This window comes from Psychroserpens luteolus (assembly GCF_021032705.1).
In the GTDB taxonomy this organism is placed as follows: domain Bacteria; phylum Bacteroidota; class Bacteroidia; order Flavobacteriales; family Flavobacteriaceae; genus Psychroserpens; species Psychroserpens luteolus.
This window is the reverse complement of record NZ_JAHVXI010000005.1, coordinates 1-57,671: the sequence shown is the minus strand read 5'-3', so window position 1 is coordinate 57,671 and position 57,671 is coordinate 1. Positions and strand designations below refer to the sequence as shown.

The window sequence follows — 57,671 nt, the reverse complement described above, 5'->3', positions numbered from 1 at the left end:
CGCATGAATCCAAGATGTTTTCTATATTGTTTATATAGATTTTTAGTGAATTCTCCATTGTAAAGATGATGTTTAATATGGTGATGTCTCATGTGTTTAAAGGCTTCATAATCTTGAGGAAGGTCTTTTATATGCATTCGTTTACCTACTTCTAAAAACACATTAAAAATGTCGTGTCTTTCATGGGTTTCGAGTTGGCGCTCTAATAGTTCAAAAGACCTAATCGAGTAATCGATAAGCATAAATAAAACATCTCTATAGGCCCAATCGGGAATGGATTGACCACGTTTTTTTTCTACTGAATGGTGGATGTTATTAATTGTTTCTATGGCTTTGTAGGCAGACTCTTTTTCAGAGAACACAATTTGACGCGCATAAGAAACGGTAGAAAATAGACGGCCTAAAGGGTCTTTAGGAAGACGGCCAGTAAAGTAAAGCCAATCTACAGCTTTATTGAGTGCAAATTCAGCAGAAGCACCAGCAAATATGAGAAGTATAGTGTCGCTATTTCCCCAAATTTCTCTTACTATTGAATTTTTGTCTACAAAGTTTTTCATTGAATTTAACTGTTTTCTACTTTGAAATTCAAAGTAGGCATGTAAATTTTTTTTATTGTTTATTAATTAGTTTTTCCAGTGCTTCTATGTGTTTTTTAAATTCTGCTCTACCTAATTTGGTAGTAGAGTAGCGTGTGTTTGGTTTTCGCCCAATAAATTGTTTTTCTACTTTAATATATTCTGCATTTTCCAATGCCTTTGTATGACTTGCAAGGTTACCATCGGTTGCTCCTAATAGTTCTTTTAACATGTTGAAATCGGCATATTCATTTACCATTAAAACTGACATGATACCCAATCTAATACGATGGTCAAAGGCTTTGTTTATGTTATTGATAATGCTCACGCTTATGGTTTCAGATTAATGGTTCAAAGTTATGAAATGGCTAACTTATGTTGTTCTGTCGTATTTAAAATGCATAATTGTTCCATAGAAAATATGACAAATACCAAAGCCAAAGGCCCAAAAAAACAATCCGTAACCTAAAAAATACGTTGAAATTAAACCAAGAACAATCATAGTAATTCCCAAATATCTGATATAACCTAAAGTATATTTGCTAGCGTTCACACAAGCCAAACCATAAAAGATCATTGTAAGCGGTGCTACTAGAGCATACACGTTTTTTTCTAATAAAAGCATAATGAAAATCCCACCAGTAACCAGAGGAATCATGAAATTAATAATGAGACGCTTTGATGTAGAATCCCACATGCTTTCATTTTGCTTTTTTGCTTTTGCATAACTTAAAACAATACCAGTAAGTATAGACATGACTACAACGGTTATGGCAATTAAAAAAATCTGATTTGTACCTTGTTTTGTAATAATCAAAGTGTTGTAGCCATCTATAGTAACCAAATTATCAGAATAGATAATACGATACCCTATATAGGCACCAATTAAAGCATAGATTCCTGCTAAGATACCAGATAGACCACTAATGGATAAAAAACGAGACGATTTACTCATCATGTTTTTGATATCACTTATATCCTGAAGATAGTTTTTTGATTCCATATTAAAGTACTTTGAAATACAAAGTAAAAAAATAAAAATGAAACAAACAATTATTTTTCAATTTTAAAATCTAAAATCTTTTCATTTTCATAATATAGACTCAATACATTTGAAACATTAGACCGATACTTTAATGAAGCAACGTAGAGATTATTGCCTTTTTTTATAAGGTTGAGTTCTTTTGAATGCTTTTTGTTTTCAAACTTATAATAGATCTTTGAAGTGTTTGCTTTTTCTTTAAAAACAATTCTAATGGTATTGTTCTTTTCTTTTAATTCAATAAGTCCTTTTTGATTATTGGCAACTCTCACACCACTTTCGAAATATTTAGCATAAAAAATAGGAGTTTCAAAAAATGATTTGATGTTTATAGGATGTGCTACAAATTGTAAGGTCGGATTTTCGGGTAGATGAGAATTTAAAAACTCATTTGGATCGGTAAAAAAGTAAAAATCATTAAATCGCTTAGTCCATGACCTTGTATTCATATTTTCATAACCATTAGACCAGGTTACATCCACAAGTCGCCATTTATCATTAATTCTAACAGCGTTCCAAGCATGATTTTTTATGTTTCGTGTAGAGTTAATTTCGTTTGTAGACAATTTGGTTATGCCTTTTATAATCTGTGAATCAATCCCAGATCTTAAACAAAGTTCATTAAACAATGTGCTAAAACCTAAGCAAATTGCCTTTTTGCTAGTTAATGTTCTCTTTATGAGTTTCTCATTTTTTTGCCTTTGAATACTTTTATTGAGACGCTCAGAATCAAAAGTGATTTGCATTTCAGGAGGACTATAACTGTAGTATCTATTAAGGTCGTAGCTTATGTTATGTGAAATCCAAGTATAAAAGGCTCTCACTTTTTCTTCATCTGTATTAAAATCGTTCGAAACTCTTAAGAGGAGTACCTCTATATGACTAAAGTTTGGATATTTTTTTACTTTATTATCTATCCATTCATAATTTTGCGAAAAGACAGTATTCACTAGAAACAGTGATAATGTTAAAAAAATGTATCTCATAAACTAAAGATAATAATTATATTTATAGGATAACAATAAATACTTTAAGATCATGATTGGACTACTATTAACAATTGCAAATATTTCGGGAGGCGTACTATTGGGTTTAGCAACCTTAGATAAATGGGATGGTGAGAGCAATTTCTTTAATAAAATTGCAGGTGTGTTAGCACCATTTCAAACCGTTATTGGAGGCGCACTTATTGTACTGGCAATACTGAAATTTTGGAATGGAACCTTGTATAATGTTGTAAGTATTTTAGGTGGAATCCTACTCTTAGCGCATTCTATTGGTAAAGTACCAGCTTTAGGTGATGGTTTAAAAAAATTGTCCGATAAATTGATGCCATTTAAGGCTATTATTGGTATTGCACTCCTGGTGATTGGTATTATAAGGATTTTCTAAATTGAGTGAACCCAGCTGAAGCCTACATATTAAAGCAGCCTGAGCCATATAAGTCTATATTATTGCATTTGCAAATACTTATTGAGCATACCTTTCCAAATGCCGAAATGAAGTATAAGTGGCGAATCCCTTGCTATTATGTAGATTCTCGACCTATTTGCTATCTCAATCAGAGTAAGGATTATGTTGATGTTGGATTTTGGCATTCGGCACATCTCACAAAGTATACCGAATTTATGGTGTCTGAAAAGCGCAAAGTTGTTAAGTCTATGCGTTATAAAGCGTTAGAAGATATAAATGATGAACTGTTCATTAATATTCTTAAAGAAGTTGAAAAGCATAAGAACAAATCGTTTTTGAAATAAAACCTATAGATCTTTATATACTATATAGTTTTCAAAAACCTGCCCTTTATGTGATTTTTTCTGTTTTTTTTCGACCTCATAAAAATGGGAGTCAAAAAAATCGAGTGCAGTTATACTCACATCAGATTTGATGGTATCAAAACCATTTATAGACACTCTTGATTCCATAATTCGCAATAGCTTTGAGGCTATGGTTCGTCTCTGGAAATCTTTATGAACAAATAAACCGTCTAAATAATAACCTTTACTTAGGTAAGAGAAACCTACAATGGTAGTTCCTACTTCTGCAACTAAAAAGTAAAACTTCTTAATGCGTTCTTCCCATTTCTCAATATCGTCAGCACCAGAAGCCCAAACTTCAATTTGTTTTTCGTTGTAATCTCTACTGTTAACAGTTCTAACAGTATCCCTGAAAATTGATGTGATTTCTGGAATATCATCCAGCGTAGCTTCCCTAATTTCTATGTCTTCTATCATGGTTTATAAGCTATTAACCGTTTTTCTAATAGCAACTAGGTTGGTCAATAAGGACTCAAGATTATCCAAATGTAGCATATTGGCACCATCACTTTTAGCATTTGCTGGATCGAAATGAGTCTCTATAAATAAACCATCAACATTATTGACCACTCCAGCTCTTGCAATAGTCTCGATCATATCTGGTCGTCCGCCAGTAACACCAACACTTTGATTAGGTTGCTGAAGAGAATGGGTGACATCTAAAACCGTGGGTGCAATGGCACGCATTGTTGGAATGCCTCTAAAATCAACAATCATATCTTGATAACCAAACATAGTTCCGCGATCTGTAATCCAAGCTTTATCACTTCCGGAGTCTTTTACTTTTTGAACTGCATGTTTCATAGCTTCAGGACTCATGAACTGACCTTTTTTAAGGTTCACCACTTTGCCAGTCTTGGCAGCAGCAACTACTAAATCGGTTTGGCGAACTAAAAACGCCGGAATTTGAAGTACATCTACATATTCTGCTGCTTTATCGGCATCGGATGCTTCATGAATATCAGTCACTGTTGGGATATCAAAAGTTTGGGATACCTTTTGCAAAATTTTAAGTGCTTTTTCATCTCCAATACCAGTAAAACTGTCAATTCTACTTCGGTTGGCTTTTTTAAAACTACCTTTAAAAACGTATGGTATATCTAATTTATCAGTTATAGATATGACCTTTTCAGCTATACGTAACGCCATATCTTCCCCTTCAATAGCACAAGGGCCACAAAGTAAAAAGAAGTTGTTTGAATTCGTGTGTTTCAGTTTTGGAACGTCTGATAAATGCATCTGCTTAAAATTTCAAATTTCTGCGCAAAGATACAAATCAAGAATGGTATTAAAAGCTTCTATTGAGACTATTTCGAATCATCCACAGCGCCATAACAAAGTTGGCAATGACAAATATGCCACCATAAACGATAAATTGTTTAGCTAACGACACGTTTACTATGTTAAAAATGTTTGAAAGATACGCTAGAATCAAATAAGAAGATAAACACACAAAGGTGATGCCTAACGTGAAATTTAGTTTTTTGTTAGGCTTTATCAATTGCCATAAAAATGGAATTCCAAATAAGAGAATAGGATATGCTGTGAGGCCTTCGCTTCTATTTACATCGGTAAACCAATAGACAATTACCGCTAAAAAGTAGAGGTAAGGCACAAATTTTGAATATTTACTAATCGTTTGCATCTGTTATTAAATTCAGATGTAAATCGCCAAATTTGTGGTTGGTAAGGAGGCTATTTACTATTAATCAATTGGATAACGAAAGATACGCATGGAAATTATATTCTGTTATGAGAATAACATTTAATTAACTTAAGCTTCGGAAATTTTAACACATCAACAGAAAAACTTTAATGGTATTAATTATCAGGTGATTATACGGTTTGTAAGGCGTTGAAGTTACTTCACAAGGCAATTAGAAAGTGAGAATTTTAATTATTCACAAAGATTGATTGTTTAAGCGGAATTTAACGTACCTTTGCACGCTTAAAATAAGGCATAATTATGGCTACTATTAAAAACATTGCAATTATTGCACACGTCGATCACGGAAAAACAACATTGGTTGATAAAATCATGTACCACTGTCAGTTATTTCGTGAAAATGAAAATACAGGAGATTTAATTCTTGATAACAACGATCTTGAGAGAGAAAGAGGGATTACGATTACCTCTAAAAATGTTTCTGTAAAGTATAAAGACACTAAAATCAATATTATTGATACACCAGGTCACGCCGATTTTGGAGGAGAAGTAGAGCGTGTATTGAATATGGCCGATGGCGTATTGCTTTTAGTTGATGCATTTGAAGGACCAATGCCGCAAACACGTTTCGTATTACAAAAAGCGATCGATTTAGGTTTGAAACCTTGTGTAGTTATCAATAAGGTTGATAAAGAGAACTGTACACCTGATGAAGTTCATGAAAAGGTATTTGATTTAATGTTCGAATTAGGCGCAGAAGAATGGCAGTTAGACTTCCCAACAGTTTATGGTTCGGCTAAGAACAACTGGATGAGCGACGATTGGCAAAATGAAACTGAAAATATCGAACCACTTTTAGATATGGTGATTGAACATATTCCTGAGCCAAAAATTGAAGAAGGAACAACACAAATGTTAATCACATCTTTAGATTTCTCTTCGTTTACCGGTCGTATTGCGATTGGGCGTTTAACACGTGGTGAATTAAAGGTTGGTCAAAACATTTCATTGGTGAAACGTGATGGCAGTGTGGTGAAATCTAAAATAAAAGAATTACATACGTTTGAAGGTTTAGGACGAAAGAAAGTAGATGAAGTACAAGCCGGAGATATTTGTGCTATTGTTGGACTAGAAGGATTTGAAATTGGTGATACTGTTGCCGATTGGGAAGCGCCTGAAGGACTTAAAACTATAGCGATTGATGAGCCAACAATGAGCATGCTTTTCACAATTAATGACTCTCCTTTTTTTGGAAAAGATGGTAAGTATGTAACGTCAAGACATATTAAGGAACGTTTAACCAAAGAGCTTGAAAAGAACTTGGCATTACGAGTTGAAGAAACTGATAGTGCAGATAAGTTTATGGTTTTCGGTCGTGGTGTATTGCATTTATCGGTTCTAATCGAAACAATGCGTCGAGAGGGTTATGAACTACAAATAGGACAACCACAAGTAATCATTAAAGACATTGATGGTGTGAAATGTGAACCCGTAGAAGAGATGACTATCGATTTACCTGAAACAGTGTCTGGAAAGGCCATTGAAATGGTAACCATGCGTAAAGGAGAAATGCTAAGTATGGAGGCTAAAGGTGAGCGTATGGTGTGTGAGTTTATCGTGCCTTCAAGAGGAATTATAGGGTTGCGTAACCAGTTGCTAACAGCTACTGCTGGAGAAGCGATTATGGCACACCGTTTTAAAGAATATCAACCATTAAAAGGTGGAATTCCTGAACGTCAAAATGGAAGTTTAGTGTCTATGGAAAATGGTCAAGCCATTCCATATTCTATCGATAAATTACAAGATAGAGGTAAATTCTTTATTGATCCAGGAGAAGATATTTATGAAGGTCAAGTCATTGGAGAGAATTCTCGTGGTGATGATATGACAGTTAACGTCACTAAAACTAAAAAATTAAGTAATGTACGTAGTGCTGGTGCAGATGATAAAGCTAAGATTGTTCCTGCAATTAAATTTTCTCTAGAAGAAGCCTTAGAGTACATACAAAAAGATGAATATGTTGAGGTGACACCAAATCACTTAAGACTTCGTAAAATCTACTTAAAAGAAGTAGAACGTAAGCGTAATAAAAGCATTTAGTAACCTGCAAATATGTAGATGAAGAAAAGGAATTCTGTATTGAATTCCTTTTTTGTTTATTTTGGTCCAGTATTTATAGCAATTAATAAACGTTTTGCAGATTTGAAGCAGTTTTCCAAAATAATAAAGTTGTGGAATGAAGTTTTTAGATAGAGTCTTAAGAGATTGGAGAATAAAACAAGGAAGTCATTATATTAGATCTAATGACAAGGTTTTGGATATTGGCTGTTTTGATGGGCACTTGTTCCAATCACTTAAAAATAAACCAATTCAACCTAGTATTGGTTTAGACCCATTGTTAACAGACACAATCAAGCAAGGAAAGCATACTTTGATTCCTGGTAAATTTCCAGAGGCTATACCAGAAGATACACAATTTGATTGTATCGTTATGTTGGCGGTTTTAGAACATATTCCTCGAGAACAGCAACTACTATTTAATGAAGATTTTAATAAATTACTAAAGCCTTTAGGACGTGTTATTATTACTGTGCCGTCTCCTTTAGTAGATCATATTCTAACAATTTTAACCACCCTCAAATTGGTAGATGGTATGTCTTTAGATGAACATTACGGTTTTAAGACAAAAGAGGTGTATACATTGTTAGACAAGCAACAGTTTAAATTATTAACCCATAAAAAATTTCAGTTAGGATTAAACAACCTATTTGTATTTGAAAAACATGGTTAACCTTTAAAATGAAATGCTAGGTTATTGAGATTTGCTTTTCAAACTAAGAATACTAAAAAATAGACTAAATAAAATAATTTGAATTCCGAATAGTATTGTAAATACAGCTGGAATTATTATTCTAAAGGTACGCGAAGGATCTAGACTTCCAAAATTTAAAGACTCCCAAAAGAAAATTCCTTTAATACTTAAAAACACACCAATAAGTAAGGATAGTACACCAGTTAACAAACCTTTTTCTAAATTTAGGTATTTAAACAAATTATTGTAGCGTTTACTTTTGGGTAAGAGTCCGTTTTCTACTGCAAAAATTTTAGTCAGAGCATAAAAAATAAAAAATTGAAACCCAATGAGAGTCATACTTGCAGCATATAATAAAGTATGAATGTCAAACATAATGTCATCATAAGTAATAGGTTTTATAATAAGTATTATTGACGTGATTAGACCAAAAATTAAAAGAATTAAGCTAGGGTAAAGAAATAGCCACTTAGGACTATAAAGTAATAGAAAGCGTAGGTGACGCCAACCGTCGTTCCACGTATTTAGGTGTGGAGCTCTTGTTCTCCCATCTTTATGCAGAATAGTTGGGACTTCCGTTATACTAAGGTCATTAAGCTTTGATTTCACAATCATTTCCGAAGCAAATTCCATTCCTGTTGTTTTTAAGTCCATTTTATAAAATGCTGCGTTAGAGAATCCTCTTAATCCACAGTGAAAATCACCTATTTTAATTTTAAAAAAGAGCTTGCCAATAAATGATAAAACAGGATTTCCTAGGTATTTGTGCAAAAAAGGCATGGCTCCTTTTTTAATTCCACCTTTAAAACGGTTTCCCATAACTAGGTCGTATCCTTCTCTTAGTTTTTCTAAAAAGGGCATTAAATTTTCAAAATCATAGCTATCATCTGCATCTGCCATTATAACATAGGAACCTTGGGCAGCTTTTATCCCTCCTTTAAGGGCGTTTCCATATCCTTTTTCTTCAATATGAACTATTTTGACTTGATGTTTAGTGGCAATGGCTATCGAATTATCTGTGCTACCATTATCTGCAATTATGATTTCACCTATAACCTGATTTGTTTGCAAAAAACTTTGAGCTTTCGAGATGCATGTAGCGAGTGTTTCTTCCTCGTTTAAGCATGGCATTACTATAGATAGTTCAATTTTTGATTCCATGTCTTAAAAGTTTGATTAATAGAACTCCTATGATAAATATTAAAACGTAATTATAGAATAGATATCTTATAATCGAATGGCTGGCAAAAGCAATTAACATTGCATTAGATAAGGTTAGAGCCGATAAAAACAGTAACAATGTTAAACGTTTATCACTTGGGTTAAATAAAAACTTAACAATACTAAAAAGAAAAATCAATACCACCATAATGAATAAGAAGCTTGAGTAAAAACCGTGTGAGATATTTGCATAGTAAATGTTTATCCATTTTTTAAAATTACTTTTAATTAAAATCAATGTTATATTTCTACATGACTTTTCAATATTGTAATATGCTTTAGCATGAGCGAGTTTTGAGTTTTTTTCCTTTTGTAATTCCTTTTCATAATAAAAATTTTTGCCTAAATAATGAATAGTCCGATTACATATGTCAGGAAGGTTATCATGGTAATACTTATAGTGTTCAGAATAAGACTGTAAACTGTCTCGTGATGAGAGTAATAATTTTTCTTGATTTAATTTAGTGTAGCACAATTCGAAAATAGCCCTATCATTGTCACTTTGCATATCATTTATATTATGACTTTCGGACACATAAAAAGCAGATCCAGATGCAGCTACAAAACCAAAAGGCGTTGTCATAAAAATACCATCTTTTAATTTGTGATAAGTTGATTCAATCAAAACTAAAACAACAGGAATACAAATCAATACAAGGGATTTAAAAATTAAAGAACGCTTTAGCAACTTGTTTTTGTTTTTAAAAAAATAAACAAAAACAACTATTAAAGGAATAAGTATAAACTGTCCTCTTGTAAATGTTAGTGCAAAATAAAGTAAGATAAAAGCAATCCATTTTTTCCGATTTTCATTAAAGAACAAATCCAAGCTATAAGCAATAAATAATAGATATAGTCCATAACTAATCCCTTCTGGACAAATATTATTGGCAACAGATAGGGGTTTGAAAAGGGGAAACAATAAAATTGCAAGAAACACGAATTTTATGATTGTATTGAAATGGAGTAGTTTACATATTTTTTTATAAAATACATGAATCGAAGTTAGCGTGAATACAGTTTGAAAAATAATAACGCTAATGTCAAAGAATCCATTAAATATCAATTTAAAAACCTTTAAAAAGATAACATAACCTAAATGTCTGTAAGGTAGAGCATTGATATAACTTCTTGTGTCAGGAGAATATATGGCATCATTGCTGACTACCGATAAAAACACAATAAAAAAAATAGCCCATAAAATGGGGTTTTTATCAAGTATATGCTTATAATTCAAAATTTAGTTTTATCGTTGTCCAAATATAAAATAATCGAACTGAAAAGTGATTTTAAGATTCAAAAATATCGTAATTTGAACGCAATTTAAGAACTTAACTTATGCATATTTAAAGTTGATGCATTTAAAAATTTCAAAATATAGTAAAAGTCATAATATCATTTGGGATGTGTTTATTGCTAATTCTAGCAATGCCACATTTTTATTTCATCGCGATTTTATGGAATATCATCAAGATCGTTTTGATGATTTCTCCTTGTTGATTTTTGACAACGATGAACTTTTAGCTGTTTTCCCTGCGAATATGTCAAATGGTGTAGTGCATTCGCATCAAGGGTTAACCTATGGAGGACTTATTTTTAAAGATGCCCTTAATACCAATCAAAAAGATGAGATATGTGCTGAAGTTATTCAGTATTTAAAAGCTCATAAGGTAAAATCTCTAATTGTTAAACCTCTGCCAGAATTTTACAATTCTAAATCAGAAGAAGTACATAACTTTTGGCAAAGACATAGCAGTAGTAGTGTGATAACACAACATATTATTTTAGCGGTTGATTATAACTCAGACTTTAAGATTCACAAAACAAAGCTCAAACGGTTTAACAAATTAAAATCTAAGGGATTCATCATCAAAGAAAGTCCAGAAGAATTGAGTGTATTTTGGAATGAGGTTCTCGTCAATCGCCTAAATGACAAACACAACGCTAAACCAGTACATAGCTTAACCGAAATAGAATACTTGAACAGTAAGTTCAAACAAGAAATACGTCAGTACAATATCTATCGTGATGATGAGGTATTAGCTGGGATTACCATTTTTAAAAAGGGTGACGTTGTAAAGTCTCAATATGGAATGGCTTCTGCTATTGGTGAAAAATTAAATGCCTTGGATATGCTTTTTGTATATTTAATATACCTATTTCGAGATGAGGGATTGAACTATTTTTCGATGGGAACAGTTAATGATAATTCAGAATTGGGTTATAGCGAAGGGATGCTAAAACAGAAACAAGAATTGGGTTGTCGTATATTTACACAAGACATATGGAAAATAGACATTAATGATTAAATTTTTAGACTTAAATAAAATCAATGCTAGATATGAGGACGTATTTTTATCTCGATTTAAAACGTTTTTAGATTCTGGATATTACATAAAAGGTTCTGAAGTAAAACAGTTTGAAAAACAGTTTGCAGCTTATTGTGGTGCGCAGTACTGCATTGGAGTAGGTAATGGTTTAGACGCACTTATGTTAATCTTTAAAGCCTATATAGATCTAGGTAAATTAAATAAAGGAGATGAGGTTATTGTACCAGCAAACACCTATATCGCATCAATTTTATCTATAATTAACACAGGTTTAAAGCCTGTTTTTGTTGAACCAGATGAAGCTACATTTAATATAGATCCGTCAGAAATAGAAAAGCATATTTCCGTAAGGACTAAAGTCATTTTGGCTGTTCACTTATATGGTCAGTTGGCTGATATGACCGCAATAAATGCTATAGCCAAAATTCATAATTTGTTGGTTGTGGAGGACGCTGCCCAAGCTCATGGAGCATTATCAATTTCAGAAGGAAAAAAAGCAGGTAATCTTTCACATGCAGCTGCTTTTAGCTTTTACCCAACTAAAAACCTTGGAGCCCTTGGTGATGCTGGGGCAGTAACAACAAATGATACAGAGCTAGCACATTATATTTTATTATTACATAACTATGGGAGTTCAAAAAAATATGTCAATGAAACCATAGGTGTCAATAGCCGATTAGATGAATTGCAAGCTGCTTTTTTAAATGTTAAGTTACATGATCTTGATGAAGATAATAAAGTCAGACAAGGTATAGCAAAACGTTATTTGGATGGTATAACTAATACAAAAATCAAGTTGCCATTTTATGATCTATCTGCCAATCATGTGTTCCATGTATTTGTTATTCGCGTACAAAATAGAGAGGATTTTATAGACTATTTAAATAAGAAACAAATAGGTTATTTAATTCACTATCCTATAGCGCCTCACCACCAAAAAGCACTATTGCCATTTAAATCTTTATATTTGCCGTTAACAGAGGCCATTCATGAGACTGTGGTGAGTATACCAATGAGTCCAGTAATGACTACTGACGAGATTGAAACAATTGTTAATGCCCTAAACCTTTATTAATTGAAAAACTTAATAAAATACATTAATACTAATGTATTGTTTAAAGTTGCGCATCTTAACTCGGCAACTATTGTTACCAAGATCATAGCTGGCATTTTAACATCAAAAGCTATTGCTATTTTTATTGGTGTAGAAGGCATGGCGCTTATAGGAAACCTTAGAAACTTTCTAAGTGCGGCACAATCGGTATCTATCTTAGGATTTTATAATGGTGTTGTTAAGACTATAGCTAAGTTTAAAGAAGATAGTGTTAAGCTAAGTCAAACCTTATCAACAGCATATTATTTGTGCTTTTTTTCAACGATACTTGTATCGTTTCTCACGTATTATAATGCACAATACGTAAACGATTTCTTATTTTCTTCCAATTATAATTTTGCATATATCATAAAAATAATGGCTTTAGCATTGCCATTCTATGCATTAAATATGATGAGTTTTTCAATAATGAATGGGTTTTCTAATTATAAAATGTTGCTCATTATAAATATTATTGGTCAAATTTTAGGCTTACTTATTACCTTACTCTTAATCTACCAAAATCATATTGATGGCGCTTTAATAGCTGCTGTCGTTGCGCCTTCGCTCATATTTCTGATTACTTTGGTTGGAATTATGAATCGAAGAAATTTGATGACTTATATCAAAGCAGATCATATAAGCTTTACTATTTTGAAATCGTTTGGTCCATATGCAGCAATGGCATTAGTGACTGCAATAGCTTTGCCAATTATTTCAATTTACATTCGTAACTATATCATAGCCGAAGTTGGTATTAAAGAAGCCGGTTATTGGGAAGCGATGAATAGAATATCTGATTATTACTTGATGTTCATTACTTCTATTATTACGCTTTATATAGTCCCTAGATTTAGTGAGATAGACAGTAAAAAAGAATTTAGAAAAGAAGTATTTGGATTTTATAAATCGGTGATGCCTATTTTTGGTTTGGGTTTGCTCTTGCTTTACTTTTTAAAGCCATTCATAGTGCCACTTATCTTTTCTGATGAATTTAAACCTGTAGAACATCTATTCTTCTGGCAACTTCTAGGTGATTTTGTAAAAGTATTGTCTATTGTTATCGCTTATCAATTCTTAGCCAAGAAAATGTTTACACACTTTATCATAATTGAAGTGTTCCTTGTAGTAATGCTATACATATCTAGTATCTATCTTATTGATGTTTTTGGTGTTGAAGGAGCAGTTATTGGGCATTTTTTAAGCTATTTAATGCACTTTGGAATTGTATTGCTTATTTTTGGTTCATCCCTATTTGGGATAATTACTGAAAGTTCTAAAGAGTGATAACAGGTAATGCCTAAACATAATAGAGACTATACGAATATTTTAAAATCTACTTCTCTCTTTGGAGCAGTGCAAGTATTTAGTATTTTAATTTCTATAGTTCGTTCTAAAGTCGTAGCACTTTGGATAGGACCCGCAGGTATGGGAATTATTGGTCTTTTATCTTCGACATTGAAAGTCGTTGGAGAAGTCACCCGATTAGGCTTAGACACCACAGCCGTTCGTGAAATAGCGTTATCTGATAATCAAGATGATCATAATCAAGTATCTGAGGTTGTCGCTACGATTCGAAAAGTAGTTTGGTTTACAGGATTGCTAGGTGTTGTCGTAACTATTATACTTTCTCCATTATTAAGTCTGTTAGCATTTGATAATTATGAGTATACTATCGGGTTCATCTGGATCTCGTTATCTTTGCTCTTTAATCAATTATCATCAGGACAGCTGGCATTGTTACAGGGTTTTAGGAAACTAAAATTGTTGGCTAAAGCAAATCTTCTTGGAAATTTTATTGCGCTCTTAGTAAGTCTGCCATTATACTACTTTTTTAGATTGGATGCTATTGTTCCAGTAATTGTACTCTCGTCATTAGCAGCTTTAAGTGTGAGTTGGTTTTACAGTAATAAACTCAGTTTTGAAAAAGTAAAACTTTCAAATAAAGACGTTTATTTAAAGGCAAAAGGCATGCTGGGCTTAGGTTTTATGTTGAGTGTAAGAGGGACTATTACTCTAGTAGCGGCATATGTTTTTCAGTTATATCTAAGTCATGCTGGAGGTGTGGATGAAGTAGGGTATTATGTAGCAGGTTTTATGATTATGAATTCTTATGTAGGAATGGTTTTTAATGCCATGCAAACGGATTACTTTCCAAGATTATCAGGAATTGTTTCTTTTGAAGACAAAGTCAATTCAACTGTTAGTCAACAGGCAGTTATAGGCATTTTAATTATTGGTCCTCTAGTTGTTGGCTTTTTATCTTTCTTACCAATAATAGTAAAGGTCTTATATTCAAACGAGTTTCTGGTCATTACTGGTTTTATATCTTGGGCTATTTTAGGAATACTATTTAAAACCCTATCTTGGTCAATGGGGTATGTGATTTTAGCAAAAGGAGATTCGAAATTATTTATTAAAACAGCGGTATTTTTTAATGCTTTGATGTTAATCTTTAATATTTTGGGATATTATTTTTATGGATTGGAAGGTTTAGGAATTAGTTTTTTAGTGTATTATATATGTCATTTTTTAGGAATGAAGATGGTTACAGGTAAATTTTATAAATTAAAGCTTAGTACTGAACTAGTGTCAATTTTTATAATCATGTCATTTTTGGCCTTAGCGACGTTTTTTACAACATATATAAATACCTTATTATACAAGTATATATTATATGCGGTTTTAATTGTAATGTCTATAACTTACTCCTATGTTGAACTTAATAAAAGAGTAGATCTTTTTGCTATCATAAATCGTTTTTTTAATAAGTCCGATGATTAAACTTTTAAAACATATTTATTTTTATTTCTATTCGATTTATAAAAAAATCAGGTTCTTTTTTTCTGTAAATTGGATAAAGACATTGTATTTTAATTTTAAAATGCTGCCATTTAGACAAGCAAAAAAATTGCCTTTCTATTTTTATGGAAGCATTAAATTTTCTAGCCTAAAAGGTTCGGTTAAAATAAGTGCTCCAATAAAAAGAGGAATGATTGGCTTTGGTCAGCAATATGAGATGAACACCAGATCAAAGGGTATTGCAGAACTATATCTTAGAGGCCGTATGGAATTTAATGGTTTTGCACAATTTGGTAAAGACAACTTCATATATATCAAAGAAGAAGCTAAATGTGTTTTTGGTAATATGGCATCTATAGGAACTAGTGGGAAACTCATTTGTACAAATTCAATTGTATTGGGCAATTATGCAAGGTTTGGTTCAGAATGCCAAATCATAGATACCAATTTTCACAAGCTAATTGATGTTGAAACCAAAGAAGCATTTAGACTCTCTTCTCCGATTGAAATTGGAAATTATAATTTTGTAAGTACTAGAGTAACGGTTTTATCAAAAACCAAGACACCAGACTATTGCACCATTGCTTCAAATAGCTTGTGTAATAAAGATTACATTGAACTGGGGAACAATATTCTTATTGGCGGTGTTCCAGCTAAGCTCCTCAAAACTGATATCACAAGAGATTGGGAAGGGGAAAAAGATAGAATGGATAAACACTTGATAGTTTAGCTAATTATTATTCCAGGTTTCTAAATAACGTTTAGTAACCTTTAATAAGTTGTGCTCTTTTTCAATAAAACGACGGGCATTTTTAGAAATTATTTCAATCTGTTCAGGATTGTTAATTAACCACTCTAAGTTTTTAACGAGACTGTTTACATCAGGTTTTGCATTTATAGCAACCGTATTTTTCTCTAACCCATAATGTTTAACCCATTCTTTTTCTGCTCCGGTAAACACGACTTTCCCTTTGGCCATCGCTTCAAGTGCATTGTAACCTTGATCGTATCCGTAAGCTTGATCCAGTAAGATATGACAGTCATCGTAAAGTTTAATATACTGTTCGTACGGAATACTATATGTGGTTTTAATTTCGACCTTGTCGGCATACTTTTTTTCTATGATTTTTAATGCCTCTTCGAAGTAGATATTACCCTTCTTTACAATGGCGCTTTTATTGACGCCATGAAAAATTTTAATTTTGCCATCAGTTGTAAACGGAATGTATTTTATCTTTTCAGTATTTATAGCGTTAGGGATTAATCCTAAATATTTGGGATGTCCCACTAAGGGCAGATGATAGTCCATATCTGTTGCAATCACACCATTGGCATGTTCATAAATAAAATGATGCAAACGTGTAAACTCAGAATTTAAATATTGAAGCTGAAATTTATAAAGTTTGTATAACGACCTGTCTGCCAAATAAGGGCTCATTATACTATACCTAAACTTGCCATCCATCATAAATTTCATACATTGATGATCAATACCACAAGACAATAAGAATAATTTTTTATTGTGCTTAAGTAGGCGCTTGATAAATCGTTTTTCATATTTGGCTTGAATAACCAAAGGAGATTCATTGATAAGCTGGACAACATCAAAGCCTTTCATTTTTTTGAATTTATAAACAGCTTTTAAATAGATCTCTAGCGAGCCTAAATCGACAGATGTTAATTTATAAAAGGCAACTTTAAGTTTTCTGAGAAAAGGTTTATGAAACGAATGATCGAGAAATAGATCAACAGGATAGTTTTTGAAGCCATCACCGTTTCCTACTATAACAACTTCGTGTCCTAATTTGGTAAGTCCTTCTTTTAAAGAATTATGAAGTCTACTATATTCCCCAACCAACAATATTCGCATAAAAAATATTACTTTTAAGCAAAAATAAGAATTCCCCTAACATGGTAAGGGTTTAGCTAATGTCATTACAAATTGAAATTTTAATATCGACTATGTTTAAAGAAGATTTGAGCTTCTTAGAACCTATATTTCAGCATAATGATATAACCGATTTTGATATCATTATTGTCAATCAAACCACAGAGGATAAATTCTTGACATCTGAGAATCCCAAAATAAAAGTGATTAATTCTTTAGAACGTGGATCACCTGCAAGTCGAAATTTAGCCATTCAAAACGCTACTAAGGATATTTGCTTGATGTCTGACGATGACATTGTATATCAACCCAACTTACGAGATACTATTGTCACTGCTTATCAAAATTTTACAGATGCAAGTATGATTTCTTTTGAAGCCATAGATGAAGAGGGTAAACCTTATACTACGTATTATCCAGAGGGAAGACACTCTAAAGATTCACTCAAAAGAATTTATACATGGGTCATTACATTTAGACGATTGGCGTTTAAAGATGCGCAAGTGTATTTCAATCATTATTTTGGAGTTGGATCGGTCTTTAAAGGCGTTACAGAATATGTATTTTTGAGAAACGCTTATGATAAAGGTTTACCAATGCAGCATGTGGCGAAAACAATTGTTATGCATCCTAATGAAAGTTCAGGACGTCGAATGGGCGGTGATAACGCCATATATGCAAGAGCAGCTATGCATCAACGGTTTTATGGTAATTTAAGCTATCTTTGGCTTATTAAGTATATCTTTTTTCTCGTAAGATGCCGTTTTATCGGGATTGGCGATATTGCCTATAAATTTTCGGTAGGAATTAAAGGCATTAAGATGTACAACACATTGAAGTCTCAGGGTAAAATAGACCAATTACATGAATATTAAAATAATTGACATTCCCAAAATTACTGATCCTAGAGGGAACCTTGCTGTTATTGAAAAGGATACAATTCCCTATCCTATAAAGAGAGTGTATTATTTATATGATGTGCCCAGTGACGCCTATAGAGGTGGACATGCTCATAAGAATCAGATTGAGTTTTTAATTGCATTGAGCGGAAGTTTTGAAGTTGTTCTTGATGATGGTGTGAATAAGAAAAAAATCATGCTTAATAAACCCGATAAAGGATTACTTATACCTACTGGTATTTGGAGGGAGTTAGAGAATTTTTCGTCTGGAGCAGTATGCTTGGTTCTAGCTTCTGACGATTTTGATGAGTCTGATTATATTAGAAATTACGAAGATTTTAAATCTTATAAAGACTTGTAGTATAGCTTTTTACCGCTTAAACTTTTAATGCTTAAAAGGAAATTAATCGCCCACTTAGGGAGTTTCAATAACAGATTTTGTTTCCAGTTGAGATTTTTTACGTCAATATCAGCTTTGTAAAAGTCAAACGCCTTTTTATCATCATATAATTTACTGAAAATAGCCAAAGTGTATCTGTTTCGGTCTAAATATTTTTTCAAATAGATATTCTTTTTTTCTTCTTGGTAGTAGTTGTCATATTTAGGCTTGCCTACGACACTACTGATGCTGTTTGATAAACTATTACGATCATAAACGTAATGCACCAAAATTTTAGTGATGAACACTACAGGATGATGTAAACCTAATCTAACCCAAAAGTCAGTATCCTCTCCAGAGGTGTAATTCGTGTCAAAATTTCCTATAACATCTAAAATAGAGGTTTTAAAAACGACACTAGAACCCGATAGTATAGCATGCTTGTTACTCGCTTTAAAGAAATCTAATACAAGTAGGTCTTCATAAGCCTCAAAGCCATATGAAACAGGAGCAATATTATCATCATATTTGTGAGCAATAGCACACGAGAATACAGATTGATTTGGATGCATTTTTATAGCCTTGTTCATTTGCTGTAAAAAGGTATTCTCCCAAAGGTCGTCACCATCTAAAAGTGCAATAAATCTTCCCTTTGCTATGCTCATCCCTCCATTTCTAGCTTCGGATGCCCCAAGATTATCTTGGTTAATGACAGTAATTCTAGAATCCTCAAATTGATGTATGACGTCTAGACTATTGTCGGTAGAGCCATCATTTACTATGATTATTTCAAAATCATCAAAGGTTTGATCAAGTACAGAATTAATGGTGTTAGCCACGTGCTTTTCCTTATTGTAAACCGAAATGACTATTGAAAAAAAAGGATTCATGAGTTTAAATCTTGATAGCAAATGTAACTCAATTTATATAATTGAAGCATAAGCATACTTGGTTTTTGACTCAGCAAATTGGATGTTAAACGGCTTTTAAATTTTTTGAATAGCCACGAAAATAAGCTATTTAATCGCCATTGTTTTAAGGTTCTAAACACAACAATTAAACTATTCTCAGTAGTGTTGATTAACCCTTGATTATCCAATTTCAACAAGGTGTCTACAGATTGTTCTACTTTATTTAAATAGGAAGTATTGGATTCTAAACCTAAGTGAAACACTTCATTATCAATGTGACATATTTTCGATTTTTCAGTTTTTAAAAGCGATCCGAAATAATTATCATAGCCATAGCCTTTATAGGTGATTTTTGAATTGATGTGTTTAAATACTGATGTTCTTATGAGAAAATTTGCCGAAATGGTAATCTTATAAGGCTTCTTGTTTCTAATATCAGCTTTCACTTGCTCTTTGGATTGTCCATAAGTCCAGCGCAATACAAAATCTGGTTGAGGTGCTTCTTTTTTGTAAGCAAAACTGCCATATACTGCATCATAATCCGAAGTCAAATACGTCAAATAATTAGATACAAACGTGTCTGAAGTTGGTAATACATCAGCATCCAAAAATAAGAGCCAATCAAACGATGCTTGAACTGCCAATGCATGTCGCGTAGCCACTCTTCCCTTGTTACTGGATGATACATGATAAGATGTATGTGCGAGTTGTTGTATTTCAGAATTGATGGAACTTATATCTGCTTTAGAACAATCATCAATACAAATGATCTCAAAGCTAATTTGTGCAGACGTCAGTTGTTCATGAAGTGTATTCACGAGCGGCCTAATATCATAATTATAAACAGGGATAAGTACAGATAGCATGCTAAGATCTTATTATCCAAAAATACACTTTTTATGGTATTAACTATTTTGAATGTCTATTTTTGGTACAGTAATTGGAAATACTTGTTTATGATACAACGATTACTCTATATTTTGTTATTCTTAGTTGGGCTTTCTGTAAATGCGCAACAGGAATTTCATGTTTTTCCTAAAGATCATAAAGAAACACCTGGTACAACTAATGGAACTGGTGCAATAGATGATCCATGGGATCTTCAAACGGCATTAAAACAAAAGCCTAAAAGTGTTAATGCTGGTGATATTATTTGGTTGCATGAAGGTATCTATAATGGGAAATTTGTGAGTACACTTAGATGTTTAGAGCCAAATAAATATATTACAGTTTCTGCTTATAAAAATGATAAGGTTGTTCTCAACGGAAATGTGAGTTCGAACAAGAAACATGTGCTTGAAGTACGTGGACAACAAGTTATTTATAAAAATTTCGACATTACATGTTTGGGAGATTTTTCTAGAAATGGGGAAGATCCAGACTTTGTGCGTATTAATGGGTTAGAGCATTCCATTGGTGAAGATTGTCAGTTTATAAATCTAAAAATCTACAATAATCCAGGTCTTGGTGTTGGGTCATGGAAGCACACAGGAGGAACTATTTTTAATGGTTGCTTGATTTATAATAATGGCTATATGTACAGAGGAAAAGGTGTTGGAGAAGGTGTGTACACCCAAAATAATAGTGAAAAAACAAGAGTGTTTGAAAATTGTATCATTTTTAATAATTATTATAAGGGCATTGAAGTATGGTCGGCCAATAAAAGAGCTAAGGTAGAATACGTCAAAAATTATCAGTTGAGAAGTAACGTCTTTTTTAATAATGGTTCACCTGCTGGTAGGACTAAAGATAATTTGATTGTGGCATCTGGTGATAGAAATGGGATTAACATTGCAAAGAATATCAAGGTGTTAAATAATATTTTGTATCACAATACTAATGTGGCTAATGCTCAAGTTGCTGGTGATGGTGCATCCTTGACACTAGGATTTCATAAAAATGCACCTATTGAAAATGTGACTGTGAAAAACAACATTATTATTGGGAGAAATAACGGGCTCCGAATTTTACATGCAAAATCATTAACCTTCGAAAATAATAAAGTGTATTGTGGTTATGTACATATGCAACCTTCAGTTTTAGAACATATATCGAAATGGAAGTTGAAAAAGAACACCTATTATACTAAAAACAATACAGGATTTAGGATTTTAAAACATGACGATTATGATTTGAAAACCTGGCATTCAAATTTTGGTTTAGACGGAAATAGTAAATCTAAAAGTATCACACAGTTTGATATGAAAACTGTCACTAGTGTTGTGAGATATAAACATCGCGACAATACATTTAAAGTTGTTATACTTGATAAGGAAGGTCAATCTGTTTTGGCCGATTTTTCAAAAACTGGTCTGGCAGCTGGAATGGTCTACACTATTTATGATGTTGAAAACTTAAGTTCGGTTCTAAGTACTGGGACACTTTCCGAAGACCTTAAAGTAATGCTTCCAATGCAACAGACTGCATTTGAAAAACCACTTCATAATACTAAGGCCAATAAAACCTTATCTAATTTTGGCGTGTTCATTGTCGAATTTGAAACACAGGAGATAGCTGAAGTATCTACCAAAAAAAAAGATAATGCTTTTAAACGTTTTTTTAAGTGGCTAGGGTTTTAGCCTTTACGCTGTACAACTTCAAACACTTTGTTTTCGTCGCACTTTAACGTCTTACTTGGATATTTCAGTAATAAGGCATAATCGTGAGTGGCCATCAAAATAGTATTTCCGTTCTTATTGATGTCAAGTAATACTTCCATGACTTCGATACTTGTTTGCGGATCTAAATTACCTGTAGGCTCATCGGCCAGAATCAATTCAGGATCATTTAATAATGCCCTAGCAATAGCAATACGCTGCTGTTCTCCTCCTGATAATTCATGCGGAAATTTAAAGCCCTTGGTTTTCATGGCTACTTTATCTAAAACAGTTTCAATACGTTCTTGTATTTCAGTCTTGTCTTTCCATCCTGTAGCTTTTAAAACAAATTCAAGATTACCATTGATGGTACGATCAGGTAACAATTTAAAATCCTGAAAAACAATACCCAATTTTCGTCTTAAAAACGGAATGTCTTTTTCTTGCATTGTTCTCAAATTGTAATCTACAATGTGACCTTCACCTTCAGTAAGTTCTAAATCGCCATAAAGCGTTTTCATAAAGCTACTTTTTCCGCTTCCTGTCTTACCAATAAGATAAACAAAATCCCCTTTATTCATTTCAAAATTCACATCAGATAATACCATGCTATCCCCTTGGTAGATAGATGCATTTTTGAGTTGTAAAACAGTTTCAGACATAATGTTTGGTGACAATTTAATAGAAATGTAAATGTATTATAAAAACTAGCAACTACCAATAGCCAAAAACTAAATTCTAAATTGCTTTAGATAAAACGTAAAGTGTAACAGAATCTTGCCTAAACAGTCTATTTAATAAGTCCGTGTATAATTATAGCACGATTGTTGCGTTATAGGTAGGAGATAAATTATCTTTGACATCAATTAAAAATCGAACTTAATGACTTTCAGAAAAATAAGTTTTGTACTTAGCTTTTTGTTATTGGCTTCTTATTTGCAAGCCCAGCAAACAGCTGCATATACTAGTGATCTAGTCGACTATCAAAAAGCACTCACGCTCTATAATAATAAGCAGTATCAAGCAGCTCAATCTATGTTTGAAGCTATAAAAAATGATGCGCCAAATGAAACCGTAGAGTCAGAATGTGCCTATTATATTGCCAACTGTGCAGTGCGTTTAAACCAGAAAAATGCTGATGATCTTATTCAGGAGTTTGTGGATAATTATCCGACGAGTACCAAAAGAAATACGGCATTTTTAGATGTGGCCGATTACTATTTCACAAATGAAAAGTATGCCTATGCTCGAAAATGGTATGATAAAGTAGATGAAAATAGTGTATCGCGTTCCGAACGTGATAAATTTAATTTTAATTATGGTTATGCTTTGTATTCTACTGGAGACGAAACAGGAGCCAATAAGTATTTAAACCGAGTAATTACATCAAAAAAATACGGCTCACAGGCTAAGTATTATATAGGTTTTATGGCTTATGAAGGTGACGATTATGACAAGGCCAATGAGTACTTTGATCAAGTTAGCGATCAAGAAAAATACAAAGAGAAACTGTCCTATTATCAAGCCGATTTAAACTTTAAACTCGGTAAATTTGAGAAGGCGATTACCTTAGCCAAGGAGCAATTAGACAATAGTAGCCCAAAGGAGAAATCTGAACTCTCCAAAATTATAGGAGAAAGCCATTTTAATTTAGAACAATACACCCAAGCCATTCCATATTTAAAAGATTATAAAGGAAGACGCGGCAAATGGAACAATGTCGATTATTATCAGTTGGGTTATGCTTACTATAAGCAAGACGACTTTGAAAGTGCTATTTCTGAGTTCAATAAAATTATTGGAGGTAACAATAGCGTGGCACAAAATGCTTACTATCACTTGGGTGAGAGCTATATTAATTTAGATAAAAAACAAGAAGCATTAAATGCTTTTAGAAACGCTTCTCAGATGGATTATGATTTGAAGATCCAAGAGGATGCATGGCTAAACTATGCTAAGATTAGCTACGAGATTGGTAACCCTTATCAGTCGGTTCCGCAAGTGCTAACAAGTTATCTAGATAAGTATCCAGATACGAGTTACAAAGAAGAAATAGAAACCTTATTGATAGATTCTTACATCACTTCAAGAAACTACAAAGAAGCCATAAAGCTTTTAGAGAATAAACGAAGTTTTGAAAATCGTGTGGCTTATCAAAAAGTAGCATTTTACAGAGGTATTGAGGTCTATAATGAGGGCGATTATAACGAAGCAAAAGCCTTATTTAATAAATCAATAGATGAAGCCAAAGATCCTGTTTTTACAACAAGAGCAACATTTTGGAAAGCTGAAACAGATTACCATTTGAATAATTTTGATGAGGCACTTATTGGTTTTAAACAATTCATGTTGCAAAGTGGAGCAGAAAATGTAAATGAAATTAATAATATCGATTATAACATCGCCTATACCTATTTTAAACTTAAAGATTATAATCAGGCCACAGCGAGCTTTCAAAAGTTTATCGCTAACCATAAAGATGATAAGCTACGCTTAAATGATGCTTATCTCAGACTTGGAGATGGACATTTTGTGTCTACCAATTATAATAAAGCTATAGCTGCTTATGATAAAGCCATTGGAATTAACGAAATAGAAGGAGATTATGCCTCTTTTCAAAAGACAATGAGCTATGGTTATGTTGGTCAAGGCTCAAAAAAAATTCAAGGACTGCAATCGTTTATCGATGATTTTCCTAGATCTTCCTTACGAGATGATGCCATGTATGAGTTGGCAAATTCGTATGTAAAATCAAATGAAACAGATAAGGCGATGACGATGTATGAACGACTTATATCAGAATATAGAACAAGTGTTTTTATCTCAAAAGCCTTATTACGTCAAGGGTTATCATATTACAACGCTAATGATAATGAACGTGCCTTGCGTAAATTAAAAAAAGTAGCCAATAATTATCCGTCTACAGGTGAAGCTAATCAAGCGGTTTCAACCGCACGACTCATCTATATTGATCTTGGTCGTGTAGACGAATATGCTGCTTGGGTTAAAACCTTGGATTATGTTGATGTCACAGATGCAGAGTTAGATAATACAGCCTATTTAGCTGCAGAAAAGCAATATTTAGATAATAATACCGATGGCGCAATTCGTCAGTTTAATAAATATTTGAATGAATTTCCAAATGGAATACATGCGTTAAAATCACACTTTTATGTTGCCGAGTTGTATTCGAAAAAGGAATTACCTGAGAATGCCAGGCCACACTATGAATATGTGGTGAGTAAACAAAAAGGCGAATTTACCGAGCAATCGATAGTGAAATTATCTGAGATCTATTTAAATGCATCAAATTGGGATAAAGCCATTCCGTTACTTAAACGATTAGAATCAGATGCCGATTATCCTCAAAATGTTACGTATGCACAATCTAATTTGATGAATGCTTACTATCAAAGAGAGAACTATACTGAAGCTGTTGACTATGCTGAAAAAGTACTTCAGAATTCAAAAATCGACAATAAAGTAAAGAGTGATGCGCAGATTATTATTGCACGTTCGGCTATAAAAACAGGAGACGAAAACAAAGCTAAAGACGCTTATGCAAAAGTTGAAAAAATTGCTACCGGAGTTGTAGCTGCCGAAGCCTTGTATTACAATGCCTATTTCAAACACAAAGAAGGGAAGTTTCAGTCGTCCAATACAACAGTTCAAAAATTAGCTAGAGATTATAGCAGTTATAAATACTATAGCGCAAAAGGATTAGTTGTAATGGCTAAAAACTATGATGCCTTAGGAGATGCATTTCAAGCGACTTATATCTTAGAAAGTGTCATTACCAACTTTGCCGAATTTGATGATGTAGTTGACGATGCTAAAGAAGAATTGAATAGAATTAAAGCCGAAGAAGCCAAGACAAATGCCTCTGTCGAATCCGAACAAAATTAGAACTATGCAAAACAAATTTAAATATATCGTCTTAGTCATTTTAGCATTAAGCGTTACAAGGACCTTCGCACAAGAGCGAGAAAAAGATACGATTGATACTGATGTGGTAAATGTGGTTAAACCATATACACCAAAGATTTCTGATGCGTTTAAAATTAAAGAAACGCCATCATTAAACGATTCTACCACAACAAAAAAGAAGGAAATCAAGTATAATATTTTTTCAATACCTGTGGCATCAACATTTACACCTGCAAAAGGAAAGGCTGCAAATGTCGATAAAGAAAAGCCTGTAAAATTGTTCGATAATTATGCTTCTTTAGGTGTTGGAACCTATACTACGATTCTTGGTGAAGTCTACCTTAATCATGCCTTAAGTAATTCGGAACGAGTAGGTGGATATTTTAGTCATCATTCATCTGCTGGTGAAATTGATGGTGTGAATTTCGATAATAATTTTTCGGAAACTGCCTTAAATGCACATTACAGTCAGAAACTCAATGACTACTCATGGAAAGTTGAAGGTGGTTTCCAATTGCAAACCTTTAATTGGTATGGTGTTCCAGACCAAAGTATTCCAACTTTTGATGTCGATCATTCATTTTACACAGCTAATTTTGGCGGAAATATCAATTTTGAAGATGCCATTATCAATAGAGGTAGTGTGTTGTATAGACGTTTTGGTGATAATCAGGATTCTGGTGAAAACAGGTTTGTTTTAAAATCAGAATTTGATGTGCCTATAAATGATGAGGTAATCAATACGGAAGTGACTATCGATTATATTGGAGGTTCATTTGATAGAGCTTACTTTAATACCAATGAGTTAAACTATAGCAATGTCAATTTTGGATTGGCACCAAGCTATCAAATAATACAAGATGATCTTACAGTGAATTTGGGTGTTAACTTGGTATATCTTAATGATACTGAAGCTAGTGATGGTAAGTTTTTTATCTATCCTAATTTTACCGCGAGCTATCGTTTAGTTGACGAGTTGTTAATTGCTTATGGAGGCATAGAAGGTGGATTGATTCAAAATTCATATTATGATTTTGCACAAGACAACCCATTTGTTTCTCCAACCTTATTTATCATTCCAACAGATCAAGCTTATAACGTGTCTCTTGGATTAAAAGGAAGACTTTCCAATAGTGTGAGTTATGATATTAGTGGTCATTATTTAGCCGATAATAATCGTGCTTTATTTAAAGCTAATCCAGATGCAGGTGTTGATCGTGAGAACTATCAATATGGAAATTCTTTCGGAATAACTTATGATGATGTGACTACTTTTTCAGTGGCTGGAGCATTAAATATAGATGTGAATAGAAACTTTAAGTTAGGTCTGAAAGCTGAATATTTCGCCTATGACACAGATAATGAAGCCGAACCTTGGAATTTACCAGATATTAAAGCCTCTGCCTTTTTAGATTATCAAATTAATAGGCATTGGTTTGCAGGCGCTAATCTATTTTTTATTGGAGAACGAAAGGATGAATTTATTACAGGCGTTGGTACATTAACACTTCCAATACGGGAAACAATTACCTTAGATAGCTATTTTGATCTAAACGCTCATTTGGGCTATCGAATTAACGATCAATTGTCGGCATTTGCTAAAGCAAACAATATCGCAAACCAAGACTATAACCGTTGGTTAAATTATCCAGTACAAGGCATTCAGTTTTTGGCTGGAGCGACGTATCAGTTTGATTTTTAAAATATAGAATTAATAAATACAAAAAGCATTCAACTTCTAAACTTAGAGATTGAATGCTTTTTGTATTTTTATACGTCTAAACATATTAACTATGAAAAAACTAACCATTCTTTTACTTTTAATTGTGTCTTACTCCTGTTCAAAAGAACAGCAAACTGTAGATACTATTATTGTTAATGCTAATGTCTATACTGTTAATCATGATTTTGCCAAAGCCGAAGCTTTTGCCATTAAAGATGGAAAATTCGTTGAAGTAGGTACCACCGAAGCGATTAAAGCGAAGTATAGTTCAGAACATGAAATCGATGCTGAAGGTAAAACAATCGTTCCTGGACTTATTGATGCACATTGTCACTTTTTAGGATTAGGGTTTAACCAGCAAGCAGTAAATCTTGTAGGAACAAAAAGTTTTGAAGACGTTGTTAAACGTGTTTTAGATTTTCAGAATAAAAATAATGTCTCATTCATAACAGGACGAGGTTGGGATCAAAACGATTGGGAAGAAAAGAAGTTTCCAAATAACACACTGTTAAATAAAATGTTCCCAGATACACCTGTCGCTCTAACACGTGTTGATGGTCATGCGATATTGTGTAATCAAGCTGCTTTAGATTTAGGGAAAGTTACTATTGATAGTAAAGTTGAAGGAGGAGAAGTTGTGATTGAAAACGGTAAGCTTACAGGAGTTTTAGTAGATAATGCCGAAAATTTGGTCATGAATTATTGGCCTAAACCTACACGCGATGATACTGTAAAAGCGTTAATGGCAGCTCAAGATATTTGCTTTGATTTAGGATTAACTACGGTTGATGATGCAGGACTTAGTCAAGCTTCAATTGAAATTATTGATAGTTTGCAACAAGCAGGAGATTTAAAAATGCGAGTGTATGCGATGGTGTCGTTTTCAAAGGACAATGTAGAGTATTACACAAAAAAAGGAATTATTAAAACCGATAGATTGAATGTACGTTCATTTAAGTTTTATGCCGATGGCGCTTTGGGATCACGTGGAGCCATGCTAAGAGCTCCTTATAGTGATAAACCAAATCATTTTGGATTATTGGTAACCGATTTAGAAACGTTCAATGCTTCGGCTCAAAAAATTGCAGATTCAGAGTATCAAATGAATACACATGCCATAGGTGATTCGGCAAATCATGCGGTTTTAGAAACGTATAATAAAGTCTTAAACGGCAAATCCGATAGGCGTTGGCGTGTAGAACATGCGCAAGTGGTTTCACCAGAAGATTTCAACCTCTATAAAAATGTCTTGCCATCCATTCAACCTACACATGCGACAAGTGATATGTATTGGGCTGAAGATCGTTTAGGAAGTGAACGTGTTAAAGGCGCTTATGCTTATAAACAACTGCTCAATGCCTACGGAAAGGTGGCTTTGGGTACCGATTTTCCTGTTGAGCAAGTAAGTCCGTTTTTAACGTTTTATGCAGCTGTAGCACGACAAGATTTAGAGCAATTTCCTGAAGGAGGATTTCAAAAAGAAAATGGTTTGACCAGAGAGGAAACTTTAAAAGGAATGACCATTTGGGCTGCGTATTCTAATTTTGAAGAGAACGAAAAAGGGAGTATAGAACAAGGAAAGCTAGCCGATTTTATCATTTTGGATAAAGATATCATGACGGTTAATGAAAATGAAATTCCTAATATTAAAGTAGAACAAACGTTTGTTAATGGAGAAGAGCAGTAATTTTTACCAAGTAATCATAATGATTACCATCCATAATTTTTTCGCATTGCAAACCTACAGATTCACAAGCCAATTGTAAACGATCAAAATCGAGATATAGCCATTTCATTGGAGTTTCATCTTCGTCTTTATAACTCAAAAAATAATCTAATTCGCCATAATAGTTAGCATTGGTGTCAATCCATAAGCCACCATCGTCATCTTCATACATGTATTTTATATCTGAAGAATCTATTAAAATCTGACCTTCCGAATTTAAAAGTGATTTTAAATGTTTCAAATAGGTTGGAACTTGAGATAGCTCTTGAAAAATACCAGTCCCATTCATTAAGAGTAAAATGGTATCAAAGGTGTTAGTTTCATCTAGAATTGCTTTCAGTTCTATATGCTTAACGCCTCTAGCTTTTGAGACGGCAACTGCACCTTCAGAAATATCAATGGCTTTAACATTAAACCCTTTCTCCTGTAAGTATAAACTATGGCTTCCAGAACCACAACCAACATCTAATACAGTTCCTTTGCACAATTGCAAGGCCTTTTGTTCTAGTTTTGGCATTTCAGAATAGCTTCTAAATAAGTAAGGAAGTGGCAATTCATCTTCACCCGAAATATTAGTGGATGTGATGAGGTCTTCGGTATAATTATTGGTGTGATAATCTAGTAAGGCTTTCCCAAAAAGGTCTTTCATAAAAGTAGTATTTTTGTGTTATGCAAGACCTGATAAATCATCTTCCAAAACTCGCCAAAGATAAGCATAAGGAAAATAAGACATTCTTTACAAAGCTTAAAAAAAAGCCGCCTAAGCAATTAGATTATCTTATGCAAGAACTTCATGAGGCAGAATTTGAACGTACAGACTGCCTAGAATGTGCAAACTGTTGTAAAACTACAGGGCCTTTATTTACACCTAAAGATATTGAGCGCATCGCTAAGTTTTTTAAAATGAAACAGCAACAATTTATAGATACATACTTGCGTTTGGATGAAGAAAATGATTATGTATTGCAGTCTGTGCCATGTACATTTTTGGGAACAGATAATTATTGTTCTATTTATGAAGTGAGACCAAAGGCTTGTCGTGAGTTTCCACATACAGACCGAAAGAAATTTCAACAAATATCTAATCTTACACTAAAAAATGTAGCGATTTGTCCTGCAGCATTTCATATAGTTGAAGAAATGAAACAACGCATTAAACTATGATTTAATATGAAAAAAATTGTATTGATTTTATTATTAACTTTTCCTATTCTTGGTGTCTCTCAAGAAATAGATTGGTATACATCTCTTGACGCAGCAAAGCGATTGGCACTTATTCAAGACAAATTAATTCTTATGGTTTGGGAAGAATCTACACTATATCCAGAGCCAGTTAAAATAAGTAATGATAGAGGTGGTAGCGTTGTCATTGAAAATATGTTCAAAAACGAATATATTAATAATTTAATTTGGGAGCATTTTATTCCAGTAGTCGTAAATGAATCGCAGTATACAGAACTTTATGAAGAGATAAAAGGCAAGCGCAGTAAAAAGTATATTGATAAATTTAATGATGATTCTATTAAAATTTTAGATGCCAATGGCACGATAATTAACAGGATTGTCGTGTATGATAACTTCTTTCTAAATATGACAACTTTTGTTGAACGATATGCTTTAAACACGTCTATTTTAAAAGGAGAACTGACTAATTATTCTAAACAAAAAGACTTTTATACCACATTTCGTTTGGCTTCTAAATATATAGATTATGGTATTTACGTGAACAAAGAGGTTAGGGCCGAAATCATCAAAGTGTCTTCAATATATTTAGATGAGGCTAGTACCTATTTAAACGACACAATAGAAAATAAGCAGGCTTTACTTCAAAGAATGGATTTACTAAGAATAAAACAAAGTCTTGTACTAAATAAGCCTCGAAAAGCATTGCGACAGCTTAAACGTATGGATCCTTCTGAGATTATAGAAGCAAATACTGAGCTAGTTGATTTTCTCTATTACACCGCTTATGGATTACTTAAAGATGAAAAAAATGCTAGTACCTTGAGAAGTAAACTTTCTTTAGTAAATTTGAAAAAAGCAACTCAAATCATTAACAAGAACTTTTAGAACTATTGGAATCGATTGTCACTTATTTTGAAACTATACCATCGCTACATAGGAGTTTGATTCTTGTAGGTGGATTAACCTTATTTTGGCTTCTCGAAGGCACATTACCACTATTTAATTTTAAATACAAAAAATGGAAACATGCGGTTCCAAATTTATTTTTTACACTAACTACCATCATTATTAATTTTGGTTTAGCATTTATGTTAGTTAAAACAGCAGATTGGGTTAAGGTTAATGATTTCGGGATCATCAATTGGATTCCTAATTTACCACTTTGGGCTTATGTACTCTTGGGTGTTTTGCTTTTGGATTTTATTGGTGCGTATCTCGCACATTATGTTGAGCATAAGGTGAAGCCACTTTGGATGGTGCATTTAGTGCATCATACAGATCATAATGTTGATACAACTACGGCAAATAGACATCATCCATTAGAAAGTGTTATTCGTTTTGTGTTTACGTTGATTGGGGTCTTTATTATTGGTGCTCCAATTGCCATCGTCATGTTATATCAATCGATGTCTTTGGTCGCAACTCAGTTTAGTCATGCCAACATCAAATTGCCTAAAACGATAGATAAAGCAATTAGTTATGTGTTAGTTTCTCCAGACATGCATAAGGTTCATCATCATTATATGTTACCTTATACTGATTCTAACTACGGAAATATCTTCTCCATTTGGGATCGACTCTTCGGAACGTTCATGACTCTTGATAGAGATGCTATTGTTTATGGTGTTGATACTTTTCCAGATGAAGAGGCTAACGGTAAAATAGGAGAGCTCTTAAAACAACCATTTCATAAATACAGAAAACCTACAACTATTAATTCTTCTGAATGATGCGTTATCTATGGTTGTTATGTGTTATTTGCTTAACGAGTTGCAATTCTGATGAGGTATTCGATATTCAGGGGCATCGTGGCTATAGAGGTCTCTATCCAGAAAATTCATTACTTGGGTTTAAAAAAGCACTAGACTTAAATATTCAAACCTTAGAGTTAGACGTTGTCATCTCTAAAGATTATGAAGTCGTCGTATCTCATGAACCATTTATGAGTCACGAGATCGCTTTAGATCCCTTCGGAAATGAGATTCTTAAAAATAACGAAACGACATTCAATATGTATGCTATGACCTATGATAGCATTAAGCGATATTACGACTGCGGAACTAAACCTCACACAAGATTTCCATTGCAAGAAAAAGTAAAGCTCTCTAAACCATTGCTTGAAGAAGTGATTGATTTGGGTGAACATAAATCAAACCAAACTATTAGATATAATATTGAAATTAAAAGTAAACCTGAATATGATGGTATTTATACACCTCAAGTTAACCATTTTGTTCAGCTGGTTCTTAATGTAATTAAATCTAAAGGCGTCGAAAATAGAGTCATCATACAATCTTTTGATTTGAGAGCATTAGAGGAAGCGAAAAGGCAAAATGAAACGATACAAATAGCGCTGTTGGTCGACGAAAATGAATCGATAGCGACAAAGCTTTCGGCTCTATCTTTTAGCCCTGAAATTATTAGCCCAAATTTTAAACTCCTAAATCAGCAGATCATTTCAAATTATCAAGAAGAAGGGTTTAAAATTATTCCATGGACCGTAAATGAGATAGGCGATATTAATCTAATGATTGACTATAAAGTAGACGGAATCATATCAGATTATCCCAATCGAGTTCTTCAACTTAAAACATTAAAAAAGTAATAGAAATGTTCGTTTAAGTGTTCATTTTTAAGGGTTTACGTAATTTTAAATTCAAATAAAATATTTGATTTTTTGTAGTTTATCTATTTTTTAGGTCAAAATTTTCTGTTCGTCGTTGGTTTGCCTTCTTTTAACTAACAACTTAGATTCTAGTCTTAGTCTATTTTAACTTTGTAGTATATTATTAATCCAATTCCCTCAAAAAGAGGTTGGAATTGTTTTTAGTTTAATCTTTAAATGACCCCAATCATGAACAAGTTAACTATCCTTGGCGTGCCAATACATCGCCTATGCGTTATAGTGATGTTTCTACTTATGAGCAGTATCGTTTTTGCTCAAGAAGAAACCTACACTACTATTCGAAAAAATGTAAATCCATTAGCATTTGATTTAGATCACAATCTGTCGAGCTCTCAAGATTCTTTAGTACTTGAAAACAAGTATTTATTTAAGAAGGTACGTTTTCTCAATAATACTATAGAAAAGGTATTTGAGTTTAAACCAGCTGTTAAACGTGTAAAGATTCCATTAGATGAATTACCTTTAGGTAGCTATACCGTTATGTTCTACCAAGCAGATAAGATTATCGTTTTTCAAATTGATAGGATATTACCATTTGATTATAAGTCTGCATTAGACACGAGAGTTGCTCTAAATGATGAATTAATTAAAAAAGTGACAGATACCACCATATCATCAGATGTTATCAATCATACTTTAGATTATGATTCAGCTAACCTTAGTTTGACAATTGCTAATGCTGATAATGGATTTGAAACTTTGCAAATGCAGGCTAAAAGAGCCTATAATATTTCAGATCCCAATCGCTCTAATATGATATCTAGAGTCGAATATAGGCGTACGCATCTTAGACCAAACGGAAAACCTTATACTGATTAATCTGTGAGAAAATGCTTTACTTCGGTTTTATTTACCGTTCATGGAGTTTTTTGCTCGCCAACCGAAAAAGAAATTAGTTTTAAGGTTCGGGATTATAAAAATGCTATTAGTTCAAGTTTGTTGACGTTAACCAACGTTTATAAATGAAAACAGTATTTATTATAATCTTTTTTAGTTTAACCACTTCGTTAAACTTTAGTATTCAAGCCCAAAATGACTTTGCAAAGCTTGAAAAAAATGTCAACACAAGAGCCAAAGGTTTAATTCAAGAACTCAATTCCTCTAAAGATACATTAATCCTTAAAAGCGATACAATAATCAATAAAGTGTATGCTGTAAGTTCAGATTATGAGCGTGAAGTAGATATGACTATCAACAAAAAACACATTGAGATTCCACTTAATAACTTGTCAAAAGGAAAGCACGTTTTTGTTGCTGTACAATCTCCAATACGTATCGTATTTGTTGTTAAGATCTTTAGAGATAATGAATGGCTAGTGGCCATGGAGAAGGAGCGACTTGCTTCTAAGAACGAGAAAAAATAATCTAGTCATAAACCAAATACTTTGCTCTAATTTTTTTAAATGCGTCGAGGCCTTTAACCCAAGTGTCCTTAATCTCTTTTTGAGACATACCAGATTCTATTTGCGATTGTAGTTCTTTTGTGCCTGCAAGCTTGACAAAGAAATCATTAAAAAAGACAGATTTGTCGATTGAGTTTTTATAGGCACGAATGAGGTAGTTTAAATCTAGCGTGTTCATTTTTTCGTGCGCACTCAGATCCTCACCATAACATAGCACTCCATCATGCTTCGGATATTTAGTGCCTTCATTTGGTGATGGAATATATTTGAAATTGTAAACGGTTTTGTCTAGATACGGACTTCCATAAATCTGAAATTGCTTAGATGTACCACGACCAGCATTAACATTAGTGCCTTCAAAAAAACAAAGGCTAGGGTAAAGATTAATACTCGTATCATTTGGTAGATTTGGTGATGGTTTTATAGGTAAACCATAAGTCTTATTATGATTGTAGTTTTGCATTTCAATTACAGTAATATCACAAGTAATCCCTTTTTTAAGCCAACCTTCACCATTAATCATTTTGGCATATTCACCTATGGTCATACCATGTACAACAGGTATGGGATGCATACCCACAAAACTCTTATGTTCTGATTCTAAAATAGGACCATCAATATAGTGACCATTTGGATTTGGTCTATCTAAAATAAGCATAGGAATATTAGCTTCGGCGCAAGCCTCCATTACATAATGTAAGCTAGAAATATAGGTGTAAAAACGTGCACCAACATCTTGAATGTCAAAGACAACTAGATCTAAATTTTCCAATTGTTCTGCTGATGGTTTTTTGTTTTTTCCATAGAGAGATATAATTGGGATTCCCGTTTTGGTGTCAATACCATCTTTAACTACCTCTCCAGCGTCTGCTTTACCTCTAAAACCGTGCTCTGGAGCAAAAACCTTAGTTACATTAATATTGTCATAGTTGTGTAAATAATCAACCAAATGATACATCACAGAAGTGCTTCCCATAGTAGAGCTATCAATTGCGCGACGTTCTAAAATGGTCATTACTGAAGTTTGATTAGCTACAATTCCAATACGTTTTCCTTTTAATAATGGCAAATACAAATCAGTTCTATTTGCTCCAACTACAATGTTATCATTTAATTTTGAAGAATTATCGTCCTTAACTTGATTTAAGCTCTCATTATTTTTTACAGAATCTCCATTAGTTTTATTTCCGCAGGAAATCAAGACCAAAACAATCACAATAATTATTGGGAAAACCCTATTTTTGAACATCGATAAACGCATTTTTTAAATTTTGAATTACGAGTTTTTTATAGCTAAACGCATTATTGGTAGTAAAGCGTATAAAAGTAGTGTTTCGGCACCAATAATAAAAATTGGTATTGCTGCAATTACGATTGGTATGATTGTGATGCTTATTGCAATTGCTACCGGTTTAGGGCTTCAAAAAAAAGTGCGGGAAAAGGTAGTTGCTTTTAATGGTCATCTCACTATAAATGAATTTAATAGCAATGAGTCAAATGAGTCTTTTGTTCCTATTTCTATAGAGCAAGATTTTTACCCTAAGTTTAATTCTATAGAAGGCGTTAAGCATATTCAAGCTGTAGCTACAAAATTTGGTGTGATTAGAACCGAAACTGATTTTGAAGGTATTGTGCTCAAAGGTGTAGGTACAGATTACGACTGGACCTATGTTCAAGAATTTTTAGTTGAAGGAAAATTACCAACCTATGAAGGTAAGCTAAGTAATGATGTGGTCATCTCAAGTTATTTGGCAAATCGATTAGGGTTTAAGCTTGGCGACCAATTTCAGACAGTTTTTGGTAAAGAGAGTATTGATGAGATCCCTTTCCAACGAACTTTTAAAATTGTTGGGATCTTTAATTCTGGATTTCAGGAGATTGATAAAACTTTTGTGATTGGTGATCTCAGTCATATTCAGCGTATGAATAAATGGGCAGCAACACAAATTGGTAATTTTGAAGTGTACCTTGAAGATTTCTCTCAACTGACCCAAATGGAAAAGAAAATTAGGGACAATACACCATCTCTTTTAAATACACAAACCATAGAAGAGAAATTTGATACTACGTTTGAATGGATCAAAATCTTTGACAAAAACACCTATGGAATTATTGCTATTATGATCATAGTAGCTGGAATTAATATGATTACTGCGCTATTAGTACTCATTTTAGAACGTACCCAAATGATAGGGATTTTAAAGGCCTTGGGTAGTAGTAATTTGAGTATAAGGAAGATGTTTTTGTATAATGCGGCATATTTGGTTTGCTTAGGGTTATTTTGGGGAAACTTAATTGGTCTCGCACTTTTATTTGCTCAACAACAATTTGGATTACTGAAATTTCCAGATCCAGAGCAATATTATGTGTCTATCATCCCTGTTCATATAGGATTGGATTATATTATTTTGCTTAATCTAGGAACCTTTATCGCCTGTTTCCTTATGCTACTGATCCCTTCAATAATTATCACAAAAATTTCTCCTGTTAAAGCGATTCGATTCGAGTAATTTTCCAAAGAAAACCTAGTTAAATCTTGAGTTTTGTCTATTTTTGCATCGCAAAATAAATTAAATGGACTACGCAGAAAATATATTAGGTACAATTGGTAATACACCTCTCGTAAAATTAAACAAACTAACAGCAGATTTACCATGTTTGGTATTGTCAAAATACGAAACTTTCAATCCAGGCAATTCGGTTAAGGATCGTATGGCATTAAAGATGATTGAAGATGCAGAGGCTGATGGTCGTTTAAAACCTGGAGGAACTATTATTGAAGGTACTTCAGGAAATACAGGAATGGGTTTAGCCTTAGCAGCTATTGTTAAAGGTTACAAGTGTGTTTTCGTAATTAGTGATAAGCAATCTAAAGAAAAAATGGATATTCTTCGTGCTGTAGGTGCCGAAGTTGTCGTATGTCCAACAGATGTTGAACCCGATGATCCAAGAAGTTATTATTCGGTTTCAAAGCGTTTAGGTGAGGAGACACCAAATTCTTGGTATGTGAATCAATATGATAATCCGAGTAATGCCACTGCACATTACGAAAGTACTGGTCCGGAAATTTGGAAACAAACCGATGGAAAAGTTACCCATTTTATTGTTGGAGTAGGTACAGGTGGAACGATTTCTGGTGTTGGTAAATATTTAAAAGAACAAAACCCTAATGTGAAGGTTTGGGGAGTAGATACTTACGGAAGTGTTTTTAAAAAATACCATGAGACAGGTGTTTTTGATGAAAATGAAATCTATCCTTATGTCACTGAAGGTATTGGAGAGGATATCTTACCAGAAAATGTTGATTTTTCAATTATTGACGGATTCACAAAAGTAACCGATAAAGATGCTGCAGTCTATACGCAATTACTAGCCAAAGAAGAAGGAATGTTCTTAGGAAATAGTGCAGGAGCTGCTATAAAAGGTGTACTGCAATTGAAAGAACACTTTACTAAAGATGATGTTGTTGTTGTGTTGTTTCATGATCATGGCAGCCGTTACGTTGGTAAAATGTTTAATAATGATTGGATGCGTGAGATGGGGTATATAGAGTAACTTAAGATAGACTTACGATAAAAAAGAGTGCTTTTGCACTCTTTTTTTGTTTTATGAATTTTGAAATAAGTGTTTTAAAGTTTTACTCCAAAGCTTCCTTGAATTATTAATTCTTCATTAAGGTATGAAGCTCCACCAGAAATTATGATTCCGCCTAATCTTATCATGATACCAGCTTCGGGGAAATAATTTATGTTTTTTTCACCTTCAATAGAGAAATATATTGGTTCACCATCATTATCAATTAATCGTTCTCTGTAAGATGCGCCACCTCCAATATATATCCAAATAGGGTAAAGGACAGGGAAAGATGTTCCAATACTTAAAGAGCCAATAGCTTCTTTAGCTTCATTTGGGATTTCAGTAAGTGTATTATCACTTTTTTCGAAATTGGCTTCTGTTACAAATGTGGGATTTACTCTTAAGTTAGCATACCATCCTAGACCTCTATGATTTAGTTTTCCGAATGAGAGTCCGAAATTTTCGTCTAGTTCATAAACACCAGATAGAAACCCTGAACTTCTTCTTTTTAAACGTCTTGTTGATTTTGAGATACCTTTTCTCGCTACTTCATTATTCTCTTCAGAATTCGAATACTTCAAAAAACCATTAAAATAAGTTATCGTTGAAGTCCATTGTTTATTTTTTAGATTTTCTTTGCCTAAGGAAAAATAATAATCTTGTACATATTGATTTATAGTACTGATGCTGTCGTCATTTGGAAAGCGCTTCTTGTATTTATCATAATACTTTAATAATTTGGATTCATTACTTTTTTCAAATGCGTCTTTAGCAATAGACTTATATGAGTTTGATATTATTGATTTTGCATTTGAAATGTGTTTTCCTCTAGGATATTTATCTGCATAGTCTTCCATAATTTGAATCTCATTACTAATGTTGGCTTCTTGCCACAGACGTTCTTCTTTACTGTCATTTATTTTATCAGATGCAACTTGGTTGTTAAATCCTGAATTTAAGGCCTTTTGGTATTCGTTAATAGCATCACTAAATTTGGATTTATTGTAGTATTCATCACCTAGTTTTATGGCATCCGTATATGTGTTCTCACTTGAGATTTCAGGTGTTTGATTTAGTTTTTTTATGATATTTTGGGCTTCAATTTCATTTTTAAAAGCATCGTCTTTTAAGATGGTAATTGCTTTCTTGTACTCCTTTTGTTCGATATACAATTGTACGGCATTTAAACCGTATTCTAAGTTAGATTTATCTTCTTGCCATGCGCTTTCCCATTGTTGAGCGGCTGCATCTGATTGATTATTATCTTCAAGGCTTTTTGCGTTTTCAGCCGTGTTTTTTGCTTTGCTAGATTGGTTAATTGAGCTATCTAATTCGTTAATTTTTTTTGTCAATTCATCATCGGCAATTAACCTAGCTTTGTTTAAGTATTGTAAGGCTTTTTGTTTTTGTTCTAGTTTAAAAAAAGCATATGCTGTATAATAATAACCTTCTCCTTTATTTGGATTTGCTATTAATAAATCGGGAGCAAGAAGTAATACCTCGTCCCATTCATTTTTATTAATATGATTTTTGATGTCGTTCTCTGTAGTTTCAAAATCAAAGGTTTGACCATTAATAAATTGAGTACAAAGAAATAAACAGAGTAATATGATTCGTTTCATTATAGTTTAGTTAGCGTTAAAATTTCCAAGAATGTCACTGTATTTGTAAGAGTATCTGCTTTTTTTGAATGTAGAAAGGTCTTGATCTGAGATACCACCTACAAAGCGATTATAAACAGTTTTATAATAATCATATGCTTTTACGCATTCGCCTGTTTGATATGTGACGCTATTATATTTATTAATAGATGTACAACTAATAAGTCCATTGGCATTTGACCATATTTTAGACACAATATCACTTCCCCAGCATGAAGCACCACTTTGTTTGCAGGCACTCATTAAGCGTAATCGTTCATCTTCAAGAGTGTTAGAGTAGGATTTTATTTTTTGTCTAAAACTTGCTTTTTTTGTTTCTATAAGTCTTATAAATTCTTGAGTTCTATGTTTTCTTCCTTCTAATGCATCTCTAATAATTTGTCGTTTTGCTTCAAAAGCTTTTTCTATTTCCAGAACATATTTGTTTTGCAGTTGAGGTAAGTTTATTTGAAGTTGCCAAGCTTCGTCATCTAAGATTTTAATTTCATTTTCAATAAGCGTTTTTTGTCTTCTGAAAGTTTCTGTTCTTTGTTTTAAATCTTCTTTTATAGAATTTATTTGCCTATCCAAGTCTTTATGGATGACGAGCAAACTATCTAATTCTTGTTGATTGTATTTGGAAGTTTTTTTGAGTTCGCCTTTAATTTTAGAGCGCTCATTTTGCAAGTCTCTCAATTCTTTTTTAATTGGTTTATTGTTTGAGATTAAAGCAGTTTCGAGATTAATGAGCTCTCTTTTCTTGTTATTAATTTGATCTTTTGTGGTTTTAATGTCTTTTTCATTTTGCAACCTTAAGCGTTCACGAGCATTATCTCTTGCTAACTTTTCTTCTTCATCAAGCTTCTGGAATTTTGCATCTATTAGTACTGTTTTTAACTCTGAGAAATTCTTTTCAGCAACCATGTACATAATATCTTTAATCAATGATTGTTGCGATTTCTTGGCTTGTTCTTCAACTAGAGCGACATATTTTTTACTAAGCTGAGCAATACGTTTTCTTAGAGCTTGATTTTCGGCTTGAATTTCATTCATCTGGGTATTGAGATTATCTCTTTTTTGCGCAAATTCATTATCTTCAAATTGAAATTTTCTTAACTCTTCGTTTTTGGCAAGTAAGGCATTTTGATACTTATTCAAGTCTTTTGTGATTTTATCAAATTCTTTTTGTACTAAAGCATTGTATTCTGCCATTGCTTCTTGTACCGATACAAGATACCAGTGATTTGCAACACAAATTGGAGGAGGTCCACCTGCACTGCATCTACCAGGATTGTATTCTTTGTAACCGCTTTGCGCTGATTTTAACCTATTTTGCCATGAAGAGCTTGTTGTGATTTCATGTTTTTTATTTTCTATTCTTTGAGCAACTTGAATTTGATTTACTATGGTTTGTTGTTGTAAGTTCATTTGCTCTTGAGTGAGTCGTTTCAATTTTAAGTCTTCTGAAACATAAGTGTCCATATGTTTTCTATTCAGTTTAGCCATTCTTTCACTATTAGCGTTTTCTTGCTTTGCTAGTGATTCTATGGTAGCGAGTGTTCCTGATCCAGCTGTTTGAGCATGTGTATTTGGACATGACAAAATGACTAATGTAAAGTAAAACAGGAGAAGAAAAGTTTTCATAGTAAGTTACCGTTTTTAGTTAGCCAAATTAATTTGAAATTCAAGTGGCATACAATACCTATTACTGGGTATATATAAGTTTAACTTGATAAGAAGCTATTATGAAGAAGCTCTCTTGGCTATATAGATTAACTACGTCAACATGAGATAACAATTTTAAAGCCTACCATATATTGGATTCTATTTATACTAGTGAATTAACTTTATTAAAGAGAAAATTTAGAATTTCTTATATTTAGTACTAAGTCGTTTAACTAATGAAATTCTATAAGTATAAAGCATCAAAATCACTTGAGCATCTCATTGCTTATTTCTGGACGCTCAAATCATCACACAAGGATGCTTTTAATGTGTCTTACAGGTTTGTGCCAGATGCTTATGTAGATTGGGTATTTCATTTAGGTGTGCCTTGGCAATGTCATTTTCCAGATATAAGTTCTCAATCGCAAACAGGGCAATTTCACGTTTTTGGTCAAATAAAAAAATACGTTGATTTGCTGCTTCCAAATGGAGAATTGGATGTTTTTGGCGTAAAGTTTCATCCATGGGTAGCCAATAAGATATGGAAGATTGATATGCATTATCTCACTAATAGTTGTTTAAACTTAAATGACCTGGATCTTCCAAAGATTGAAGAATTGCAAGAGCGTGTTTTTTTGGCTCAAAATGTAAAAGATAGAATACGTATTGTTGAGAATTACCTCGAGCCATATATAAGTTATAATGATAAACAGAGTTTGAAAACAGTTGTTAGAACAATAGATATTCATACACAATCATTAGAGAGTTCAATACAATATTTTGGACAAAGACGACTTCAGCAACGTTTTAAAAATGAAATGGGTATTTCTCCTAAACTTTTTATGAGAACAATGCGCATAAACAACGTTATTGAACAAATGAAAGTAAATCCCAAACTATCATTAACGCAATTGACATATGAATACAATTATTTTGATCAAAACCATTTCATTAAAGATTTCAGGCTTTTTACGGGATATAATCCCACAGCTTTCCTGAAATCTATTAAACCTGACGGAGATATTCTAAATCTCCGTGCTTCTGGTTAGTTTCGCTTTTTTACTATTTCTCAATAAACTCAGATTGTACTTTGTAGGCATTAAAGAAAGCTACAAATGAAAGTAAAATATCTAATTAGAAGCCTTAGTTTTTGTCTGTTATTTCTATTTTCAAATACATCTTTTTCACAGAATTGGCAAACGCTAAATGCTAATACATTAAGTTGGCGTTTTGAAGACTTGCAGTTTGTTAATACGGAAATAGGCTGGGTTGTTGATGGTGGCGGACAAATATTAAAAACAATAGATGGTGGCTTAACCTGGAGCCAACAGTATTATGATAGCAATCAGTATTTCAGAAGTATTGAGTTTTTTAATGAAGATATAGGCTTTGCTGGAACGCTCGCAAATGGTAACCCTAATGTGACACTATTAAAAACTGTGGATGGAGGAGAAACTTGGCAAGATATATCTTCAAATTTACCTGCTAATGTCCCTGGAATTTGTGGCATGCATGCGGTAAATGAAAATACTATTTTTATAACAGGTGTTTTTTATGGTTCTGCGTATATCATGAAGTCTATAAATCAAGGCGATTCGTGGATATACATAGATATGGGGAATTTATGTAATGGATTAGTTGATATCTACTTTAAGGACGAAAATATCGGTTTTGCAGCTGGGCAAAGTGCTCAAGGTACAGGTTTAACGGGGACTATTGTTAGAACTGAAGATGGAGGAGAAACCTGGAACCCAGTTGTGTTAGGGAATAATTCTAATCAGCGTATATGGAAAATTCAACAATTAAACGATGATGTTATGTATGCTTCGGTTGAAGCGTTTACATCTACACCCGAATATTATAAATCTGTAGATGGCGGCTCAACTTGGGAATTAAATTCAGTAACATCTGCAGGTGTTTCTGGAACAATACAAGGGATAGGTTTCTTAAATGAATCTATTGGTTGGGTAGGAGGTTTTGATACGTTTTTATATGAAACAACAGACCAAGGTCAGAGTTGGGAATATAAACCTACAATTGGCACGAGTTTTAATAGATTTCAGCGTGTTAATGATACTCTTATGTATACATCTGGAGTAAATGTATACAAATACGTTGATGCTAATCAATTAAGCGTCGATGATTTTGAAGTTGTTAAACCCAAAGGTCATAACATGCGTATTTTAAAATCTAATATTGTTAAAAATAGAGCAGTGTTGGAGCTAGATTTAATAAATAACACCTATTGCGAGTTAAGTATTTATAATGATGTTGGACAGCGACTTAAAACAATAATTCAAGGAATGAGAAATGCTGGAATTTATGAGATTCCTTTTGAGGTAAATTCAATTGCAAAAGGCTTATACTTTATGGTGCTTTATACGTACCATGGATACGAATCTATTAGATTTGTAATCGATTGATAACTCGTTTACCCTTCTTCATTAAAAAACACTTTGTAATAGTGCATTTTTTTCTCTTCATCATAGCCGCGTTCTAAATATTCTGCAGACGCATCTGGAGCATCGACATCCAATTTGATTTGAATATTGGTATCTAATTTGATTTCTGTTTTAATTTTCTGCTTTTGCTTTTTTAGTACTTTTTCAGAAACATCAAACTGATTTCTTATGAGAACGTTATGATCGCTTTCATATGTTTTTTTGTAATCTTCAAATAACTGAATGGTATCTTCCTTTTCAAAGACTTCTTCCTTAAATGATTCTATATTTACAATGTCATGTTCTTTAAAAAAGTCGACTGTTTTGGCTAAAAAATTACTTTGTTCTTGTCCGCCAAATTGTGGTTGCATGATGTCTTTTGAAAACTCTCGACACATCTCAATGTAATGTTTAGTGTGTTGATTAGAATCGTCTGGATATTTGATATTCAAAAAACTCTTAATCCAATACTGTGCGTCATAATTGTTGTTATCTACACTCAATACTATTTTACCCTCAGTATCTGCAGCGTTTAAAATTAAAACACCTTTATCTACTTTTTTTGTTGCGATTCCTTTTTGAGTGATAATATCATAACTTCCATTTTCTAAATACGTTTGAAAGAAATGCGATTTGTTTTCAATTTTAAAAATACCGATAGCATCGGTTTGATAATCTTCATATTGGATGTCATGAAATAGGCATATGATGACATCTCCAGTCTTTATTTGTGCAGAATTTGATTGTTCAAACAAATGCATTACAATATGTTTGGAAATGTCTACAAAGTCTGTGTCATCTTGTAATAATTGTGAAGCATAACTATGTATTTCATTAAGCTCAACATTAGAATGGTGATTGAACCTGTACGATTCGGCTAAACTAGTAAACGGTCGTAATAAATACGGAAGCATCAAGTCGTAACTTACCTCTTCAAAGTCAATAGGTTGTTCTGAAAAAGCATTTTTAGTACTATTAAATTTGTTACCAACCTTATGAAGAATACACTTAGAAATTGATGCTTTATTACGTTTGATCATGACAAAAATTTAGAGGCACAATACTACTAATTTTGTTATTAATAAATAAGAAAACGCCAAAGAAATACTCTTTGGCGCCTTCATAAAGACTGAGGCATCGATTTGGTTGCCTTAAATACGTTATTGTGCTATGAATTCTACACGACGGTTTTGTGCTTTACCTTCTGGAGTCGAATTGTCTCCTACTGGCTCGCTTTCTCCTTTTCCATCTGAAATGAGCCTGCTTGAATCAATGTTATAGACTTTGATTAGTGCTTGTTTAACAGCTTCGGCTCTAGATTTCGAAAGTTTTATGTTGTTTTCATCTGTACCATCAGCATCTGTGTGACCTATAATCTTCAATTGTATAGTCGTATCTTGCTGTAATACCTGCGATATTTGACGAATGATACCATAAGATTGCACTTGGATATTAGATGAGCCCGAATCAAAAAGGATACCATTGGTAGAGATTTTGCCTTCAGCGAGTAACTTACGTCTAAGATCAACGCCTCCTTCGGCAACTTTTAAGTTTTTAATAAATACGCGCTCTTCACCATCTTTAAAATTATTGATATGGAATTTGATATGATTGAGTACGTTTGGGACTTCAATAAATCTAGGAATATCAACATATTTTGTTTGATTGACCCATAGTCTATAACGTTTTTTAGTAACAGATATTGAAATATGAGGCTGGTTCAAAATGTCGTTTCGAATATCAGACTTTAATGCAGCTTTTATATCACCGCCACCTCTATTAAAGTAGTTGGCAACTCTTATATTAAACGCTCCAAATTGTCCAAAAGGTAATGAAACATCAGTATAATGTTCTAAGCCAGTGTTAAATTTAAGATTGTCGCTTAGGTACACATGAAATCTTGCTGTAGACGATGTTTTATTGTCCAATCCACTAGTAAGTAAGTCAAACTCGATTGTAAAATCTTCTGGAAGATTTTCAATATCAGGAACGAAAAAAAGACCATAGCCAGATTTTAGTTCAAACCAATTTTCACCTTTAATGTTTACTATTTCACCAGATCCATTGGTGTTCCACTTTGAAGGGAAATCACCAACAAAGTCTTTAGAGAAGTCATCAAAAAATAACAGTTTGTCTCCTGGAACAAAATCATATTTACTCAATATTTCAAGGTCATCAGATATATTTTTATTGTCTTCTACTTCGGAGTCATCTGTATCACTACTCGAATTCTCACTGGAATCAGAATTATTATCCGAGTCTTTGGTAGAGTTATCTGTATCATCTTTTTCTTCTTCCTCCTTGCGTTTGCGTTCACCTAAAAGAAGCTCTTTAGCAGTTTTTATGCTGTACTTCAATGCTTTTTTAGCTCTATTAATTTGTAGTGTTGCCTTTCCTTGTTTCAGTACACTTTGTCCTTTTACATCTGATAGAATATCTGGAGCACTCTCACTTAAAACAGCAAGGTCTTCTAGGGCTTCCTCTAAAACATCAATGTCGTCATCATCTAATGGTGTTCCAGCTGCCGCATAACCATCATACATGTAAACTTTATCATAAAGATCGAAAGATTCACGTACAAAATTGTCGACACTGGAGATACCAACTCTACTTTTTGGTCTTTTAATTTTTTTTGTTTGCGAGTGCGATAAAGGAGCTATAAATAGAAATGCAAAACATATTAGAACAAGTTTTGAGCATGTGAATTTATATAGCATGAGGATTATAACAAATTGATTAATAGCGTGTTTAAAGGTAATTAATCAAAGTCAAACGGCAAAGAATGATGTGTAAATAGTTGTCTTTTTTGTATAGTTGGTTAAAATAAGATTGCTGACTTTTATCTAATCTCATAAACAATGATTGCATTATCATCTCCTTTAGTAATGACTTCTAAAGCATTATCTCGATCTATATTGTTCAGCTCTAATTGTGAGTTTGCATACACTGGAAAGTTAGCGATGGGTTTAGCTTGGCTATCAAAAAGATAACCTCTTTTGGACTGTAAATCGGTTACTGTTATATATAATTTATCATTGATATAGAAAATTTTTGGAGCAGTATAATCTCCAAAATCTAATTCTATGGTTTTAGATTTTATCGTCAGTTTATTGTCATTCAGGACAACTAATGTTTTACTTGTTGTTGCAATTTTATGCTCGCTATTAGCATTTAGGTTTTTGTGGTTCACATGGCCAGATTGATTTATTTCTAGAAGTTCACCGTTTGTATTAGACGTAGTAAATCGATTATTGTAGAGGTAGATTTCGTTTTCGGAAAAACTAATATTCTCCTTAGCAGTCACTCTTCTTCTGCCAACTCGATCTAAGATTTCAATCTTGTTTCCGTGAGCAAAAACAATATAGTCTTTACGTCCAATTCTAAAGTGTTTTGGCTGAGAAGAAATTGTATTTTGAGCAGACTTATAAGTGAAGCCTGTTACAATTTTACCGTTTTTGTCATACATCGACACAGATTTGCCTTGTGTAATCATTAATCGGTAATTTTTCTTTTTATCATAGTCAAACACTGATACAGGTTGGGTGATAGGGGTGTTAAAATTCAAAGGAAAAGGCTTGACTTCTTTGCCATTTCTGTCTAAAACATAAAGACGCTTTGAAGTGTTAAAAACAAGTTGTAAGCGACCATTTTTATAAATGTCAATTTGTTTAACACCTCCAATAATTTTATCATTCAATTGTTTTTTCCAAAACACTTTTCCGGTATTGGAAATTAAATATAGACTGTTGTTTACATCTTGAACAACAATATCCATTTGATTGTTAGTATGGTTTTTTATTAGCTGAGGGTTAGATAGTAGGTCAGCGTCAATTGAAATATTGAGTTCTTCATTAACAGAATTGCTGCGTGTTTTATTTTTGTGAGTTTTAAAAACGGCATTTACATGTGCAAAGTTTGTGTCATAAACATATTGTATCGCTGATGTTTTAAATTGAGATAACTTTAATTTTTTATCGTCAGTAAAATTTGTATTTAAAATTGCATTTAACTCGGCAGAATTGCCAAAAATTAACAGAGAAGCTTCATCACTTAAATCTTGTTTTAGGTTCTTGTAAGAAACATCTTCAGATAATGTTGTGTTATTTTGATAGTTTGATATTATTGATTTCAAAAATGAGATATCATCTGAGAAAATAATGAAATCACCTATGGTTATAACGTTTTCATTTAATGATTTAGATTTTAGAACTGGATTGAAACTATTTAAAATAGAATTTGAGTTTTCTAGTTCATATATAAGGACAGATCTAAAATTGTTACCTGTATAAGAAGTGTTTAGATTTTCTAATGTGTGGGACGGATCTATAGATCTCAATATAATAGCTTCTTGTCCTTTCTTTTTTATTTGCCCAATCTCTACAATATTCTGCAGAGCTTCATATGTTGTCGTTGAATCTTGAAATTGATGTTTAATTAAATTTTGATAAAAGGTGCCATAATCATCAAATGTTACACTTTTGAAGTAATCTATGGTGGCAGGTGTAATTGCGGGAATTTGATTTTCTTGAGGTATAGTATGCTTAAATATATTGATTAAGCTTTTTGTAGAATCTGAAGCTTTAGTAATGCCATTAATGAGAATTGAGTTTTGCGATATGTCGCTGTCAATCATCGTATAATTTGAAAACTGTTTATTATTTAATGTTGAATCATTAAATATAATAGGTTTGATGTTGCCGTTTTTGTGATTGTAACAGATAGACACCATTTTTTTGGTGTCAGATGTATTTAATAAGGTTTCTAATTCTTGATCTGTCTTTTTTTTATTTGAAGCATTTTTGGTGAGTTCTAATTTATTTGAAATAAATAGAGTGCTATCTATAATGGTACTGTAAAAACTATTGTTATTAAAATGAAACTTCTTTATGTTTTGATTTGAAACAAATGATGAGTCTATTTTGAGTTCGGTGATTGAATCTGTCGAAATCCCATTTTTGGAAATGGGAATAAGAAAACTTATATCTAAGCTGTCATTTTTGTTTTTAGATACTGCTATGAGGTTGTTATTATTTTGAGTCGTATTTAATGGTATAAGTAACGAACTGAATTCTTCAATTCTAGTATAGTTTTTTATAGCTTGAATAAGTGCATTATTTTTTAAGCCATTTTCTAGACCCTCTGTAGAATTTATCTTAATTATGAGTTGCGTGTTTTCTGGAATAAGTGATATATGGCTTGATGACTTTGACTTAGAATTTTTGCAACTAACTATTAAAGTGCAACATAAAAAGACGAACCAGAATTTTTTCATGTAAAAGATTTTTACAAATATAAAAAGTTACAATTCTAATTTGAGTTGTTCTGGCAATAATCTAAAAGATTTTCTATGATATTTTGTAATGCCATATTTTTTGATTGCTGCTCGATGTTCTTTTGTGGGATAGCCTTTGTTTTGTTTCCAGTTGTACATTGGAAATTCTTTATGAATTCGTTCCATGTATTCATCTCTATATGTTTTAGCTAAGACAGAAGCCGCAGCTATAGAAAGGTATTTTGCATCACCTTTAATAATAGTTTCATAGGCAATATCATGATAAGGCTTAAACCTATTGCCATCTACAATTATAAAATCGGGAGTCGTATTGAGTTGGGCTATGGATTTGTGCATAGCAAGAATTGAGGCATTTAAAATATTGATGCTGTCAATTTCATCTGGAAATATATGGCAGAAAGAGTAAGTAATTGCTTGTTCTTCTATTAGTGGTTTTAAGGTGTTTCTTTTCTTTTCTGAAAGTTGCTTGGAGTCATTTAATATAGTATTGGTGTATTCGATAGGTAAGATAACTGCAGCAGCAGTTACAGGGCCAGCCAGACAACCACGTCCAGCTTCATCTGTACCACATTCGAATTTTGAATTTGAAAAAGATGGTTTTAGTGCCAAAGTGTTAAAGTTTGAGCAAAGTTAAAATTTTAACGCAACCTATTTAAGGTTTATGTATCTAATTACTAGTAATTATAAGGTTTTGCAAGCTAAAAATCGATTAAAGCTATTTAATTACTTGTTAACATTTTTTTAGTATAAATACTTGTTTATTTAATATATTATTAAGATGTTTGCGCTAGACTAACTCAAATAATTGTTTTATGAAATTAAAGTTAACATGGTTAATGACGCTATTTATGGCGTTTGTGATGCAACTCTCTTTCGCGCAAGAGAAAACGGTCACAGGAACAGTTACATCGGCTGTAGACGGATTTCCGTTGCCAGGTGTAAGTGTAATAGTAAAAGGAACTACACGTGGAGTTCAAACAGATTTTGATGGTAATTATTCTATCAAAGCAAGTGCAAATGAAACTTTAGTGTTTACATATGTAGGTACTAAAACTGTTGAAGAGCTTGTAGGAAGTAGATCTTCTATCAATGTTTCAATGCAGGAAGATGCAGCTGTTTTAGACGAAGTAGTAGTTACAGGGTATAGAACCCAAAGTAAAGCGACTTCGAGTGCTGCGACTGTAAGAGTAACAGCAGAAACTATTGAAAACAGACCAAATGCGAGTTTTGTTCAAACATTATCTGGTCAGGCACCAGGTTTGAATATTACAACAAGTTCAGGTCAACCAGGTGGTAATTCATTAGTTCAACTTCGTGGTGTGGCATCTATTAATGGTAACACTGAACCATTATTTATTATAGATGGTGCTCCTGTAGATGAAGACAACTTTAGATCTCTTAACCCACAAGATATTGCGTCTATCGACATCTTAAAAGATGCTGGTGCAACTGCAATTTATGGTAATAGAGGTGCAAACGGTGTAATTATCATTAAGACTCGTCAAGGTAATTTTGGAGAAGGACTTAAAGTAAACTACAACGGTTTTGTAGCTTACAGTTCACTTCAAGATAATGACTATGACTTAATGGACGCTCAAGATCTACTTCGTTATGAAAGATCTAGAGGAAATGGTGCAGGTGCTGGTAACAGTACAGGTGTGTTTAACCCTGGAAATGGAACACCATTAACAGATGCTCAAATTGCAGCAGCTCCAAACTTTGATTGGAAAGATTTCTTTTTCCGTACTGGTGTAACTCAGAGTCATACATTATCATTAACAAGTGGTAGTGAGAATGCTTCTCAGTTTACATCTATTGGTTTCCAAGATACTGAAGGTGTTTTAGAAGATTCAGATTTAAAGCGTTTTAACTTAAGAACAAACGTTTCTGGAAAATCTACAAATCAAAAATTCAGATATGGTATTAACTTAAGTATTAACTACTCTAAGTCTAATGAACCAAATAGTATTGGTAGTGGAGCGATTAACAGAAACTATGTATTAGGTGCATATGAGTCTGTTCCTTATATTACTGCTTCTGATTATACAAATGGTGCAGATTTATTATCACCATTATCATTTACAAATACACCATTATTCTTATTAGATAGACTTAGAACGTATACGCGTTTCGAGGAAGAGGTTAAAGCGATTGGTAGTATTAACTTCAGTTATGATATTACAGACTGGTTAACAGCTGGTGTTGTATTATCTGGTGATTATCAAAGTGAGTTCTTAACTCGTGCTGAAGGACCAGAATCATTTAACGCGATCTTATTCGGTGGTGCTGAAAACCCAACATCTGGTTTCCAAGATCAACAATCAACAAGACAGTTTGCTTATAACCAAGTAACGTCTTTAAACTTCAACAAGACGTTTGCAGATAAGCATACAGTAGATGTTGGATTATATACAGAGTACTTTAAAGCTCACTTTAGAACTTTTGGATACAGACAAAATGGTTTAGATCCTAAGACATTCTTCCCTGGAGATGGTAGTGGATTTATTGCTCCTGCAAACGGTTTATTCGGAGATTTTGCTAATGCTAACATCTTAAATGCAGGTTTATTCTCTTACTTTGCTTCATTAGATTATGATTATGATACGAAGTATGGTTTATCTGCGACTGTTCGTCGTGATGCATCTTACCGTTTCGCTGGTTCTAATAGATGGGCAACTTTCTATTCTGTTTCTGGTCGTTGGAATATCTCTAACGAAGCATTTATGGATGACTCAGCAATCGATAACTTAAAATTAAGAGCGTCTTGGGGTACAGCAGGTAACCAAAACGTAGCAGGTGGTGGATACTTTACAGGTCCAGATTTAACTGAAGATTTCTTCGCTACTGGTGCTGGTTATGGTAATGCTAACTCTATTGGACTAGCTCAGTTAGGTAACCGTTCATTAGAATGGGAAACTGTGACTCAAACAAACATTGGTATTGACTTTGGTGTTTGGAATTCTAGATTACGTGGTGCTATTGATGTATATGAAAAAGAAACTTCTGATCTTTTCCAAAGTACACCATTATCAGCAACTACAGGTGTAACTCAGCAAAATGCAAACACTGGTTTATTATATAACAGAGGTGTTGATTTTACTGTTGATTATGATTTATTCCAAGCAAAATCTGAAGGAGGTTTCGCAATGAATGTTGGAATTGTAGGTAACTACAACATCACAGAATTAGAAGATCTTCCAAATGCGGAAGGTGAAATTATAGGACTAGGTCGTAATGGAGGAATCTTAAATGAAATCTTTACATTACGTTATGTTGGTGTTAATCCAGCAAACGGTGAATTATTATACTTAACAGCAAACGGTGACGTTACTGAATCTCCAGATGCTGATACTGACCGTGTATGGTTAGATAAAAACTTAACTCCTGAGTGGAATGGTAGTTTCAAAGTTAATTTTGATTACAAGAACTTCTTCTTACAAACTCAATTTAACTATGTACTTGGTGTAGATCGTTTTGATAATGATTATGCAAGTTTTATAGATGAAGATGATGTAGGACAGTTTAACTTTTCAAGAGATATCCTAAGAGCTTGGTCTCAACCAGGTGATATTACAGATATTCCTTCTCCAACAGCAGCGAACAGAAACTCTTTTGGATCTGATCGTTTCTTAAGAAGTGCTGATTATTTAAGATTACGTTTTGCAAGTTTTGGATACAATGTTCCTGCTAAATATTTAGAGAACACAGGTATTTCTAATGCAAGAGTATTTGTAAACGGAGAAAATTTGATCACATGGTCTGAGTGGAGAGGTTTTGATGCTGAATCTAACGGTGGACAGAGATCATATCCAACTCCAAGAACAATATCTGTAGGATTTGAATTAGGATTTTAAAAAAAAAAACACATGAAAAAATTTAGTAAAATATTATTTGTCGGACTCTTAACAGTAGTTATGGGTTGTAACGACGCAATCGATATCAGACAGCCAGGTAGACTGGATGCACAGAATGCTTTCCGTTCGGTTGAAGATTTAAGGCTAGGATTATTAGCTGTATACAACCAATGGGATTTAACTCCTGAGATTTCATTATCTGCTAACTTTACTGATGAAGTATCAGTAGGTTTTGATAGTGGTGGACAAGGATTTGCATTATACGATTTTGTATTAAATGCAGGTAGTGCTGCTGCTCAGGATTTCTGGGTACGTAACTTTAGAGTAAATAACAGAGCAACGATTCTTATTGAAGCTGCGGCTCTAATTACTCCTGAAGCCGGTGAAGAAGCTTTATATAATAATGTATTAGCTCAAACTTATGCCATTAGAGCTTATGCAAACTTAGAATTATTAACTTACTTTAGTCCAGACCCATCTGATGACACAACTTTAGCAGCTCCTGTTGTTGATTTTGTTGCACCATTAGATTACCAGCCACTTAGAAATACAACTGGTGAAATGTGGACTTATATTAATGATGATTTAGCGACTGCTTTAAGTTTAAGTAACGAGCAATCTAATGCAACTTTTATCTCTACAGATGCTATTAACGCTATGAGAGCTAGAGCTGCTTTAACTAGAGGAGATTACGGTACTGTGCAAACTTTAGCTAGTCAGTTATTATCTGCTTATCCTTTAGCTAACACTGCTCAATATCAAGCAATGTGGTTAGATAATGATAATACGGAAGTTATCTTCAAATTAGAAAGAGCTGTTAATGATGGATATGATGGTCAAGTTAATACTGGTTCTGTTGCCACTGGTGGTGGATGGGCTGGTTCTGTATTTGCTTTCGTAGATGCAACATTATCTGGTTCTCCATATTTTGAAATGGATAGAGGTGTATTTAACTTATTAGATACTGATGATATAAGATTTGATGTAATTGTTGCACCAACATCTGTAATCAACCCTAATTATGATACAGACCCTGATCCAGTTAATACTGATATCTTAGTAATTCAAAAATACCCAGGATCTGAAGGTAGACCATTAATGAATGACTTAAAAGTATTTAGATCTTCTGAAATGTTATTAATGTTAGCTGAAGCTAGAGTTGCAACAAACAACGATTTATCTGGTGCTGCTAACTTAATTAAGCAATTAAGAGATGCAAGATTTGGTTCTGCTCAAGCAACACCATCTTATGGTTCTGCTCAAGAAGCTTACGCTGCTATCCTTGATGAAAGAAGAATTGAGCTTGCATACGAAGGTCACCGTTATAAGGATTTAAAACGTTTAGGTGTTGCTGCTAACAGAGGCGTAAACAGAGATCAAACAGATTGTACTACTCAAAGTGGAGCTTGTACATTAGCTGCATCTGATTTCAGATTTACGTTACCTATTCCAATTATTGAGATCAATGCAAACGCTGGAATTGGAACACAACAAAATCCTGGTTACTAATAAAAAATTCTTATAATTATGAAAAATAATATATTAAAATTAACCCTTGCTTTATTAGTTGTATTCTCGTACACTAGTTGTGAGGAAGACTTAGTCATCTATGATGCAGATGGTGGTCAAACAGGATTATCTTTCGCAAGAGCTTCTCAAACTATTGAGTTCTGTGCTGGAAGTGGTACTGTTACTGTAGAGTCTACAACAAGAACTAATGCAGATAGAACAATTTCTATTAATGTGAATTCTGATCTTACGTCAGCAATGGCTGGAGAATACACTGTTGCAAATTCTGTAACGATTCCTGCTGGTGAGTTTGTTGGATCAACACCTATTGATGTTGACTTTTCAGCAATCCCAGAAGGATCATCTAGAGTATTAGCATTAGATGTTGTTGCTCCTGATGGAACAGTTATTAATACAAGAGGTACAACACAGATTTCTTTTTCTAGTGCTTGTACTTTAAATGAAGTTAAATTTGACTTTGTCTTTGATAACTATCCAGAAGAAACAGCTTGGCAACTATACGATGCTGATTCTGGAGACTTTATCGATGGTGATACTGGATTTGGAAACTATGATGATTTAGAGACATTCTCTGTAACATTATGTATTCCTGATGGAAACTATGATTTCGTAGTTTTTGATCAGTTCGGTGATGGTATTTGCTGTGCATATGGTAATGGTTCTATCAATGGTAATCTTATAGCTTGTGATGGTAATTCATCTCTATTTGACCAAATTGATGAATTTGGTGGACAGATCGTTAGATCGTTCTCAGTAGGGAACTAATACGTTTCACATATAAATATAAAAAGCGACCAATTTGGTCGCTTTTTTATTTTTTTTATGATTTCCTTATTTCAGAATTATTAATTTGCACATTAATTGAATTTTATTAATATGTTCAGAACATTTATTGTTTATTTCTTTATCATTTTTTCTGTGAGTGTTTTGCATACTCAAACTTTAGAACCTAATAAAAATCTAAAAAGCAATAAAAAAGTATTGCAGCCTAATGGTTTTAATGATAGTACATCTACAAGAAAAAAGAGTAATAAAGTAAATAATAGTATTGCGAAAATTGAGCAATATAAAATCTATGATGTAGAAGGAAATGTTGAATATATTGATACATCCTTAACAATTCAAAAACAGTATAAGTTTAATTATTTAAGGAAAGACAATTTTGGTCTAATGCAATTTGCCAATATAGGTCAGACTTATAACCAATTATCTAGAGATATCTCACATGATAGGTTACTTCCTCAATTTGGTGCTAGAGCTAGGCACTTTAATTACATGGAAGTTGATTATATTAGGTACTATGAAGTGCCTACACCGTTGACTGAGTTGTTTTTTAAGACAGCATTTAAGCAAGGTCAGTTATTAGATGCATTCTTCACTGTAAATACTTCAAGGTATTTTAATTTTTCTATTGCCTATAAAGGTTTAAGATCACTAGGAAACTATCAACATGCACTTACTAGTACTGGTAATTTAAGATTTACCACAAATTACAGAACTAAAAATGGTAAGTATAAAGCTAAAGCACACATTACAACGCAAGATTTAGAAAACCAAGAAAATGGAGGTTTAAAAGAAGAAGATATACCAAATTTCACTTCTGGGAATGAGGATTTTATTGATAGAGGTGTATTTGATCCAAATTTTGAAAATGCAGAAAACATTTTAGTGGGCAAGAGGTTTTATTTAAATCATCAATATGAGATTATTCAACCTAGTGATTCTTTGGGAAGTATACTGTCATTAAAGAATATTCTCAATTTTGAAGATAAATATTTTCAGTTTGATCAAACAACTAGATCAGACTTCTTTGGAGAATCATTTAATCAAAGTAATATTAAAGATAGAGCAACGCTAGAAAATTTTCATGCAGAACTGTCTATAAATTATGCACAACCAATAATAGGTAATGTCGATTTTGGAATAGGATACAATGATATTAATTATGGCTATGATAAGGTAACTATTCTTAATGATCAGCAAATACCGAATAGGATTAAAGATCAAATACTGAATGTAAATGGAAATTATTATAATCAGTTCGATAAGTTCAGAGTTGATTTTGGTTTTGGAGTCAATGTCATTGGTGATTTCGAAGGAAATTACTTTTTAGGTGAAGTTCAATATAAGTTTAGTGAAGACTTAGATGTTAAAGGAACACTTGGAACAAGCTCTCAGGCTCCGAATTATAATTTATTGCTCAATCAAAGCGATTATATTAACTACAACTGGGACAATATATCAAACTTCAAAAATCAAAAGAACACCAGTTTAACATTTGATTTTGCTTCAAAAAAGCTGCTCGATATCTCTTTAAAGTACATGTCCATCGATAATTTTTCATTTTTTGCTACAGAAGAGGAGTCGGGTGCCGTTAAGCCTAATCAATTATCTCAATCTCTTGATATTTTTAAAGTTAGACTCGATAAGGAATTTAAGTATGGTAAGTTTGCACTAGACAATTCTATATTATATCAAAAGGTGAACGATGAAAGTAAGTCTTTGAATTTACCTGAGGTTGTTGTTAGAAATACATTGTACTATTCAAATCATTTTTTCAAGAAGAAAGCACTGTATCTTCAAACAGGAATAACATTCAATTATTTTACAGATTATTATATGGACAGTTATGATCCATTACTTGCTGAGTTTTATACGCAGAATAAAACCAAAATTGGAGGATTTCCAAGATTGGACTTTTTTGTTAATGCAAAAATAAGACAGACAAGGTTCTTTTTTAAGTTTGAACACTTTAATGCTTCATTTACAGGCTATGATTACTTTTCTGCGCCTAACAATCCTTATAGGGATTTTAATTTTCGTTTTGGTTTAGTATGGGATTTCTTTCTTTAAACCCAACTCCTAATCACTTCATAATAAGGCCTTCATGAGTATTAGGGAAAAGATTTTAAAAAAAGATTAAAAAAGGTTTGGTGGAATAAAAATAGTGGTTGTATATTTGCACCCGCTAACGAGATAAGTTGGTTACG

General features: G+C 33.0%; 50 protein-coding genes (1 of these 50 running past the window's edge). 29 read left to right on the top strand and 21 right to left on the bottom strand.

Annotation, left to right across the window (positions count from 1 at the left end; translation table 11 throughout):
* The 4 genes in view from KWG70_RS12905 to KWG70_RS12890 are tightly spaced (at most 52 nt apart) and all read right to left on the bottom strand, a layout consistent with a single transcriptional unit that may run on beyond the window.
* On the bottom strand, positions 1-557 hold the 5' portion of the coding sequence (locus tag KWG70_RS12905) for an oxygenase MpaB family protein (protein ID WP_230936456.1). Its footprint begins 208 nt before the window's first position; the window shows 557 of its 765 coding nt (coding positions 1-557); the start codon lies at positions 555-557; the stop codon falls past the left edge of the window.
* 52 nt (positions 558-609) lie between these two features.
* A complete protein-coding gene (locus KWG70_RS12900; protein ID WP_230936455.1) occupies positions 610-903 on the bottom strand; it encodes a winged helix-turn-helix domain-containing protein in 294 nt (97 codons plus the stop codon).
* Between the two features lie 45 nt (positions 904-948).
* Complete coding sequence (locus KWG70_RS12895) at positions 949-1,578, bottom strand: hypothetical protein (RefSeq protein WP_230936454.1); 630 nt, start codon at positions 1,576-1,578, stop codon at positions 949-951.
* A gap of 50 nt (positions 1,579-1,628) precedes the next feature.
* On the bottom strand, positions 1,629-2,603 hold the full coding sequence (locus tag KWG70_RS12890; protein ID WP_230936453.1) for a transglutaminase domain-containing protein: 975 nt from the start codon (positions 2,601-2,603) through the stop codon (positions 1,629-1,631).
* Between the two features lie 52 nt (positions 2,604-2,655).
* Here KWG70_RS12890 and KWG70_RS12885 point away from each other — a divergent pair, with 52 nt between their 5' ends.
* Positions 2,656-3,009 carry a hypothetical protein gene (locus KWG70_RS12885; RefSeq protein WP_230936452.1) on the top strand — a complete coding sequence of 118 codons (354 nt, stop codon included), beginning with the start codon at positions 2,656-2,658 and terminating at the stop codon, positions 3,007-3,009.
* 5 nt (positions 3,010-3,014) lie between these two features.
* Positions 3,015-3,374, top strand: a complete 360-nt coding sequence (locus tag KWG70_RS12880) for a DUF1801 domain-containing protein (protein ID WP_230936451.1) — start codon at positions 3,015-3,017, stop codon at positions 3,372-3,374.
* A 3-nt stretch (positions 3,375-3,377) separates the two neighbouring features.
* Here the strand turns inward: KWG70_RS12880 and KWG70_RS12875 are convergent, their stop codons facing one another.
* From KWG70_RS12875 to KWG70_RS12865, 3 genes are read right to left on the bottom strand one after another with little or no spacing between them, the layout of a single operon-like run.
* Complete coding sequence (locus tag KWG70_RS12875) at positions 3,378-3,851, bottom strand: GNAT family N-acetyltransferase (protein ID WP_230936450.1); 474 nt, start codon at positions 3,849-3,851, stop codon at positions 3,378-3,380.
* 3 nt (positions 3,852-3,854) lie between these two features.
* Entirely contained in the window at positions 3,855-4,673 is an 819-nt protein-coding gene (gene kdsA, locus KWG70_RS12870) for a 3-deoxy-8-phosphooctulonate synthase (protein ID WP_230936449.1), read from the bottom strand.
* Positions 4,674-4,722: 49 nt separating this feature from the next.
* On the bottom strand, positions 4,723-5,079 hold the full coding sequence (locus tag KWG70_RS12865; protein WP_230936448.1) for a hypothetical protein: 357 nt from the start codon (positions 5,077-5,079) through the stop codon (positions 4,723-4,725).
* A 321-nt stretch (positions 5,080-5,400) separates the two neighbouring features.
* Between KWG70_RS12865 and typA the strand changes: the two genes are divergently transcribed.
* Entirely contained in the window at positions 5,401-7,200 is a 1,800-nt protein-coding gene (gene typA, locus KWG70_RS12860) for a translational GTPase TypA (RefSeq protein ID WP_230936447.1), read from the top strand.
* A gap of 136 nt (positions 7,201-7,336) precedes the next feature.
* Positions 7,337-7,891 (top strand): class I SAM-dependent methyltransferase, encoded by a 555-nt coding sequence (locus tag KWG70_RS12855; RefSeq protein ID WP_230936446.1) that lies wholly within the window; start codon positions 7,337-7,339, stop codon positions 7,889-7,891.
* Positions 7,892-7,912: 21 nt separating this feature from the next.
* Here KWG70_RS12855 and KWG70_RS12850 read toward each other — a convergent pair whose 3' ends face one another.
* Positions 7,913-9,073, bottom strand: coding sequence for a glycosyltransferase family 2 protein (locus KWG70_RS12850; RefSeq protein ID WP_230936445.1), 1,161 nt, complete (start codon positions 9,071-9,073; stop codon positions 7,913-7,915).
* Positions 9,057-10,370, bottom strand: coding sequence for a hypothetical protein (locus KWG70_RS12845; protein ID WP_230936444.1), 1,314 nt, complete (start codon positions 10,368-10,370; stop codon positions 9,057-9,059). Before KWG70_RS12845 ends, KWG70_RS12850 begins: the two co-directional genes overlap by 17 nt.
* A 118-nt stretch (positions 10,371-10,488) precedes the next feature.
* Between KWG70_RS12845 and KWG70_RS12840 the strand changes: the two genes are divergently transcribed.
* The 5 genes from KWG70_RS12840 to KWG70_RS12820 all read left to right on the top strand — a co-directional run bounded on the left by KWG70_RS12840 (position 10,489) and on the right by KWG70_RS12820 (position 16,088).
* The gene (locus KWG70_RS12840) at positions 10,489-11,442 is read left to right on the top strand and encodes a GNAT family N-acetyltransferase (RefSeq protein ID WP_230936443.1); all 954 of its coding nucleotides are present in this window, start codon (positions 10,489-10,491) and stop codon (positions 11,440-11,442) included.
* The gene (locus tag KWG70_RS12835; RefSeq protein ID WP_230936442.1) at positions 11,435-12,538 is read left to right on the top strand and encodes a DegT/DnrJ/EryC1/StrS family aminotransferase; all 1,104 of its coding nucleotides are present in this window, start codon (positions 11,435-11,437) and stop codon (positions 12,536-12,538) included. Before KWG70_RS12840 ends, KWG70_RS12835 begins: the two co-directional genes overlap by 8 nt.
* Positions 12,539-13,843 carry an O-antigen translocase gene (locus KWG70_RS12830; protein ID WP_230936441.1) on the top strand — a complete coding sequence of 435 codons (1,305 nt, stop codon included), beginning with the start codon at positions 12,539-12,541 and terminating at the stop codon, positions 13,841-13,843.
* A gap of 9 nt (positions 13,844-13,852) precedes the next feature.
* Positions 13,853-15,340 (top strand): oligosaccharide flippase family protein, encoded by a 1,488-nt coding sequence (locus KWG70_RS12825; RefSeq protein ID WP_230936440.1) that lies wholly within the window; start codon positions 13,853-13,855, stop codon positions 15,338-15,340.
* A 100-nt stretch (positions 15,341-15,440) separates the two neighbouring features.
* The gene (locus KWG70_RS12820) at positions 15,441-16,088 is read left to right on the top strand and encodes an acyltransferase (RefSeq protein WP_230936439.1); all 648 of its coding nucleotides are present in this window, start codon (positions 15,441-15,443) and stop codon (positions 16,086-16,088) included.
* On the opposite strand, the gene KWG70_RS12815 is transcribed toward KWG70_RS12820, so the two are convergent.
* Positions 16,089-17,228 (bottom strand): glycosyltransferase family protein, encoded by a 1,140-nt coding sequence (locus KWG70_RS12815; protein WP_230936438.1) that lies wholly within the window; start codon positions 17,226-17,228, stop codon positions 16,089-16,091. It lies immediately after the preceding gene.
* Positions 17,229-17,320: 92 nt separating this feature from the next.
* Between KWG70_RS12815 and KWG70_RS12810 the strand changes: the two genes are divergently transcribed.
* Both KWG70_RS12810 and KWG70_RS12805 read left to right on the top strand, forming a co-directional pair.
* Positions 17,321-18,121 carry a glycosyltransferase family A protein gene (locus tag KWG70_RS12810; protein WP_230936437.1) on the top strand — a complete coding sequence of 267 codons (801 nt, stop codon included), beginning with the start codon at positions 17,321-17,323 and terminating at the stop codon, positions 18,119-18,121.
* Positions 18,111-18,506, top strand: coding sequence for a sugar 3,4-ketoisomerase (locus KWG70_RS12805; RefSeq protein WP_230936436.1), 396 nt, complete (start codon positions 18,111-18,113; stop codon positions 18,504-18,506). The genes KWG70_RS12810 and KWG70_RS12805 overlap by 11 nt, the downstream gene beginning before the upstream one ends.
* Here the strand turns inward: KWG70_RS12805 and KWG70_RS12800 are convergent.
* A complete protein-coding gene (locus tag KWG70_RS12800; RefSeq protein WP_230936435.1) occupies positions 18,491-19,414 on the bottom strand; it encodes a glycosyltransferase family 2 protein in 924 nt (307 codons plus the stop codon). The two genes, KWG70_RS12805 and KWG70_RS12800, sit on opposite strands and share 16 nt — an antisense overlap.
* Positions 19,411-20,301 (bottom strand): glycosyltransferase family 2 protein, encoded by an 891-nt coding sequence (locus KWG70_RS12795; RefSeq protein WP_230936434.1) that lies wholly within the window; start codon positions 20,299-20,301, stop codon positions 19,411-19,413. Before KWG70_RS12795 ends, KWG70_RS12800 begins: the two co-directional genes overlap by 4 nt.
* A 33-nt stretch (positions 20,302-20,334) precedes the next feature.
* Between KWG70_RS12795 and KWG70_RS12790 the strand changes: the two genes are divergently transcribed.
* Positions 20,335-22,014: a right-handed parallel beta-helix repeat-containing protein gene (locus KWG70_RS12790; RefSeq protein ID WP_230936433.1), complete on the top strand. Its 1,680-nt coding sequence runs from the start codon at positions 20,335-20,337 to the stop codon at positions 22,012-22,014.
* Here the strand turns inward: KWG70_RS12790 and KWG70_RS12785 are convergent.
* Entirely contained in the window at positions 22,011-22,694 is a 684-nt protein-coding gene (locus KWG70_RS12785) for a cell division ATP-binding protein FtsE (RefSeq protein WP_230936432.1), read from the bottom strand. The genes KWG70_RS12790 and KWG70_RS12785 overlap by 4 nt on opposite strands.
* 220 nt (positions 22,695-22,914) lie before the next feature.
* Here KWG70_RS12785 and KWG70_RS12780 point away from each other — a divergent pair, with 220 nt between their 5' ends.
* The 3 genes from KWG70_RS12780 (at position 22,915) to KWG70_RS12770 (ending at position 29,369) form a co-directional block, all read left to right on the top strand.
* Positions 22,915-25,938 carry a tetratricopeptide repeat protein gene (locus KWG70_RS12780; RefSeq protein WP_230936431.1) on the top strand — a complete coding sequence of 1,008 codons (3,024 nt, stop codon included), beginning with the start codon at positions 22,915-22,917 and terminating at the stop codon, positions 25,936-25,938.
* 4 nt (positions 25,939-25,942) lie between these two features.
* A complete protein-coding gene (locus KWG70_RS12775; RefSeq protein WP_230936430.1) occupies positions 25,943-27,661 on the top strand; it encodes a porin family protein in 1,719 nt (572 codons plus the stop codon).
* A gap of 91 nt (positions 27,662-27,752) precedes the next feature.
* Positions 27,753-29,369 (top strand): amidohydrolase, encoded by a 1,617-nt coding sequence (locus tag KWG70_RS12770; protein ID WP_230936429.1) that lies wholly within the window; start codon positions 27,753-27,755, stop codon positions 29,367-29,369.
* Here the strand turns inward: KWG70_RS12770 and KWG70_RS12765 are convergent.
* Positions 29,350-30,057: a class I SAM-dependent methyltransferase gene (locus tag KWG70_RS12765; RefSeq protein ID WP_230936428.1), complete on the bottom strand. Its 708-nt coding sequence runs from the start codon at positions 30,055-30,057 to the stop codon at positions 29,350-29,352. The two genes, KWG70_RS12770 and KWG70_RS12765, sit on opposite strands and share 20 nt — an antisense overlap.
* Before the next feature lie 20 nt (positions 30,058-30,077).
* Between KWG70_RS12765 and KWG70_RS12760 the strand changes: the two genes are divergently transcribed.
* From KWG70_RS12760 to KWG70_RS12735, 6 genes are all read left to right on the top strand, one after another.
* The gene (locus KWG70_RS12760) at positions 30,078-30,572 is read left to right on the top strand and encodes a YkgJ family cysteine cluster protein (RefSeq protein WP_230936427.1); all 495 of its coding nucleotides are present in this window, start codon (positions 30,078-30,080) and stop codon (positions 30,570-30,572) included.
* A gap of 6 nt (positions 30,573-30,578) precedes the next feature.
* Positions 30,579-31,478, top strand: coding sequence for a hypothetical protein (locus tag KWG70_RS12755; protein WP_230936426.1), 900 nt, complete (start codon positions 30,579-30,581; stop codon positions 31,476-31,478).
* Between the two features lie 5 nt (positions 31,479-31,483).
* Positions 31,484-32,323, top strand: a complete 840-nt coding sequence (locus tag KWG70_RS12750) for a sterol desaturase family protein (protein ID WP_230936425.1) — start codon at positions 31,484-31,486, stop codon at positions 32,321-32,323.
* Complete coding sequence (locus KWG70_RS12745) at positions 32,320-33,198, top strand: glycerophosphodiester phosphodiesterase family protein (RefSeq protein WP_230936424.1); 879 nt, start codon at positions 32,320-32,322, stop codon at positions 33,196-33,198. Before KWG70_RS12750 ends, KWG70_RS12745 begins: the two co-directional genes overlap by 4 nt.
* A 249-nt stretch (positions 33,199-33,447) precedes the next feature.
* A complete protein-coding gene (locus KWG70_RS12740) occupies positions 33,448-34,098 on the top strand; it encodes a hypothetical protein (RefSeq protein ID WP_230936423.1) in 651 nt (216 codons plus the stop codon).
* Between the two features lie 143 nt (positions 34,099-34,241).
* Positions 34,242-34,643: a hypothetical protein gene (locus KWG70_RS12735; RefSeq protein ID WP_230936422.1), complete on the top strand. Its 402-nt coding sequence runs from the start codon at positions 34,242-34,244 to the stop codon at positions 34,641-34,643.
* Position 34,644: 1 nt separating this feature from the next.
* Here KWG70_RS12735 and KWG70_RS12730 read toward each other — a convergent pair whose 3' ends face one another.
* A complete protein-coding gene (locus KWG70_RS12730) occupies positions 34,645-35,931 on the bottom strand; it encodes an exo-beta-N-acetylmuramidase NamZ family protein (RefSeq protein ID WP_230936421.1) in 1,287 nt (428 codons plus the stop codon).
* Between the two features lie 22 nt (positions 35,932-35,953).
* On the opposite strand from KWG70_RS12730, the gene KWG70_RS12725 reads away from it, so the two are divergent.
* On the top strand, positions 35,954-37,192 hold the full coding sequence (locus tag KWG70_RS12725) for an ABC transporter permease (RefSeq protein ID WP_230936420.1): 1,239 nt from the start codon (positions 35,954-35,956) through the stop codon (positions 37,190-37,192).
* A gap of 64 nt (positions 37,193-37,256) precedes the next feature.
* On the top strand, positions 37,257-38,237 hold the full coding sequence (locus KWG70_RS12720; RefSeq protein WP_230936419.1) for a PLP-dependent cysteine synthase family protein: 981 nt from the start codon (positions 37,257-37,259) through the stop codon (positions 38,235-38,237).
* Positions 38,238-38,311: 74 nt separating this feature from the next.
* Here the strand turns inward: KWG70_RS12720 and KWG70_RS12715 are convergent, their stop codons facing one another.
* Positions 38,312-39,880, bottom strand: a complete 1,569-nt coding sequence (locus KWG70_RS12715) for a tetratricopeptide repeat protein (RefSeq protein ID WP_230936418.1) — start codon at positions 39,878-39,880, stop codon at positions 38,312-38,314.
* 6 nt (positions 39,881-39,886) lie between these two features.
* On the bottom strand, positions 39,887-41,542 hold the full coding sequence (locus tag KWG70_RS12710; RefSeq protein ID WP_230936417.1) for a coiled-coil domain-containing protein: 1,656 nt from the start codon (positions 41,540-41,542) through the stop codon (positions 39,887-39,889).
* A gap of 257 nt (positions 41,543-41,799) precedes the next feature.
* Between KWG70_RS12710 and KWG70_RS12705 the strand changes: the two genes are divergently transcribed.
* Positions 41,800-42,612: an AraC family transcriptional regulator gene (locus KWG70_RS12705; RefSeq protein WP_230936416.1), complete on the top strand. Its 813-nt coding sequence runs from the start codon at positions 41,800-41,802 to the stop codon at positions 42,610-42,612.
* A 66-nt stretch (positions 42,613-42,678) separates the two neighbouring features.
* Positions 42,679-43,986 (top strand): WD40/YVTN/BNR-like repeat-containing protein, encoded by a 1,308-nt coding sequence (locus KWG70_RS12700; RefSeq protein WP_230936415.1) that lies wholly within the window; start codon positions 42,679-42,681, stop codon positions 43,984-43,986.
* Positions 43,987-43,994: 8 nt separating this feature from the next.
* Here the strand turns inward: KWG70_RS12700 and KWG70_RS12695 are convergent, their stop codons facing one another.
* The 4 genes from KWG70_RS12695 to KWG70_RS12680 all read right to left on the bottom strand — a co-directional run bounded on the left by KWG70_RS12695 (position 43,995) and on the right by KWG70_RS12680 (position 49,906).
* Entirely contained in the window at positions 43,995-45,044 is a 1,050-nt protein-coding gene (locus KWG70_RS12695) for a nucleoid-associated protein (protein ID WP_230936414.1), read from the bottom strand.
* Between the two features lie 120 nt (positions 45,045-45,164).
* Positions 45,165-46,721, bottom strand: a complete 1,557-nt coding sequence (locus tag KWG70_RS12690) for an OmpA family protein (RefSeq protein ID WP_230936413.1) — start codon at positions 46,719-46,721, stop codon at positions 45,165-45,167.
* A 122-nt stretch (positions 46,722-46,843) separates the two neighbouring features.
* Positions 46,844-49,276: a ribonuclease HII gene (locus tag KWG70_RS12685; protein WP_230936412.1), complete on the bottom strand. Its 2,433-nt coding sequence runs from the start codon at positions 49,274-49,276 to the stop codon at positions 46,844-46,846.
* Between the two features lie 27 nt (positions 49,277-49,303).
* Positions 49,304-49,906 carry a ribonuclease HII gene (locus KWG70_RS12680; RefSeq protein WP_230936411.1) on the bottom strand — a complete coding sequence of 201 codons (603 nt, stop codon included), beginning with the start codon at positions 49,904-49,906 and terminating at the stop codon, positions 49,304-49,306.
* Between the two features lie 203 nt (positions 49,907-50,109).
* Between KWG70_RS12680 and KWG70_RS12675 the strand changes: the two genes are divergently transcribed.
* The 4 genes from KWG70_RS12675 (at position 50,110) to KWG70_RS12660 (ending at position 57,534) form a co-directional block, all read left to right on the top strand.
* Positions 50,110-53,151, top strand: coding sequence for a SusC/RagA family TonB-linked outer membrane protein (locus KWG70_RS12675; protein ID WP_230936410.1), 3,042 nt, complete (start codon positions 50,110-50,112; stop codon positions 53,149-53,151).
* A 12-nt stretch (positions 53,152-53,163) separates the two neighbouring features.
* Positions 53,164-54,660 (top strand): RagB/SusD family nutrient uptake outer membrane protein, encoded by a 1,497-nt coding sequence (locus KWG70_RS12670; RefSeq protein WP_230936409.1) that lies wholly within the window; start codon positions 53,164-53,166, stop codon positions 54,658-54,660.
* Positions 54,661-54,678: 18 nt separating this feature from the next.
* Positions 54,679-55,446: a hypothetical protein gene (locus tag KWG70_RS12665; protein WP_230936408.1), complete on the top strand. Its 768-nt coding sequence runs from the start codon at positions 54,679-54,681 to the stop codon at positions 55,444-55,446.
* Positions 55,447-55,557: 111 nt separating this feature from the next.
* Positions 55,558-57,534 (top strand): putative porin, encoded by a 1,977-nt coding sequence (locus KWG70_RS12660; protein ID WP_230936407.1) that lies wholly within the window; start codon positions 55,558-55,560, stop codon positions 57,532-57,534.
* The last annotated feature ends 137 nt before the right edge of the window (positions 57,535-57,671 follow it).

Bases quoted from the DNA above. Each gene is read 5' to 3' on its own strand.
- KWG70_RS12895 (WP_230936454.1), bottom strand. From the start codon at position 1,578: ATGGAATCAAAAAACTATCTTCAGGATATAAGTGATATCAAAAACATG.
- KWG70_RS12890 (WP_230936453.1), bottom strand. From the start codon at position 2,603: ATGAGATACATTTTTTTAACATTATCACTGTTTCTAGTGAATACTGTC.
- KWG70_RS12885 (WP_230936452.1), top strand. From the start codon at position 2,656: ATGATTGGACTACTATTAACAATTGCAAATATTTCGGGAGGCGTACTA.
- KWG70_RS12875 (WP_230936450.1), bottom strand. From the start codon at position 3,851: ATGATAGAAGACATAGAAATTAGGGAAGCTACGCTGGATGATATTCCA.
- kdsA (WP_230936449.1), bottom strand. From the start codon at position 4,673: ATGCATTTATCAGACGTTCCAAAACTGAAACACACGAATTCAAACAAC.
- KWG70_RS12865 (WP_230936448.1), bottom strand. From the start codon at position 5,079: ATGCAAACGATTAGTAAATATTCAAAATTTGTGCCTTACCTCTACTTT.
- typA (WP_230936447.1), top strand. From the start codon at position 5,401: ATGGCTACTATTAAAAACATTGCAATTATTGCACACGTCGATCACGGA.
- KWG70_RS12855 (WP_230936446.1), top strand. From the start codon at position 7,337: ATGAAGTTTTTAGATAGAGTCTTAAGAGATTGGAGAATAAAACAAGGA.
- KWG70_RS12850 (WP_230936445.1), bottom strand. From the start codon at position 9,073: ATGGAATCAAAAATTGAACTATCTATAGTAATGCCATGCTTAAACGAG.
- KWG70_RS12840 (WP_230936443.1), top strand. From the start codon at position 10,489: ATGCATTTAAAAATTTCAAAATATAGTAAAAGTCATAATATCATTTGG.
- KWG70_RS12835 (WP_230936442.1), top strand. From the start codon at position 11,435: ATGATTAAATTTTTAGACTTAAATAAAATCAATGCTAGATATGAGGAC.
- KWG70_RS12825 (WP_230936440.1), top strand. From the start codon at position 13,853: ATGCCTAAACATAATAGAGACTATACGAATATTTTAAAATCTACTTCT.
- KWG70_RS12820 (WP_230936439.1), top strand. From the start codon at position 15,441: ATGCTGCCATTTAGACAAGCAAAAAAATTGCCTTTCTATTTTTATGGA.
- KWG70_RS12815 (WP_230936438.1), bottom strand. From the start codon at position 17,228: ATGCGAATATTGTTGGTTGGGGAATATAGTAGACTTCATAATTCTTTA.
- KWG70_RS12810 (WP_230936437.1), top strand. From the start codon at position 17,321: ATGTTTAAAGAAGATTTGAGCTTCTTAGAACCTATATTTCAGCATAAT.
- KWG70_RS12805 (WP_230936436.1), top strand. From the start codon at position 18,111: ATGAATATTAAAATAATTGACATTCCCAAAATTACTGATCCTAGAGGG.
- KWG70_RS12800 (WP_230936435.1), bottom strand. From the start codon at position 19,414: ATGAATCCTTTTTTTTCAATAGTCATTTCGGTTTACAATAAGGAAAAG.
- KWG70_RS12795 (WP_230936434.1), bottom strand. From the start codon at position 20,301: ATGCTATCTGTACTTATCCCTGTTTATAATTATGATATTAGGCCGCTC.
- KWG70_RS12790 (WP_230936433.1), top strand. From the start codon at position 20,335: ATGGTATTAACTATTTTGAATGTCTATTTTTGGTACAGTAATTGGAAA.
- KWG70_RS12785 (WP_230936432.1), bottom strand. From the start codon at position 22,694: ATGTCTGAAACTGTTTTACAACTCAAAAATGCATCTATCTACCAAGGG.
- KWG70_RS12780 (WP_230936431.1), top strand. From the start codon at position 22,915: ATGACTTTCAGAAAAATAAGTTTTGTACTTAGCTTTTTGTTATTGGCT.
- KWG70_RS12775 (WP_230936430.1), top strand. From the start codon at position 25,943: ATGCAAAACAAATTTAAATATATCGTCTTAGTCATTTTAGCATTAAGC.
- KWG70_RS12770 (WP_230936429.1), top strand. From the start codon at position 27,753: ATGAAAAAACTAACCATTCTTTTACTTTTAATTGTGTCTTACTCCTGT.
- KWG70_RS12765 (WP_230936428.1), bottom strand. From the start codon at position 30,057: ATGAAAGACCTTTTTGGGAAAGCCTTACTAGATTATCACACCAATAAT.
- KWG70_RS12760 (WP_230936427.1), top strand. From the start codon at position 30,078: ATGCAAGACCTGATAAATCATCTTCCAAAACTCGCCAAAGATAAGCAT.
- KWG70_RS12755 (WP_230936426.1), top strand. From the start codon at position 30,579: ATGAAAAAAATTGTATTGATTTTATTATTAACTTTTCCTATTCTTGGT.
- KWG70_RS12745 (WP_230936424.1), top strand. From the start codon at position 32,320: ATGATGCGTTATCTATGGTTGTTATGTGTTATTTGCTTAACGAGTTGC.
- KWG70_RS12740 (WP_230936423.1), top strand. From the start codon at position 33,448: ATGAACAAGTTAACTATCCTTGGCGTGCCAATACATCGCCTATGCGTT.
- KWG70_RS12735 (WP_230936422.1), top strand. From the start codon at position 34,242: ATGAAAACAGTATTTATTATAATCTTTTTTAGTTTAACCACTTCGTTA.
- KWG70_RS12730 (WP_230936421.1), bottom strand. From the start codon at position 35,931: ATGTTCAAAAATAGGGTTTTCCCAATAATTATTGTGATTGTTTTGGTC.
- KWG70_RS12720 (WP_230936419.1), top strand. From the start codon at position 37,257: ATGGACTACGCAGAAAATATATTAGGTACAATTGGTAATACACCTCTC.
- KWG70_RS12715 (WP_230936418.1), bottom strand. From the start codon at position 39,880: ATGAAACGAATCATATTACTCTGTTTATTTCTTTGTACTCAATTTATT.
- KWG70_RS12710 (WP_230936417.1), bottom strand. From the start codon at position 41,542: ATGAAAACTTTTCTTCTCCTGTTTTACTTTACATTAGTCATTTTGTCA.
- KWG70_RS12705 (WP_230936416.1), top strand. From the start codon at position 41,800: ATGAAATTCTATAAGTATAAAGCATCAAAATCACTTGAGCATCTCATT.
- KWG70_RS12700 (WP_230936415.1), top strand. From the start codon at position 42,679: ATGAAAGTAAAATATCTAATTAGAAGCCTTAGTTTTTGTCTGTTATTT.
- KWG70_RS12695 (WP_230936414.1), bottom strand. From the start codon at position 45,044: ATGATCAAACGTAATAAAGCATCAATTTCTAAGTGTATTCTTCATAAG.
- KWG70_RS12690 (WP_230936413.1), bottom strand. From the start codon at position 46,721: ATGCTATATAAATTCACATGCTCAAAACTTGTTCTAATATGTTTTGCA.
- KWG70_RS12685 (WP_230936412.1), bottom strand. From the start codon at position 49,276: ATGAAAAAATTCTGGTTCGTCTTTTTATGTTGCACTTTAATAGTTAGT.
- KWG70_RS12675 (WP_230936410.1), top strand. From the start codon at position 50,110: ATGAAATTAAAGTTAACATGGTTAATGACGCTATTTATGGCGTTTGTG.
- KWG70_RS12670 (WP_230936409.1), top strand. From the start codon at position 53,164: ATGAAAAAATTTAGTAAAATATTATTTGTCGGACTCTTAACAGTAGTT.
- KWG70_RS12665 (WP_230936408.1), top strand. From the start codon at position 54,679: ATGAAAAATAATATATTAAAATTAACCCTTGCTTTATTAGTTGTATTC.
- KWG70_RS12660 (WP_230936407.1), top strand. From the start codon at position 55,558: ATGTTCAGAACATTTATTGTTTATTTCTTTATCATTTTTTCTGTGAGT.